This window comes from Streptomyces sp. NPDC096040 (genome assembly GCF_040303265.1).
GTDB lineage: Bacteria > Actinomycetota > Actinomycetes > Streptomycetales > Streptomycetaceae > Streptomyces.
In genome coordinates this window covers 113,503-154,047 of record NZ_JBEOTA010000023.1, presented here as the reverse complement: position 1 = coordinate 154,047, position 40,545 = coordinate 113,503, and the positions used below count along the sequence as shown (strand labels likewise).

The following is a 40,545-nucleotide window of genomic DNA, read 5'->3' as shown; positions in this document are numbered from 1 at the left end:
CTGGGCTTCCTGCGCAACTCGGTGCGCGAACTGGGCCAGACGGTGGTCATGGTGACCCACGACCCGGTCGCCGCACGGGACTCCCGCCGGGTGCCGTCGGGCGTGCTGTCGTGGATGTCGTCGCGGTGGTTTCCTCGGCTCCCATGCGCCCATCATAGAATCATGGGATGATTGGTTGTCCAGTCTCGGGCGGAGGACCACGGCGACCCCGCTGCCGCCGCCCGGCCCTCGCGTGCGAAGGTGTGTCATGCCTCTGAGCCACCCGCGCCGCTCGGCGCTGTCCGAGCAGGTCATCGCCGAGCTGCGGAACCAGATCGCCTCCGGCGAGTGGCCGGTCGGCTCACGCATCCCCACCGAGCCGGAGCTGGTCGAGCAGCTCGGGGTGGCTCGCAACACCGTCCGGGAGGCCGTCCGCGCGCTGGCGCACAACGGCCTGCTGGACATCCGCCAGGGCTCCGGCACGTACGTCGTGGCGACCAGTGAGCTGGCCGGCGTGATGCACCGCCGGTTCGCAGGGGCCGATCCCCGGCACATCGCCGAGCTGCGCTCCACGCTGGAGTCGTCGGCGGCCCGGCTGGCCGCGGCCCGGCGCACGGAGAAGGACCTCAGGCAGCTCGACGCCATTCTGGTGCGCCGCGAGCAGGCCTGGGAGTCCGGCGAGGCGGAGGCCTTCGTGACGGCGGACGCGACCTTCCACCTGGCCGTGGTGGCCGCCTCGCACAACGACGTGATGACGGCGATGTACGCCGACCTGGGCGAGGTGCTGCGGGACTGGCTGCGCGCGGACGTCGGCGCCGAGCTGACGCCGGAGACGTACATGGACCATGCCCGCCTGGTCGACGCGATCCGCGCGGGCGACGCGGACTCGGCCGCCAAGGAAGCGGCCAGCTACCCGTACCTGTGCCGTCCGGACAGGTTCAGCTCGCCTTCTGGTGGCTGACCCACACCGAGCGGACGTCCTGCCAGCAGCGGCCGGTGAGCCGTACGGTCATCGCCGGCCCGGTGTCGACCGGGGAGCCGTCGGTGTCGATGTCCCACCACTTGGCGCACTCGATGTGCAGCCGTACCCGATCGGTGTCCACATAGGGGTTGTGGCAGTAGGCCACCACATGGGAGCCGCGGACGGTCGTCCGGCACGACGCGCCGAACAGCTCCGGGGCCGGCCTGTGACCGCCCGGCACGCGCGCGTGGCACACGGCGTCGTAGGGCAGGGCCAGCACAAGGGCGAGGGCCACGGTCACTGGGGCCAGGCTGCGGGACAGGCGCACAAGGGGACCTCCTCGGCCGGGCTGGGGAGGGAATCGCGCGGTGAACGCGTAATCCGACGCGTGCTCCCAGGGTGCGCCGCCGGTACGGCGACGGCCCGGCCGGTGGGCCGAACGGGTGAGGCCCGCACCCCTCACAGGATGCGGGCCTCGGTAAGTCCGTAGGTCCGTGCTGACGGTGTCCTTGCGGGTCAGGCGCCGATGGCGTGCAGACCGCCGTCCACGTGGACGATCTCGCCGGTGGTCTTCGGGAACCAGTCGCTCAGCAGGGCGACGATGCCCTTGCCGGCCGGCTCGGGGTCCTTGAGGTCCCACTCCAGGGGGGAGCGGTGGTCCCAGACCGAGGCCAGCTCGGTGAAGCCCGGGATGGACTTGGCGGCCATGGAGCCGATTGGGCCGGCGGAGATGAGGTTGCAGCGGATGTTCTGCTTGCCGAGGTCGCGGGCGAGATAGCGGCTGGTGGCCTCCAGGGCGGCCTTGGCCGGGCCCATCCAGTCGTACTGCGGCCAGGCGTACTGGGCGTCGAAGGTGAGGCCGACGACCGAGCCGCCGTTCTGCATCAGCGGCAGGCAGGCCGTGGTCAGCGACTTCAGGGAGTACGCCGAGACGTGCATCGCGGTCGCGACGGACTCGAAGGGCGTGTTGAGGAAGTTGCCGCCGAGCGCGTCCTGAGGGGCGAAGCCGATGGAGTGCACGACACCGTCGAGTCCGCCGAGCTCCTCACCGACGAGGTCGGCCAGCCGCCCGAGGTGCTCGTCGTTGGTGACGTCGAGCTCGATGACCTTGGTGGGCTTGGGGAGCTTCTTGGCGATGCGCTCGGTCAGCGTGGGCCGCGGGAACGCGGTGAGGATGATCTCGGCGCCCTGCTCCTGGGCCAGCTTGGCCGCGTGGAAGGCGATGGAGGACTCCATCAGCACGCCCGTGATCAGGACACGCTTGCCCTCGAGGATTCCGCTCATGGTGATCAGTGACCCATTCCCAGTCCGCCGTCAACAGGGATGACGGCTCCAGTGATGTACGAGGCGTCGTCCGAGGCGAGGAACCGCACCGTCGCGGCGACCTCCTCGGGCTGCGCGTACCGGCCGAGCGGCACCTGCGACACGATGGTGGCGCGCTGCTCGTCGGTGAGCACCTTGGTCATGTCGGTGTCGACGAAGCCGGGCGCGACGACGTTGAAGGTGATGTTGCGCGAGCCCAGCTCACGGGCGAGGGACCGCGCGAAGCCGACCAGGGCGGCCTTGGAGGCGGCGTAGTTGGCCTGGCCGGGACCACCATAGAGGCCGACGACCGAGGAGATGAGGACGACGCGGCCCTTCTTGGCGCGCAGCATGGCGCGGTTCGCGCGCTTGACCACGCGGAAGGTGCCGGTGAGGTTGGTGTCGACGACCGAGGTGAAGTCCTCCTCGGACATGCGCATGAGAAGCGTGTCCTTGGTGATGCCGGCGTTGGCGATCAGGACCTCGACCGGGCCGTGCGCGTCCTCGATCTCCTTGTAGGCCTGCTCCACCTGCTCGGAGTCGGTGATGTCGCACTTGACGGCGAGGCAGCCCCATTCCTTGAGGACGGCCGGCGGCTCACCCGAGCGGTATGTGATGGCAACCTTGTCGCCGTTGTCGGCGAAAGCGCGGGCGATGGCGAGGCCGATGCCCCGGTTGCCTCCAGTGACGAGAACCGAGCGGCTCAACGGATCACCCTTTCGTTCGGTCTGACCACCCGCCGGAACAGCCGGCACGACAGGTGGCTTCATCGAAAACCTATCGGTCCCGCCATCACCGCGAGCAAGCGGGCACCGACAGTGGCGCGGGGGTGTCGCTGTCGGGTCCCTACAGAAAGGACCGGCGCCGGGCCGAAACCTGTGGTCCGTATGCCCGCGGGCGCGACATGATCGGGCGGACAGGCCACGACAGCAGGGAGACCTCCGTGCCTCATTCCATCGACGAAGCCTTCACGGCTCTTCCGCTACGGGCCCTGGCCGACGCCGCGCTGGCACGCGCGCGTGCGCTGGGGGCCGAGCACGCGGACTTCCGGTTCGAGCGGGTGCGCAGCGCGTCCTGGAGCCTCAGGGACGCCAAGCCCGCCGGATCGTCCGACACCACCGACCTCGGATACGCGGTCCGGGTCGTGCACGGCGGTACCTGGGGTTTCGCGTCGGGGGTGGACCTGACCCTGGACGCGGCCGCCAGGGTCGCCTCCCAGGCGGTGGCCATGGCGAAGCTCTCGGCGCAGGTCATCAAGGCCGCCGGGTCCGATGAGCGCGTCGAGCTGGCCGGCGAGCCGGTGCACGCGGAGCGGACCTGGGTCTCGTCGTACGAGATCGATCCGTTCACCGTGCCCGACGAGGAGAAGGCCGCGCTGCTCGCGGAGTGGAGCGCGCGGCTGCTGGCGGCGAACGGCGTCAACCATGTCGACGCCTCGCTCCTCACCGTGCGTGAGAACAAGTTCTACGCCGATACGGCCGGAACCGTGACCACCCAGCAGCGCGTGCGGCTGCACCCGCAGCTGACCGCGGTGTCGGTGGACGAGTCGAGCGGCGAGTTCGACTCGATGCGGACCGTCGCACCGCCGGTCGGCCGTGGCTGGGAGTACCTCACCGGCACCGGCTGGGACTGGGACGCCGAACTGGAGCGGATCCCGGAGCTGCTCGCCGAGAAAATGCGGGCGCCGAGCGTCGAGGCGGGGCTGTACGACCTGGTGGTCGACCCGTCCAACCTGTGGCTGACCATCCACGAGTCCATCGGCCACGCCACCGAGCTGGACCGCGCGCTCGGCTACGAGGCCGCCTACGCCGGCACCTCCTTCGCCACCTTCGACCAGCTCGGCAAGCTCAGGTACGGCTCCGAGCTGATGAACGTCACCGGCGACCGCACCGCCGAGCACGGCCTGGCGACCATCGGGTACGACGACGAGGGCGTCGAGGCCCAGTCCTGGGACCTGGTGAAGGACGGCACGCTCGTCGGCTACCAGCTGGACCGCAGGATCGCGAAGCTGACCGGCTTCGAGCGCTCCAACGGGTGCGCGTACGCCGACTCACCCGGGCATGTGCCCGTGCAGCGCATGGCCAACGTCTCGCTCCAGCCCGATCCGGGCGGGCTGTCGACCGAGGACCTGATCGGCGGGGTCGACCGCGGGATCTATGTCGTCGGCGACCGTTCCTGGTCGATCGACATGCAGCGCTACAACTTCCAGTTCACCGGCCAGCGGTTCTTCAGGATCGAGAACGGGCGGATCACCGGACAGCTGCGGGATGTCGCCTACCAGGCGACGACCACCGACTTCTGGGGCTCCATGGCGGCCGTCGGTGGCCCGCAGACCTACGTCCTGGGCGGCGCCTTCAACTGCGGCAAGGCTCAGCCGGGACAGGTCGCCGCCGTGTCCCACGGCTGCCCCTCGGCCCTCTTCAAGGGCGTCAACATCCTCAACACCACGCAGGAGGCCGGTCGATGAGCGCCCGCAACAACAAGCCGCACGAGATCGTCGAGCGCGCTCTGGAGCTCTCCCGAGCCGACGGCTGCGTGGTCATCGCCGACGAGCACTCCACCGCCAACCTGCGCTGGGCCGGCAACGCGCTCACCACGAACGGCGTCACGCGCGGCCGTTCGCTCACCGTCGTCGCGACCGTCGACGGCAAGGAGGGGACGGCCTCGGGTGTCGTGTCCCGGTCGGCCGTGACCGCCGACGACCTGGAGCCGCTGGTGCGGGCCGCCGAGGCCGCCGCGCGGGGCGCCGGTCCAGCCGAGGACGCGCAGCCGCTGGTCACCGGCGTACCGGAGGCGCCGGACTTCACGGACGCGCCCGCCGAGACCTCCTCCGCCGTGTTCACCGACTTCGCCCCGGCGCTCGGCGAGGCCTTCGCACGCGCGCGTGCCGGTGGCCGTGAGCTGTACGGCTTCGCCAACCACGAGCTGGTCTCGACGTACGTCGGCACCTCGACCGGGCTGCGGCTGCGCCACGACCAGCCCAACGGCACCCTTGAGCTGAACGCCAAGTCGCCGGACCGTACCCGGTCGGCCTGGGCCGGGAGGTCGACGCGGGACTTCAAGGACGTCGACCCGGGCGCGCTCGACGCCGAGCTGGCCGTACGGCTCGGCTGGGCGGAGCGCAGAGTGGAGCTGCCGGCGGGCCGGTACGAGACGCTGCTGCCGCCGACCGCCGTGGCCGACCTGCTGATCTACCAGCTGTGGTCGGCGTCCGGGCGGGACGCGGCCGAGGGGCGGACGGTGTTCTCCAAGCCGGGCGGTGGCACCCGCGTCGGCGAGAAGCTGACCGACCTGCCGCTGACCCTGCGCAGCGACCCGAACGAGCCGGGGCTGGAGTCCGCGCCGTTCGTCGTGGCGCACTCCTCCGGCGGTGACCAGTCGGTCTTCGACAACGGGCTGCCGGTCGGCGCCACCGATTGGGTCGCTGACGGTGAGCTGAAGCACCTGACGACCACCCGGCACACGGCCGGTCTGACCGGGCTGCCGGTCGCCCCGGCGGGCGGGAACCTGATCCTGGACGGCGGCCAGGACCGCTCCCTGGAGGAGATGGTCGCGGCGACCGAGCGCGGGTTGCTGCTGACCTGCCTCTGGTACATCCGCGAGGTGGACCCGGCGACGCTGCTGCTCACCGGCCTGACCCGGGACGGCGTGTACCTGGTGGAGAACGGCCAGGTCACAGGAGAGGTGAACAACTTCCGGTTCAACGAGTCGCCGGTGGACCTGCTGGGACGGGCCACGGAGGCGGGGCGCACGGAAAAGACGCTGCCGAGGGAGTGGAGCGACTGGTTCACTAGGGCTGCGATGCCCGCGCTGCGCGTGCCCGACTTCAACATGAGCTCTGTCAGTCAGGGCGTATAACCTCGTAGCCGGTGGTCGCTCGACTGCCCGAAGATCATCCGAAGATCGCCCAAGGAGATACGAGAACCGTGACGGACATCGTCGACGAGCTGAAGTGGCGGGGGCTCATCGCCCTCTCCACGGACGAGGACGCATTGCGCAAGGCGTTCGCGGACGGTCCTGTCACGTTCTATTGCGGCTTCGACCCGACCGCGCCCAGTCTGCACCTCGGCAACCTCGTGCAGATCCTGACGATGCGCCGGATCCAGCAGACGGGCAACCGCCCGCTGGGCCTGGTCGGGGGTGCCACGGGCCTGATCGGCGACCCGAAGCCGACTGCCGAGCGCACGCTGAACGCGCCCGAGGTCGTCGCCCAGTGGGTCGAGCGGCTGCGCGCGCAGATCGCCCCGCTGCTCGACTTCGAGGGGCCGCACGCGGCGGTCATGGTCAACAACCTGGACTGGACCCAGGGCATGTCCGCCATCGAGTTCCTGCGGGACGTCGGCAAGCACTTCCGCGTCAACAAGATGATCGCGAAGGAGGCCGTCGCCCGGCGTCTGGAGTCCCAGGAGGGCATCAGCTACACCGAGTTCAGCTACCAGATCCTCCAGGGCATGGACTTCCTGGAGCTGTACCGGCGGTACGGCTGCACGCTGCAGACCGGCGGCAGCGACCAGTGGGGCAACCTCACCTCGGGCACCGATCTGATCCACAAGGTCGAGCCCGGCGCCGTGGTCCACGCGCTGGGCACGCCGTTGATCACCAAGGCCGACGGCACCAAGTTCGGCAAGACGGAGTCCGGCACGGTCTGGCTCGACCCGGAGATGACCACGCCGTACGCCTTCTACCAGTTCTGGCTGAACGCGGACGACCGGGACGTCTCCAAGTTCCTGCGGATCTTCAGCTTCAAGTCGCACGACGAGATCGAGGACCTGGAGAAGCAGACCGAGGAGCGTCCGCAGGCGCGGGCGGCCCAGCGGGCGCTGGCCGAGGAGCTGACGACGCTGGTGCACGGCGCCGACCAGACGGCCGCGGTGATCGCCGCGAGCCGTGCGCTCTTCGGCCAGGGGGAGCTGGCGGAGCTGGACGAGAAGACTCTGGCCGCGTCGCTCTCCGAGCTGCCGCACATCCAGGTCGCCGAGCTCGCTCCGGTGGTCGATCTGTTCGCCGAGGTCGGGCTGGTGGCCAGCAAGTCCGCCGCCCGGCGGACCGTGAAGGAGGGCGGGGCCTACGTGAACAACGTGAAGGTGACCGCCGAGGACGAGGTGCCCTCCGTGGAGGAGCTGCTGCATGGGCGGTGGCTTGTGCTGCGGCGGGGGAAGAAGAATCTGGCGGCTGTGGAGGTCGTTGGTTCCTGAGCGTCACAGGGGTGCGGGGTGTTCTGTTGACACAGCCCGCACCCCTCAGGGGCGCTTTCGGCCTCCGGCGCCTCAGACTCGGTGCCTGCGCTTGCCCAGCGTCGCCATGTACAGCATGTCTCCCAGGAACACGATGATGATCGCGGCGACCAGCTGGAAGAGATGACGGGTCCAGTCGATACCCGGGGTTGACGCCACGCCCGCCGCGCGGGCGATCGCGTTGCCGGCGATCGCGCCCAGCATGCCGAAGATGGTCGTCAGCCAGAGGGGGCTGTGCTGCTTGCCCGGGATGACCGCCTTCGCGATCAGGCCCAGCACAAAACCCACGATGATCGCCCACAACCAGCCCATGGCTGCCTCCTCGTACGGCTCGACGTGAGCATTACGCCAAGTCTCGGCCCGTCCGCCGTACGGCGCATGTCGGTACGCCCGTACGCGGTAAGGCGCATGACGTTCACGCAGGCGGGCGGGCGACCCGGTCTCGAAGGCGGCGCAGGCGCGGCGTAACGTAAGAGGCGTCCTGGCCCGGTTCCCCGTACGGGTGTGGACAGAGTACGGGCCTGGGCGAGTCCGATGCGGGCGGATGGTGGAATGTGATGCGGAAGCAGCGTGGCGGCGGCAGCGTCCAGGTGTTCCGGATCACCGGGGCCCGCACCGGCCTTGCGGAGGACGTGCGCGGCCGGCAGCGGCGGTACGTCATCTCCATGACCGTCCGGACCTTGTCGGTGATTTTGGCGGTCACGTTGTGGAACGTGGAGCGGTACGTCGCCGTCGTCGCATTGGTGCTCGGGGCACTGCTCCCCTACGTGGCGGTCGTCATCGCCAATGCGGGCCGGGAGCGGCCGTCATCGCTTCCGTCGACGTTCGGTGTCGCACCGACAAGGCTGATGATCGCGCCGCCGCGCGCGGAGGACCCGCACCCGGAATCCGTCCCGGAGGACGTGGTGGCCGACCCGGCGGCGGGGATGCGCGGTGAGCGGCCGGAGTCGGTCTGAGCACCGGGGACGCGGGTTGAGCGGCCGGTGGCTCCACACAAAGCTCAATAAAAGCTCAGATCAATCGCGCTGTTCCGGTGCCGGGCGACGGGTGACCCATGACATACTGCGTACGCGCTCCGCATCCCCCGTCGGAGCGACGGACCGACGCCGGGCAGCTCCCCCCGTGGCTGCTCGGCGTCGCCTTGTTTGCGGGGCCCGCCTTTGCAAGACAACACAGCGCAAGACAACACAGCGCAAGACGAAGCAGTGCGAGACGAAGCAGTGAGTGACGTTATCTGTTCAGCGAAGGGTTGCCGGGCCGACGCGGTGTGGGTGCTGGCGTGGAACAACCCGAAGATCCACACGCCGGAGCGGCGGAAGACCTGGCTCGCCTGTGACGAGCACCGGGAGCATCTCTCGCAGTTCCTGGGGGTGCGGGGGTTTTTGAAGGATGTCGTGTTGTTGAAGGAGTGGGAGTCACCCCAGTAGGGCTCCAGTAGGCGGCTCTAGCCTCCGATCGCGGACATCGGCCTCTCCGGCTGTACGAACGACGGGTCGTCCAGGCCCGCCCCCGCCTTCTTCCCCCACATCGCCAGTCGCCAGATGCGGGCGATCTCCTCGTCGGATCCGCCCGAGCGGAGCGCGCCGCGCAGGTCTGTCTCGTCCTTGGCGAACAGGCAGTTGCGTATCTGGCCGTCGGCCGTGAGGCGGGTGCGGTCGCAGGCCGCGCAGAACGGGCGGGTGACCGAGGCGATGACGCCGACGCGGCACGGCCCGCCGTTCACCAGCCAGCGCTCCGCCGGGGCCGCCCCGCGCTCGTCCGCGTCCTCGGGCGTGAGGTCGAAGCGGGTGCGGAGCGAGGCGAGGATGTCTCCCGCCGTCACCATGCTGTCGCGCTTCCAGCCGTGCTGGGCGTCCAGCGGCATCTGCTCGATGAAGCGCAGCTCGTAGTCGTGCTCCACCGCCCAGGCCAGCAGGTCGGGGGCCTCGTCCTCGTTCAGGCCTGGCATCAGGACCGTGTTGACCTTGACGGGGGTGAGGTCGGCGTCGCGGGCGGCCTGGAGGCCGTCGAGGACGTCCTTGTGGCGGTCGCGGCGGGTGAGGGTCTTGAAGACGTCCGGGCGGAGGGTGTCGAGGGAGACGTTGACCCGGTCCAGGCCGGCCGTCTTCAGGGCCGTCGCGGTGCGGCGCAGGCCGATGCCGTTGGTCGTCAGGGACATCTGGGGGCGGGGGGCCAGCGCCGCCACCCGCTCCACGATGCCGACCAGGCCGGGGCGCAGCAGCGGCTCGCCGCCGGTGAAGCGGACCTCCTCGATGCCCAGCAGGCGGACGGCGATGTCGATCAGGCGGACGATCTCGTCGTCGGTGAGCAGGTCGGGCTTGGCCAGCCACTGCAGGCCCTCCTCGGGCATGCAGTACGTACAGCGCAGATTGCACCGGTCGGTCACTGAGACCCTCAGGTCGGTGGCCACCCGGCCGTAGGTATCGATGAGCACGTGGGCCCCCTCCCTCGTCACGGATCAGTTCTCTACCGTCACTAGCGAGCCTACGTGACAACGCTGACATCGCGAGGGCCCCGATGCCACGAGGTACGACGCGGCCGCGTCGTAGGACCCTACGATCCCGTCGACGCGGCCAGTCGTACGCAGGTCAGTGAGCTCCGGTGCCGGTCAGGGACCGCACCTCCAGTTCCCCGTACTTCGCGGTGTCCGGGACCTCCTTGGACAGCAGGGTGCCCACGACGCCGAGGAGGAAGCCGACCGGGATCGAGATGATGCCCGGGTTCTCCAGTGGGAACCAGTGGAAGTCGACGCCCGGGAACATCGAGGTCTCCTTGCCGGACACCACCGGCGAGAAGAGCACCAGGCCGACCGCGGTGACCAGGCCGCCGTAGATCGACCAGAGGGCGCCCGCGGTGGTGAACCGCTTCCAGAAGAGGCTGTAGAGGATGGTCGGCAGGTTTGCGGAGGCGGCGACCGCGAAGGCGAGCGCGACCAGGCCGGCGACGTTCAGGTCGCGGGCCAGGGCGCCGAGGACGATGGAGACCGCGCCGATGCCGACAGTGGCCCAGCGGGCCGCGTTGATCTCCTGCTTCTCGGTGGCCTGGCCCTTCCTGATGACATTGGCGTAGATGTCGTGCGCGAAGGACGAGGACGAGGCCAGGGTGAGGCCCGCGACCACGGCGAGGATCGTCGCGAAGGCGACCGCCGAGATGGTGGCCAGGAGGATCGCGCCCCAGTTGGAGTCGACGCCGCCCAGATGGAGGGCGAGCAGTGGGGCCGCGGTGTTGCCCGACTTGTTGGAGGCGATGATCTCGTCCGGTTTGATCAGCGCGGCCGCGCCGAAGCCGAGGGCGAGGGTCATCAGGTAGAAGGCGCCGATCAGGCCGATCGCCCAGAGCACGGACTTACGGGCGGCCTTCGCGGTGGGCACGGTGTAGAAGCGGATCAGGATGTGCGGCAGGCCGGCGGTGCCCAGGACCAGGGCGATGCCGAGCGAGAGGAAGTCCAGCTTGCTGGTGCTGCTGGCGCCGTACTTCAGGCCGGGCTCCAGGAAGGCGCTGCCCTTGCCGCTGTTGTCGGCGGCCTTGCCGAGCAGGTCGGAGACGTTGAAGTTGAACTTCCACAGGACCATGAAGGTCAGCAGCAGGGCGCCCAGGATGAGCAGCACGGCCTTGACCATCTGGACCCAGGTGGTGCCCTTCATACCGCCGATGGTGACGTAGACGATCATCAGTACGCCGACCAGGGCGACGATGCCGATCTTGCCGCCGTCGCTGGTGATGCCGAGGAGGAGGGAGACGAGGACGCCCGCTCCCGCCATCTGGGCCAGCAGGTAGAAGATCGACACGACGATCGTCGAGGTGCCGGCCGCGGTGCGGACCGGGCGCTGGCGCATGCGGTACGCCAGCACGTCGCCCATGGTGTAGCGGCCGGAGTTGCGCAGTGGCTCGGCGACCAGGAGGAGGGCGACGAGCCAGGCGACCAGGAAGCCGATGGAGTAGAGGAAGCCGTCGTAGCCGAAGAGGGCGATGGCGCCGGCGATGCCGAGGAAGGACGCGGCGGACATGTAGTCGCCGGAGACGGCGAGGCCGTTCTGGAAGCCGGTGAACTGGCGGCCGCCCGCGTAGAAGTCGGCGGCGTCCTTGGTCTGGCGGCCGGCCCAGATGGTGATGACGAGGGTCGCGGCGACGATCACCGCGAACAGAGTGATGATCAGCGTCCGGTGCTCGCTTGCCTCGCCGGCCGCCATGGTGATCGCGGGGCTCATGCGCCGCCCTCCATCCGGGACTTGATGGCCTCGGCCTTGGGGTCGAGCTTGGCGGCGGCGTGGTGCGCGTACCACCAGGCGATGAGGAACGTGGTGAGGAACTGGGCGAGGCCGAGGACCAGGGCCACGTTGATGTTGCCGACGACCTTGGTGCCCATGAAGTCGCCCGCGTAGTTGGAGAGCAGGACGTACAGCAGGTACCAGGCGATGAAGCCGACGGTCAGCGGAAAGGCGAAGGAGCGGTAGGAGTGCCGCAGTTCGGTGAACTCCGGACTCTGCTGCACCTCGGCGAACTCCTCGCTGGAGGGGAGCCGGGTCTGCGTGTTCGAGGGCGGTGGTGTCTCGGTAGCCACGGAGTCTCCTCGCGATACGGACATGCGGATTCTGACCTCACAGACACTTGGATCACCTACCCGGAGTGATGGAGCGGCTCCCGTAAGTGATACCGACAGGGGGCCTCGATCCTGCTGCGGCTCCCTGCTCAAGGTCACGGCGCCACGCGTGGACAGGTTCAACTCGCCCGAGTTCTTTCGAAGTCGTGCGCGCGGGTCGTCTCCGGTCATTGCTGGCCGGTGAGTGCGGGAGATAGCTTCACCCTGCACCACCCGTCATGTACCTGCTCAAGCGGTCACGCGCGGCTTGGGCGGGCCGTTTTCGGTTGATGTTCCGGATGATGTGGAGACCCCATGGCTCATCTGCGTTCCAGACGCGGGCCGGCGCTCGCCGTACCGGTCGTACTGTCGCTGACCGCCTCGCTCGGCCTGCTGCCGGCGGCGGCTTCTGCGGCACCGCTGTCGGCCTCGGCGACGCCGGCGGCGGACGGGCCGAACCTGGCCTATGTCGTCAACACCAGGACGGACCACCGCACGATCGAGTCGGTGCAGCGGGCGATCACCCGCAACGGCGGCACGATCGTCGCGTCGTACGACAGGATCGGCGTGATCGTCGTGCACTCGGCGAACCGTGAGTTCGGCCCCACGATGCGCGCGGTGCGCGGGGTGCGGTCGGCGGGGGCGACCCGGACGGCGCCGCTGAGCGCGGCGGGGACCACGGACGAGGGGGCCGTGCAGGTCCTGTCGAAGGCGGAGGCCGCGCAGGTCGAGAAGAGGGCGGCGGCCGGCCAGGAGCCACTCGAGGCCGACCAGTGGGACCTGCGGACGATCGGCGCAGACAAGGCCGCCACGGTCAACCCCGGGAGCCGGTCGGTGACCGTCGGCATCATCGACACCGGCGTCGACGACACGCACCCGGACATCGCTCCCAACTTCTCCGCCGCGCAGTCCGCCAACTGCGTGAGCGGCAAGGCGGACACGACGTACGGCGCATGGCGGCCGGTGGACGCCGACCACTACCACGGCACGCATGTCGCCGGCGAGATAGCCGCCGCCCGCAACGGCATGGGCGTGGCGGGCGTGGCACCGGGCGTGAAGGTCGCGAGCATCACCGTGGCCCAGCCCGACTCGACACAGCTGTTCTACCCGGAGAGCGTCGTCTGCGCCTTCGTGTTCGCCGCCGACCACGGCGTGGAAATCACCAACAACAGCTACTACGTTGATCCATGGCTGTACAACTGCATGGACGACCCGGATCAACGTGCCATCGTTGACGCGGTCAACAGGGCGCAGCTGTACGCCCAGAGCAAGGGCACGCTCAATGTGGCCTCGGCGGGCAACTCGAACGACGATCTCGACGCGAACGCCCTCACGGACACCTCCAGCCCCGACGACTCGACGGCCACGACCCGCACGGTCGACCCGCACGAGTGCTTCGACGTGCCGACCCAGCTGCCCGGTGTGGTCACCGTGAGCGCGGTCGGCGTCGACAACGCCAAGGCCTACTACTCCAGCTACGGCCAAGGCGTCATCGACGTGGCGGGCCCGGGCGGCGACAAGTACCAGATCCCGCACACGCCGTCGCAGAACGGCCGCATCCTGTCCACGCTGCCGAACGACCAGTACGGCTTCCTCCAGGGCACCTCGATGGCGTCCCCGCACGTGGCCGCGGTGGCCGCGCTGCTGAAGTCGACCCACCCGCACGCCTCCCCGGCCCGGCTCCAGGCCCTGCTGAAGGCCGAGGCGGACAACCCGGGCTGCCCGGCGGGCCCCTACGACGGGGACGGCGACGGCGTCGTGGACGCCACCTGCGTGGGCGGAGAACACGTCAACGGCTTCTACGGCTCGGGGGTCGTGAACGCGCTCCGCGCGGTCAAGTGACCACTCCCGGCAGGACTTCCCGCACGGCATGCTCGTTTCGCGAACGAACCGGAGGCTCACCCACATGACAGCGCCCCAGTCGCGCCACCGCCGCGTGCTCGCCATCCCGCTCGGCATGGCCATGGCCACGGCCCTCGCGTTCCTGCCCAACGTCTCGGCGTCCGCCGCCGACACCACGGCCACGACCACGGTCGCTTCGGACGCGAGTGACGCGACGTCCCTCAGCTATGTCGTCAACGTCCGCCCCGGGCAGGGCACCTCGCAACGCGTCCAGCGGGCGATCGACCGGGCCGGCGGTTCGGTGGTGATCGCGTACGACGAGATCGGCGTGATCGTCGTCCACTCGTCGAACCCCGACTTCGCCAAGGTCATCCGCAAGGTGCCCGGCGTGGACTCGGCCGGTGCCACCCGCAACGCGCCGCTGCCCGCCCAGTCGACCACCGACGTCGGGACGCCCAAGGTGCTCAGCTCCGAGCAGGTCACGGAGGCGGACGCGCAGGCGGCCGACGGGCAGGACCCGCTGGAGCCGCTGCAGTGGGATCTGCCTGCCATCAAGGCCGACAAGGCGCACGAGAGGACCCTCGGCAGCTCGAAGGTCACCGTCGCCGTCATCGACACCGGGGTCGACGACACCCACCCGGACATCGCCCCGAACTTCTCCGCCGCGCAGTCCACCAACTGCGTGTCGGGCAAGCCGGACACGACGTACGGCGCCTGGCGGCCCAGCGCCGCCGAGAGCCCGCACGGCACGCATGTGGCGGGTGAGATCGCGGGCGCCAAGAACGGGATCGGCATCACCGGCGTGGCGCCCGGCGTCAAGGTGGCGGGCATCAAGGTCGCCACCACCAGCGGATACTTCTACACGGAGGCCGTGGTCTGCGGTTTCGTGTGGGCGGCCGAGCACCACATCGACGTCACCAACAACAGCTATTACACCGACCCCTGGTACTTCAACTGCACCGACGACCCGGACCAGAAGGCGCTCGTCGACGCCATCACCCGGGCCTCCCGGTTCGCGGAGAAGAAGGGCACCGTCAATGTGGCGGCGGCCGGCAACGAAAGCTACGACCTGGCCTCCGACTCGATCACCGACCCGGTCTCGCCGAACGACGGCACCCCCAGCGACCGGGTGATCGACCCGCACACGTGCTACGACATACCGACCCAGCTGCCGGGCGTCGTCACCGTCGCGGCCACCGGAGCCAAGGGCCTCAAGTCGTCCTTCTCCAACTACGGCCTCGGGGTCATCGACATCGCCGCGCCCGGCGGCGACTCGACCGCCTACCAGGCCCCGGCGTCCCCGGCGACCAGCGGCCTGATCCTGGGCCCGCTGCCGGGCGGCAAGTGGGGCTACATGGCGGGTACGTCGATGGCGACCCCGCATGTCGTCGGCGTCGCAGCATTGATCAAGTCAACCCATCCGCATGCCTCCCCCGCCCTGGTGAAGGCCCTGCTGTACGCCGAGGCGACCGCCACGCCGTGCACCGACCCGTACGACATCAACGGGGACGGCAAGGTCGACGCGGTGTGCGAGGGCTCGAAGAACCACAACGGTTTCTACGGCTGGGGCACGGCGGACGCATTGGCGGCAGTCACCCACTAGGCACACATATTGATTCAGTCAATACTGCATAGTGCAGTCATGACTGCAATCAAGTATGCGTGGTCCGCGCTGGGCGGCGATCCCTCGCTGTCCGCGCGGATCACGACCGTGGCACGCGCGGGCACGCTCCAGGCGCACCTTCCGGTACGACCGCTCGCCCGCGCGTGTGTCGGCGCGTGCGCGCTGGCCGCAGCCGAGCTGGGGGCGCGCCGCATCGGTACGGCGGAGGTGCCCACGGTCCTGGTGGACGACGGGGCCGTGGCGACCGCGTTCACCAGCGAGCGGCAGTTGCTGGTCGACGGGCGGGCGCCGGTGCCGTTCGCCCCGCTGTCCCGGTTCTGGCGCGCGGCCGACGGGTGGGTGCGCACCCACGCCAACTACCCGCACCACCGGGCCCGGCTGCTGGCCGCGCTGGGACTGCCGGATGGCGCCTCGGCGGAGGAAGCCGGGGCCCGGATCGCCGGGCGCCCCGCGCTGGAGGTGGAGGACGCGGTCTACGGCGCCGGCGGGCTCGCCGTGGCACTGCGCTCACCCGAGGAGTGGGCCGCGCACGAGCAGGGGCTCGAGGTGGCCGCGCGCCCCCTCGTCGAGCGAGGCCGCCTGGACGCGGCCCACGCGCGCGTGCTCCCGCCGCTCGACGCCGACGTCTCTCCCCTGCTGCCCGCCGCCGGTCTGCGCGTCCTGGACCTGACCCGGGTCCTGGCCGGCCCGGTCGCCACCCGCACCCTGGCGCTGCTGGGCGCGGACGTCCTGCGCCTGGACGCGCCCTGGCTGCCGGAACTCCCCGACCAGCACGCCGACACGGGCTTCGGGAAGCGCTCGGCGACGCTCGACCTCACGACCGACCGGGCGGCCTTCGAGGAGTTGCTGGCCTCGGCGGACGTCGTGGTCACCGGGTACCGGCCGGGCGCCCTGGACCGGTTCGGGCTCTCCCCCGAGGCGCTGGCCGAACGGCGGCCGGGGCTGGTCGTGGCCCAGGTGTCCGCCTGGGGCGGGTACGGGCCGTGGGGCGGGCGGCGCGGCTTCGACAGCCTGGTGCAGGTCGCCACCGGCATCGCGAAGGCCGAGGGCTCGGCGGAACGGCCGGGTGCGCTGCCCGCGCAGGCGCTCGACCACGGCACGGGGTATCTGCTGGCGGCCGGCGTGCTGCGAGCGCTGACCGAGCAGTCCTACGACGGCGGGAGCAGGTTCGTACGGCTGGCGCTGGCGCGCACCGCGCGGTGGCTGACGGCGGAGACGGAGGCGGGGCCCGAGGGCGGTGAGCCGTACGAGGGGCCGGACGCCTGGCTCGCCGAGACGGACAGCGCGCTGGGGCGGCTGCGGTACGCACGGTCGCCGGTGTCCTTCGCGGGCGGCCCGGCCGACTGGGCGCGGCCCCCGGTGCCGTGGGGGTCGGATCCGGCCAAGTGGGCATGACGGCACCGGCCGCCCGGCCGGAAACGTACGAATAGACGGAATGACACTCCGTCAGTTGCTTTCCGCTACTTGCCCGGTTCTGTCGTGACTGGTGAAGATCGTGGGGTGACGGCGACACGACCGACCACCGAAGCGGCCGACGCGAGCGGCCCCGCGAGACGCCCCGGTACCGGCCGGGCCGTCGCCGTCCTGGGCCTGGTGGCGCTGGCCGCGCTGGTGCCGCTGCTCGGGCCGTCCGCCGCGTTGCACGACACCGGGGAGGCCGCGGCGCCGGGGGTGGGCGGCATCGCCTTGCTGCGGGGGGTGCTGTTCGCCGCCCTGTGCGTGCCGTTGGGCGAGCTGTTCGTGGACCGGCTGACCCGTCGGCTGCCGGACGCGCCGCCCGAACGGCCGTCCAGCTGGGCGGTGTTCGCGGCCGCCGCCGGTTTCGTCGCCGCGCTGGGGCTCGCGTCGGTCGTGTCGACGGGCAACCTGGTGCCGCGCGGTCTCGCCGACATCGACGTGGGCGGCCTGTACCAGTCGCGTGACGGCGAGTTGGCGCTGATCGAGGTCAACGCCTTTCTGCTGGCCGGCCTTTGCGCCCGCTCGCGGCGCCCGGCGATCCAGGTGTGGCCGCTGGCCGCGGTGGCCGCCGCCGAGGCGCTGCGCGCCCACCCTGCGCCCGAGCACAGCCCGTTGCTCGGCTCGGCGCTGACCCTGGTGCATCTGACGTGCGCGACGCTGTGGGTGGGCGGTCTGCTGCACGCGCTGCGCCTGCTGCGGCGGTGGCAGGGCCGGGCGGCCGGGGCGGCGCTGCTCGGCCTCTACGCGCGCGTGGCCGCCGTACTGCTGGCCGCCATCACCGCGACGGGCGTGTGGAGTTCGCTGCGGCGGATGCCCGCGGGCACGATCCTGGATCAGCTGACGACGACGGCGTACGGGCGCACCCTGCTGGCCAAGGTGGTCCTCGTCGCCGCCGTCGCCGCGCTCGCGCTGTGGGCGCGGTTCCGGCTGCGCCGGGCGGCCGACCCGCTCACCGCGTACGTCCCCGCGCGGGCCGAGGTGGCCGTGCTGGGGGTGGTGGTCGCGGTGTCGGGAGTGCTGACGGCGCTGCCGGTACCGATCAGATGGACTTGATCAGGTCGGCTGGCCGTTGGTGACGAGCACCTTGAGGGCGGTGCGCTCGTCCATCGCCTTGTAGCCGTCGGGCACGCCCTCGATGCCGACGGTCAGGTCGAAGACCGGCGAGGGGTCGATCGTGCCGGCGAGGACGTCGGGCAGCAGGTCGGGGATGTACGCGCGGACCGGGGCGACACCGCCGCGCAGGGCGATGTTCCGGTCGAACATGACACTGAGGTCCAGGCCGGTGCCACTGCCGTGCGGGACACCCACGAAGCCGATCGCGCCGCCGTCCCGGGTGATCTCGACGGCCGTCCGCATGGACTGCTCGGTGCCCACGGCCTCCACGACGGAGTGCGCACCCTGCCCCCGGGTGAGTTCGCGTACGGCCGCCACGGCCGCGTCCCCGCGCTCGGCGACGACGTCGGTGGCGCCGAAGCGGCGCGCGATGTCGGTACGGACCTCGTGCCGGCCCAGTGCGATGATCCGCTCGGCGCCCAGCCGCTTGGCGGCCAGCACGGCGCACAGGCCGACCGCGCCGTCCCCGACGACGGCGACCGTGGCACCGGGACGGGCGCCCGCGCCGAGGGCCGCGTGATGACCGGTGCCGAGCACGTCGGACAGAGTCAGCAGGGCGGACAGCAGATGGCCGTCGGAGGCCGCGTCCTTGGGCAGCTGGACCAGGGTCCCGTCGGCGAAGGGGACGCGCACGGCCTCGCCCTGGCCGCCGTCGTACCCCACCGAGCCCCAGAAACCGCCGTGCTCGCAGGACGTCGTCAGTCCCTCACGGCAGTAGTCGCAGACGCCGTCGGACCACATGAAGGGGGCCACCACCAGGTCGCCGCGGCGTACGGTGCCCACGTCGGAGCCGGTCTCCTCGACGACACCCAGGAACTCGTGACCGATGCGCTGCCCCGGCTGCCGGGCCGCCTCGCCCCGGTAGGCCCACAGGTCGCTGCCACAGATACAGGCGCGCAGCACGCGTACGACGGCGTCGGTGGGCAGCTGCACCACCGGCTCGGGCACGTCCTCCACGCGCATGTCGTACGGGGCGTGGATGGTGGTGGCGCGCATGGCGAGGATCCTTCTCGTGCGGTGTCGTGGGTGCGCTCAGGGGGTGGCCGGGCGCACTTCACGGTACGCCGCCGCCGGCGCGGGTCGTGCGTCGAGGGTGCCCCGGACCAGCAGGAACTGTGCGCCCGCATAGGTGAGCATGATCCAGAAGTCGGGTCTCGGCAGCTGCGGCCAGTCGGCGACACCGGTCGCGATGAGCGTGTCGGAGAGCATGAAGAGCGCACCGCCGAGCCCGGCGACCGGGCCGAGCCGGGTGGCCGCCGTGTACGCCATGGCGGTGAGGAGGGTGCTGTAGCCGGCGACGGGGACGCGGAGTCCTGCGGGCAGGTCCGGCCACAGCAGGACGACCAGGGCGACGAGGGCGGCGGCGTACCCGAGGGCGAACAGACCCGCACGCGCGCGTGGCGGTCCGTGGCGGCGGAAGAGGACGAGGTAGCAGACGTGCCCGGCGGCGAAGCAGGCCATACCCGCCATGAAGGCGGGGTCGGCGTCGGAGAGCAGCAGTACATCGCCGCCCCAGCCGCACAGCAGGGCGGCGACCAGCAGCCGCGGGCCGCCCGCGCGGGCGGCCCAGGCGGCGAGCAGGGGCATCAGGAGCACCTTGGCCACCACGTGCCCGGAGTGGGGGCCGACGGCGAGGCAGCCGAGGTCGAGGACGACGGCGAGGGCGAAGGCGGCGAGCAGCGCCCGGGACGCTCTCACGCGGCCACGGACTCCTCGGCCTGCTCCACGGCGGCCGCCGGCGCCCAGCCCGGCCCCCGGAACAGCCGCCCGGCCCGCTCCCGCCAGCTGCGCGCGGCCTTCAGGTCCCTGCCGATGGCCAGGTACTCGTGAGTGGCCACCTTGATCGGGTTGAACGTGTCGATGTTCTTGGTCAACCCGTACACAGGCCGCTCGACCTCCGGCACCCACGACCCGAACAACCGGTCCCAGATGATCAGGATCCCGCCGAAGTTGCGGTCCAGGTAGCCGCCCTGGGAGGCGTGGTGCACGCGGTGGTGGGACGGGGTGTTGAACACGAACTCGAACCACCGGGGCATCTTGTCGATGCGCTCGGTGTGGATCCAGAACTGGTAGACGAGGTTCGCGGAGGAGCAGAAGGCGAGCGCGGCCGGGTGCACACCGACGGCGACGAGCGGGACGTAGAACGGCCAGACCGTCAGCGAGGTCCAGGGCTGGCGCAGCGCGGTGGTGAGGTTGAACTTCTTGCTGGAGTGGTGGACGACGTGGCAGGCCCACAGGATGCGGATGACATGGTGGCCGCGGTGGGACCAGTAGTAGAGGAAGTCCTGCGCGAACAGCATCAGCGGGACCGTCCACCACAGGACGGGGACACGCAGCGGGGTGAGTTCGTATATCGCCGTGTAGATCGCGACGATCGGGATCTTCCAGACGAAGTCGAAGACGAGGGACCCGAGCCCCATGCCGACGCTGGTGGCCGCGTCCTTGGCCTCGTACCCGCCGGCGTCGTCGTCGGGATGGATGCGGTAGCTGATCACCTCGATCACGGTGAGCAGCACGAAGGCGGGTATCGACCACAGCACGACATCGGGCAGGTTCGGCATGGGGGCACCGTAGAGCCGCTGGTCGGCTGCGGCTAGACGTTGTTACCCACAAGTATTACCGGCGGTATGCGCTTGCTTGTTGGCGATCTCCGCCAACGGCCGGACGCCGCTAGACCCCCACCGCCCCCAGCAGGCTGCCCGCCGCATAGGTCACGCCCATGGCCAGCGCGCCGCCCACCATGTTCCGTACCATCGCCGGACCCACCGCCGCCGTCCCCAGCCGTGCGCTGCTCCATCCCGTCAGGACGAGCGCGGCCAGCACCGACCCCACGGTCACCGGAAGCCGCCAGTCAGCAGGTGGCAGCACGATCGCCAGCAGGGGCAGCAGCGCCCCGACCGTGAACGACAGGCAGCTCGCCAGTGCCGCGTTCCACGGGTTCGTCAGTTCGTCGGGGTCGATGCCCAGCTCCACGCTCGCGTGGGCCCTCAGCGCGTCCCGCTCGGTGAGCTGGACCGCCGCCTCCCGCGCCACCTCCCGGGACAGCCCGCGCCGCTCCAGCAGTTCGGTCAACTCCTCCAGTTCCTCCTCGGGCTGCTCCTTCAGCTCCCGTTTCTCCATCGCAAGGGCGGCCAGTTCCGAGTCGCGTTGGGTGGACACCGACACGTACTCCCCCGCCGCCATCGACATCGATCCGGCGAGCAGCCCCGCCAGGCCCGCTGTCAGCAGGGCGCCCCGGTCGTCGGTGGCGCCCGCGACGCCGACGACGATGCCCGCCGTCGACACGATGCCGTCGTTCGCGCCCAGTACGGCTGCCCGCAGCCAGTTCAGCCGGGAGCCGAGCGCTCCCCTGTGGGCCTCGTTGTCGTGCGTTGGTTCCATCACAGCAGGGAGGATCGCACCCCGGCCCCTGTGAGCCGAGTACCGACGTCACCAGACCCGTACCGAGGCCCCCCGTGCGAACACCGGACTCGTGGCGTCCGCCGGCGGCTCCCGCAGCGGCTCCGCGATCTCCGCCACCGTCGGCCCCACCTTGGCCGCGATCGGGTCCAGGAGGTCCAGGTCGAAGCCGTACACGCGGGCCGCGTTGCCGCCGAGCATCGCCGCGATCTCCTCGCGCGGGACGCCCGCGTAGGCGAAGCGCAGGCCCTCACGGGTGTAGGGGTACGTCCCCTCGTCGTGCGGGTAGTCGCTGCCCCACATGATCTTGTCCAGGCCGATGCGGTCGCGCAGCGGCACCTCGTGCGGGCGCATGAAGCTGGCGCCGACGAAGCAGTTGGAACGCCACACCTCGGACGGCGACTTGCCCATGCCCTCCGCCAGCCCCGCCCCGAACTTCGCCTCCGCGGTCGTCGCCGTCGTGGCCGCGGCCAGCAGACGGCCGTGGTAGTAGTCCAGCATGGCCAGGACCCCGGGGATCCAGCCGGAGCCCTGTTCGGTCAGGACCAGTTTCAGGTCAGGGTGGCGGCGGAAGGCGCCGCCGAAGACGAGGTGCCACAGCGCCCGGTGCGAGAACCAGGTCGTCTCGACCATGAAGACCGCGCGGGCGGCCGGTTCGTCGCCGAGCGGCGGGGATGCCGAGCCCGCGTGGTGGTTGACGGGGACGCCGAGTTCCGCGCAGAGGGCCCAGATCGGGTCGTACACGCGCGCGTGCAGTTCGGGCAGGCCCGAGCTCGGTGGCGTGCCGGGCAGCATGAGGCCGCCCTTCAGGCCCGCGTCCGCCGCCCGGCGGATCTCCTTGACGGCCTCGTCGACGTCGTTCAGGAGGATCTGGAAGACGCCCGCCCGGCGGCCCGGCGCGGCGGCGCAGAAGTCGGCCAGCCAGCGGTTGTGGGCGCGCAGGCCCGCCCAGCGCAGCTCGATCTCCGCACCCGTGGGCGCCGGGGCCATCAGGGAGCCGGACGGGAAGAACGGCGGAATGGTGTTCGGGAAGATCACCTCAGCGACGATCCCGTCCTGCTCCAGTTCCGCGAGCCGCCGCGCGGAGTTCCAGTTCCGGTCGGCCGAGTCGGAGAGCAGGTCCTCGTACGGGTTGACGTACGTCGCCGCCCAGACGTCGAAGTCGTCGTGGTAGCGCTTCTCCAGGTATGGCTTGTAGTCGAGGAGGTCCGCGCCCGCGTGGCAGTCGGCCGAGATCACCGTGTAGCGGTCGTTCACCGTGTCACCCCCAGAACCGGGAAGTCGTTGTCCGTCAGCCAGTGCCGGCCCACCTCGCGCGAACGCGCCCAGGAGGCCTCCACGGCCGTCTGGTCGGCCGGCTGGCCCAGGTCGGCGGGGGTGGGGCCGATACGGCGGGCCAGTGGCGTCAGGCGCGCCACGTCGAAGCCGAAGACCTCGGCCGCCGCCAGGCCGAGCATCCGGCGGGTCTCGGCCACCGGGATGTCGTGGAAGGTGCGGCGCAGCCACGCGCGCGTGTCGGGCCAGGTGCCTTCCGGGTGCGGGAAGTCGCTGCCCCAGAGGATGTTGTCGACACCGATCTCGTAGCGCTGGGCGAGTTCACGGCGTTTGGTGTTGGTGGCGCAGACGAAGACCTGCCGGTCCAGGTACTCGTGCGGCGGGCGCTTCAGCTCCTCGAAGGGGGACAGCTTCTTGCCGCCGTGCGCGCCGAGGTAGAGGCGGTCCATGAACCAGAGCAGGTTCGGCAGCCACCAGCAGCCCGACTCCGCCACGCCGAACCTGAGCCCGGGGTGGCGTTCGAAGACCCCCGACCAGAGCAGGAACCACAGCGGCCGGGCCGGCCACCAGGTCACCTCGCTGACGTAGATGCCGAGATGGTCACCGTACTCGTGGCGCGGCGCGGCTCCGGAGTGGGTGAGGACCGGCATCCCGCAGTCGGCGGCCGCCGCCCACACGGGGTCGTAACGGCGGTCGTGGTACGGCTCCCTGTCGACCCACATTGCGGGGATCATCAGCGCCCCGAGGCCGGTCTCCTTCGCGCGGTGCACCTCGGCGACGACGCGGTCCACCGGGGCCGTGACCGGCAACAGGGCTACCCCGCAGTGCCGTTCGGGGTGTTCGGAGACGAAGTCGGCCAGCCAGCGGTTGTGGGCCCGGGCGCCGGCCATGCCCAGCTCCGGGTCGTGGTCTCCGGACAGGCCGAGGCCCACCCCGAAGGGCGCGGCCGTCCGGCTGTCGACCGCGTCCGCGTCCGGGAAGACCACCTCCGCGGCCACCCCGTCGCCGTCCAGCTCCTTCAGGCGCTGCGCGCTGTCCCAGCCCCCGCGCAGACCCTCCTCGTTGTCCTGGAACCACTTGCTCGCGAACGCCTCGTTGCGGATGCCGAGCCGGGTCATCTCCTCCCGGCGGCGGTCCCGCCCGGCGAGGAACTCGTCGAAGTCCCGGTGGAACCGGGCGTCCAGATAGGGCCGGTACTCCTCGGTGGGCAGCCCGGCGTGGCAGTCGGAGGAGATGATCAGATACGGGTCGTCAAACGACGTCACGACAGCCCCCTGTCAGTCCAGGATGAAGCTTTCGAGGTACGACGGGTTCGCCCGGTCCAGCATCGAGCGCGCCCTCGCCCGGATCTGGGCGTCGCTGCGCTCGCTCTCCGGCAGCAGCCAGAAGCGGTCCGCGCGGATGCCGGCCACGACGAACTCCGCGACCTCCTCGACGGGCGTGAAGGCGGCCTCCTTGCCCGCCGCGCGCATCGCCGCCTCCCACTGGTCGAGGCTGCGGTACGGGGTCCTGCGCGGCCGCTGCTTGGCGTAGCGCTCGGGCCGGTTGCGGTGCGACTCCCACAGGCCCGTACGCAGCATGTGCGGCCCCGGGAAGAGCACCGAGGCGCCCACACGCGCGTGCTCCGCCCTGAGATGGGCGTACAGCGACTCGGTGAGCGTGACCACGGCCGCCTTGGTGACGGCGTACACGGAGGCCGTCGGCAGCGGCGCGATACCGCCGTCACCGGAGGATGTATTGACCACATGACCGGGTTGACCCGACTTGATCATCCTCGGCAGGAATGCCTGTACACCGTGGAAGACACCCCACACATTGACCTCGAACGCCCACTTCCAGTCGTTCGGTTCGTGCTCCCACATACGGCCCTCGGCGCCCGAGCCGACCCCGGCGTTGTTGCACAGGACGTGCACCGCGCCGTACGTGTCGTAGGCCGACTCGGCGAGTTCCAGGACCTGTTCGCGCACGCCGACGTCGACCACGCGCGTGTGCACGTCGGCGCCCTCCGCGCGGAGGTCAGCCGCGGCCTTGTCCAGGGCGGCCGGCTCCACGTCGGCGAGGACCACCTTCAGGCCCTCGGCGGCGAACCGCCGGGTCATCGCGAGTCCGATCCCGCTCGCCGCGCCGGTGACCACGGCGACCTGTCCGGCACGCAGTTCCATCAGGCCTCGCTCCCTTCCGGGGGCGCGTCGACCATCTGGCGCGGGTCGTCGTAGCGCTGGTGGACGTACGGCAACAAGGCCTGGGGATCGACGCGTTCGGCGATCCGGCCGCGCTGGTCGCTGGTCTTCTCGCCGAGGGTGATGTCCAGCAGGCGCAGCACCGGCAGGTCGGCGACCGGGTCGTACGCCGACTCACGGAGGATGACCTCCCCCGTCACCCGTTCCAGTCGGCGGACCTTCTCCTCGCGGACGCAGTGCACCAGCAGCGGGTCGCCGTCGAAGCCCGAACCATCCACCGCCGGAAGGAACTTGAAGTAGAAGTCGGTCTTCGGCGCGGGCTCGGGCAGCGGCAGCGGGCTGTCGACCGTGCCGCGCACCTCCACGAAGACGACACCGTGCCGGGCCAGCGCCGCGCGCACGAGGCCGCCCTCGCGCTCGACGGTCACCTCGCCGAGCTTCTTGGGCTCACCGAAGACCTCACGGCCGCCGGTGAGGGCGCGCTCATGAGTCATCGGCATCACCAGCGGATACCAGCCCTCGACCGTGCCGTGCGCGGCGGCGACCGCGAACGAGCCCGCGCCCAGCGGGTATCCGGGCAGCTGGACCTGGCTGATGTTGACGCGGACCACGGGGCGGCCGGTGGGCTTGAGCGGCGGCGGCAGCACCGCGGCGACCGAGTCCGGGTCGGTCTCCCAGACGGCCACCACGCCGGTGGACCACACGTCCGGAATCTTCGTGGTATGCGCGGCCGCGATCTCCGCCTCGGTCCGAGCGCCGTACCGTACGCGTGCCATCCGCCGTACCGCCTTCCCTCGCCCTTCCGTCGGCCGTCCGCCCGCCGCGCTGCCGCTGAGTCGGCGCCGCGTCAGCGGCGGGCGGGTGCACGGTCGCACCGGGCGGCGAAAAGGTCCATAGCCGCGCGAAGGGCAATCAGGACATGCGAACGGGTGGTGGCGGCGGGTGACCTGACGGACCGGACTGTCGGTCGGGGCCCGTATCCTCAATGACCATGCTCGAAGACCTGACGACCGCAGTGTCCCCCGGCACCCCGTGGCCGGCCGCGTATCCCCAGGGGTATGCGGTCGTCGACGTGGAGACCACCGGACTGGCCCGGGACGACCGGATAATCTCCGCGGCCGTCTACCGGCTGGACGGGCGCGGCGAGGTCGAGGACCACTGGTACACGCTGGTCAATCCCGAGCGCGACCCGGGTCCGGTGTGGATCCACGGTCTGACGAGCGAGACCCTCGAAGGGGCGCCGCTCTTCACCGACATCGCCGAGGAGTTCGCGGCCCGGCTCGACGGCCGGGTGCTGGTCGCGCACAACGCGGTCTTCGACTGGCAGATGATCGCGCGCGAGTACGCGCGCGCGAAGAGCGCGGCCCCGGTGAGGCAGCGGCTGTGCACGATCGCGCTCTCCAAGGAGCTGGGACTGCCGCTGCCCAACCACAAGCTGGAGACCCTGGCCGCGCACTTCGGTGTCGTACAGCGGCGGGCGCACCACGCGCTGGACGACGCGCGCGTACTGGCGGAGGCGTTCCGGCCCAGTCTGCGGGCCGCGGCGGCGGGCAACGTACGGCTGCCGCTCCTCGAGTGCCGGCCGCTGACGGAGTGGTCGGAGACGCCCCGGATCGGGCACCAGGCGAGCGGCGGCCACGGCGGTTACCGGCCGAACGGCTGGCGTCCGTCACGCAAGCGGCCGGCCTGCCCGTATCCGAACCCGGGGCGGTACGAGGACGGCAAGCCGCTCAAGCAGGGCATGCGGGTGGCGTTCTCCGGGGACACATCGATCGAGCGGGAGCTTCTGGAGGACCGGGCCGCCGAGGCCGGTCTGCATGTGTCGACGAGCATCTCGCGGCTCACCAGCCTGCTCGTCACCAACGACCCGGACTCGGGCACCTCGAAGGTGCTCAAGGCGCGCCAGTTCGGCACGCCGGTCGTCGACGAGGCGGCCTTCGGGCAGCTGCTGCGGGACGTGGCGCCGGCGTCGCAGAAGTGACCCCGCCGCGAAGCCGTACGGACGGGTGATTGCCGTGCGACTCGCCCGGCGCCCGCTCGCCCGCGCGGAGACGGCCGCCCACCGTGAGGCGCGTGGCGAAATGGCTGTCGGGGCCTGCTGGACGCGAACTCGGAGTTGCGATCCTTGGTCGCCCCGGGGAGGCGACCGCCACCGCGCCGTCAACGGCGGAAGCACCCGCCCCCTGACCGAACCCATGCCACTGCGGTCACCCCTACGACCGCCGGAACCGTCCCGCTCCCACCAGCGGAGCACCACGGAGACATCGACACCGTCGAGGTCCCCGGACTTCACCCCGCCGAGCCCTGGTGATTCACCCGTCACGCTGCGTAGTGCGGGCGGCCTGGTGCCTTGTCTCCCGGAGCGGCAGCACCGGAAGCGCCGATTACCGACGAGGCCGTTGCATTCGGCAGGATGAGCGCCATGACCGAGATCCGTACACCCCGCCTCCTCCTCCGTCGCTGGCATGACGACGACCTCCCGCCGATGGCGGACATCAACGCGGACCCACAGGTCATGCGCTGGATCGACGACGGCTCGGTGCGCGATCTGGACGACACGGCAGAGGCCATCGAGCGGTGGGAGGAGGAGTGGGACGAGGAAGGCTTCGGGCTCTTTGCTGTCGAGCTGCTCGCTTCGGGTGAGCTGGCCGGTTTCACGGGTCTTTCGGTGCCCGAGTTCCTGCCGGAGGTACTGCCCGCCGTGGCGATCAGCTGGCGGCTCGGCTCACAGTTCTGGGGTCAGGGATACGCATCCGAAGCCGCCCACGCCACGCTGGAGTTCGCGCTCCAGGACCGCGGCCTCGACCGCGTCATCAGCATCAGCCGAATGGGTGACGACGCCTCCGAGAACGTCATCCGCAAGCTCGGCATGGTGCCGGAGCGAGAGACGGTGCACCCGGTGTACGGCTATCCGCTGCACGTTCACACCATCGATCTCACCGAGTTCCAGGCGTGAACCAGTTCTGCCGGTGGGTCGTGTGCAGGACCGAGTTGATGCCGGCGTGGGGGCTGCGCGGTGCGATAGGGAGTGTCATATCGGGATAGTGGCCGTCCATCGAGAGCCGAACGAGATTGAAGATTGCAGTCGTCGGCTGGAATGTCGAAATCGCCGCGCACGGGGATGGTCGTCCCCGCGGGGTAGGCCTTCCCGTAGCCCGGTTGTCGCGGTGTGCGCCGGGTTCCAGCTGGGCGGCGGCGGAGAGTTCTGCGGCGGTGTTCAGGAGGGGGAGGTTGCGCAGGCCCGTGGCGAGGGCCCGTGCCAAGGACCGCATCCGCGCCGCACGCGGTGGCGCAGTTCGAGGGTGGCGCTCGCCTCGCCCGCGGTGTTGGTGGCGCAGCAGGTCAAGCGCATGCCGTCGGCGTCGGTGAAGCGCAACCGGGCACTGGGGGCGGTCGTTCCTTGCGTACGATCAGTCGCGTGACCAGGGCCGGCCGGTCGGGCAGTCTCCGGCCAGTTCGGCGGCCCAGGCGCCGTCGCGGAGTTCGCCGTCGAGTTCCACCGTCGGCGTTGTTCCGGTAAGCGGATCGCTCCGGTGCCTGCGCCGGCGGCAGACCGCGAAGCGTCCTAGCGAGGCGGGATTCCCTACAGCACTTCGCGGAACGCGGTCCAGGGCAACGGTCCCGGCTATGCGGCGGAGCCAACCTTGCCCACAATGCCGACCTTGCCCTCCGCGCGCGAGCAGTGAGCGCCGCAGTACCAGTGACCCTCGACCTCGACACCCTGGCCGATGATCTGCACCCGGCAGTGCTCACAGATCGGGGCCATACGGTGAATCGCACAAGCGAACGAATCGAAGACATGGCGTGCCCCGTCCCGGGTCTCGACGGTGAACGCCAGCTCGTAATCGTTCCCACACACTTCGCAACGAGTCATAAGCCACATCGTCAGTGCCCGGGCTGACCCTCGCAAGCCGACAGTGCTCCGCCGACCACGCCGTGATGGCGCCTGAAGCAGGCACGGGGGAGGGACAAGGGACGGGAGTACGCCACCTCCACGCACTCGGCACTGGCGCCCGCGCCCGCGCGTCGCCCGCGTCTGACCGGGCACCGACCCGTACCGATCCGGTACCCGCCCGATCGCGCCCCACGACCGGGTTGTACGGTCGTGGGGTGTACCGCTTCCTGTTGTCCCGGCAGTGGGTGATCCTCACCCTGATCTCGCTGCTCCTCATCCCCACGATGATCCGGCTTGGGTTCTGGCAGAAGCACCGGTACGAGGAGCGCAGCGCCCGTAACGCACTGGTGGCCGAGGCGCTCAACGCCAAGCCGGTGCCGGTGGAGCAGGTGACCGAGCCGGGGCACGGGGTGACCCGCAAGGAGCGGTACCACACCGTCACCGCGACCGGGACCTTCGACACCGCCGACGAGGTCGTCGTCCGCCGCCGCACCAACTCCGACGACGAGGTCGGCTACCACGTCCTCACCCCCTTCGTGCTGGCCGACGGCAAGGTGCTGCTGGTCAACCGGGGCTGGATCTCCTCGGACGGCCCGAGCCAGACCGCGTTCCCCAAGGTCCCGGCCCCGCCGGGCGGCCAGGTCACCATCCAGGGCCGGCTGATGCCCGACGAGACCACCGCGGCGAGCGGCATCAAGGACATCAAGGGGCTGCCCGCCCGGCAGATCATGCTGATCAACAGCGAGGAGCAGGCGCGCCGGCTCGGCAAGCAGGTGCTGGGCGGCTACATCCAGCAGACCGCGCCCGAGCCCAAGGGCGCCACGCCGGAACAGATCTCCGACCCGGGCAAGGAAGACGCCCCGCTGAACTACGCGTACATGATCCAGTGGTGGCTGTTCGCCGCGGGTGTCCCCTACGGCTGGTACGTGCTGGTCCGCCGTGAGGCCCGCGCCCGTGAGGAGGCCGCGAAGGAGCAGCCCGCGGCGGAGGCGGAACCGGCGGCCGCCGTCTGAGCGCCGGGTCACTCCCCCGGCGCATCCCCTGATTGGCCCACCGGCGCGCCGGGAAACCGGAGTCCGTGGACCGACGTATCGAGGACTACGCCCTCATCGGCGACGAACAGACCGCGGCGCTGGTCGGTCGGGACGGCTCCGTCGACTGGCTGTGCCTGCCCCGGTTCGACTCGGCGGCCTGCTTCGCCAGGCTCCTGGGCGACGAGGACAACGGCCACTGGCGGATCGCCCCCAAGGACGCCACCACGTGCACCCGGCGCGTCTACCGGCCCGACACACTGGTCCTCGACACCGAGTGGGAGACCGCCGAGGGCGCGGTCCGCGTCACCGACCTGATGCCCCAACGCGAGCACGCGCCCGACCTGGTACGCATCGTCGAGGGCGTCAGCGGCCGAGTCACCGTGCACAGCACGCTCCGCCTCCGCTTCGACTACGGCTCGGTCATCCCGTGGATGCGCCGCTCGGGCGGCAACCGGGTCGCCGTAGCCGGTCCTGACTCGGTGTGGCTGCGCAGCGAACCGTCCGTACGGACGTGGGGCGAGGACTTCGGCACGCACTCGGAGTTCACCGTCTCGGAAGGCGAACGGGTCGCGTTCGTGCTCACCTGGCACCCCTCGCACGAGCGGCGGCCGCCGCTCGTGGACCCGTACGAGGCGCTGCGCTCCAGCGTCACCGGCTGGCGGCGCTGGGCCGCCCGCTGCACCTACGAAGGCCCTCACCGGGAGGCGGTGATGCGCTCCCTGATCACTCTCAAGGCGCTCACCTACGCGCCGACCGGCGGTATCGTCGCCGCCGCTACCAGCTCGCTGCCCGAGGAGCTGGGCGGGGTGCGCAACTGGGACTACCGCTTCTGCTGGCTGCGCGACTCCACCCTCACCCTCGGCGCCCTGCTGTCGGCCGGCTACCACAGGGAGGCCGAGGCCTGGCGCGACTGGCTGGTGCGCGCGGTCGCCGGTGACCCGGCGGACCTGCGGATCATGTACGGTCTCGCGGGCGAGCGCCGGCTGCCCGAGTTCGAACTGCCCTGGCTGCCCGGCTTCGCCGGCTCGGCGCCGGTACGCATCGGCAACGGCGCAGTCGACCAGCTCCAGCTGGACGTGTACGGCGAGGTCATGGACTCGCTGTCGCTGGCCCGCAACGCCGGTCTACCCACCAAGCCGCACATGTGGGCCATCCAGTACTCGCTGATGAGGTTCCTGGAGAAGATCTGGCGTCAGCCGGACGAGGGTCTGTGGGAGGTGCGCGGCGGCCGTCGGCAGTTCGTGCACTCCAAGGTGCTGGTGTGGGTGGCCGCGGACCGCGCGGTGCGGACCCTGGAGGAGCACGCGGAGCTGGAGGGCGAACTGGAGGGCTGGCGCAAGCTCCGCGACGAGGTGCACCGGGAGGTGTGCGAGAAGGGGTACGACCCGAAGCGCAACACCTTCACCCAGTACTACGGCTCGCGCGAACTCGACGCCGCCCTGCTGCTGATCCCCCGTTTCGGCTTCCTGCCGGCGGACGACCCGCGGGTGATCGGCACGGTGGACGCGATCCGCGACGACCTGGGCCACGGCGGCTTCGTGCGCCGCTACGACACCGACGCGATCGGCGTCGACGGGATGCCCGGCGGCGAGGGCGCCTTCCTGGCCTGCTCGTTCTGGCTGGCCGACGCGCTCCACATGACGGGCCGTACCGACGAGGCGAAGGAACTGTTCGAACGGCTGGTGGGACTCGTCAACGACGTGGGACTGCTCTCCGAGGAGTACGAACCGGAGCTCGGACGCCAGCTGGGCAACTTCCCGCAGGCGTTCAGCCATATCGGGCTGGTGAACACCGCCCTCACACTGTTCGGTGGCGACGGGGCAGGATAGGGACCATGGATCTTGGGCTGAAGGACCGGGTGTACGTCGTCACCGGAGCGACCCGCGGGCTGGGCAACGCGACCGCGCGCGAGCTGGTCGCCGACGGGGCGAAGGTGGTGGTGACCGGACGGGACGAGGAGCGGGTCGCCGCGGCGGTGGCCGAGCTGGGGCCGAACGCGGCGGGTGTCGCCGTCGACAACGCGGACGCGGATGCGCCGGAGCGGGTGATCTCGGCGGCGCGTGAGCACTTCGGGCGTTTCGACGGCATCCTGCTGAGTGTGGGTGGACCCCCGGCCGGGTTTCTCGCCGACAACACGGACGAACAGTGGCAGAGCGCGTTCGAGTCGGTGTTCCTGGGCGCGGTACGGCTCGCGCGTGCGGCAGCGGCCGAGCTGGGGGGCAGCGGTGTCATCGGGTTCGTGCTGTCCGGGTCGGTGTACGAGCCGATTCCCGGGCTGACGATCTCGAACGCGCTGCGGCCGGGGCTCGCCGGGTTCGCCAAGTCGCTGGCGGACGAGTTGGGGCCGCGCGGGATCCGGGTGCTGGGGCTGCTGCCGGCGCGGATCGACACGGACCGGGTACGGGAGCTGGACGCGCTGTCGGCCGACCCCGAGGCCACGCGGATGGAGAACGAGTCCCGGATTCCGCTGCGACGGTACGGGAGGCCGGAGGAGTTCGGGCGGGTGGGCGCGTTTCTGCTGTCGCCGGCGGCGTCCTATCTGACCGGAATCATGGTGCCTGTCGACGGGGGTATGCGGCACGGGTTCTGACGGATGGCATAGGGATTCCCTATAGGGCCTGCTGATAATTCGTCTTTGCCTCCGGTTCTTTTCCGTACGTACCGTGAAACCGCTCGACGAGGTGCTCACCTCGATTTCTCTGTCGAGCGGACCGATACGTATGGAAAGGACCGGTGGCATGGCCACAATCGAGAACGGATCGGGAACGCGAGAACTCACGGGAAAGCGGGCCCTGGTCACGGGTGGTTCCCGCGGAATCGGCGCGGCTGTGGTGCGCCGGCTCCTGGACGCGGGCGCCGAAGTGCTCACGACCGCCAGGTCGGCGACGAGCACGGTGCCGGAGGGCGCCGCCTTCGTGGCGGCCGACGTGCGGACCCGGGCCGGCGCCGAGGCGCTCGCCGAGGCCGCTCGGGAGGTGCTCGGCGGGGTGGACGTCCTGGTCCACAACGCGGGTGGGGCGCGACCGTACGAGGGCAGCTCGGCCATCCCCGACGAGGAGTGGCAGGACGCGCTGGACCTGAACTTCCTGGCGTCGGTGCGGCTGGACTCGCTGCTGGTACCGGGCATGCGGGAACGGCGTTCGGGGGTGATCGTGCATGTCTCCTCGGCCGCGGTACTCACCCCGCCGGCACCGTTCCTGCACTACACGGCGGCGAAGGCGGCGCTGGAGAACTACAGCCGGGGACTGGCCCTGGAACAGGCCCCGTTCGGAATCCGGGTCAACACCGTGACTCCGGGCCGGGTCGCCACCCCCGGCGGTGAGGAAACGCGGGAGCAGTGGGCGCGTCTGGGTCTGGCGCCGAGCCGGACCAACGCCGACGACACCCCGCCGCTCGGGCGCGACGGTCGGCCCGACGACATCGCCCAGGCGGTGCTGTTCCTCGCGTCCGGCCGGGCGAGCTGGCTGACCGGGAGCAGTCTCGTCGTGGACGGCGGTGAGTTCCCCAGGCGGTGACCCCCACGGAATTCGAATTCTGGAACACCGCTTTCGGCAAAAGGAATTCAGCGTAGCCCGTTTGTTTCCCGGCCGTCAGGACACCGGTGCTGAGGAAGCGGACTCGGACCAGTTCTCCTTGCGCAGGAGTTCGAGCAGGGCCGTCTCCGCCGGGCCCGGGCCCGGCTGGAGCACGGCGATGACGGGTTGGGACACGGCAGGGAACACCGGGCGCGCGAGGTGCTCGTGACCGTGGGGCACCGCGGAGGCCGGGACGAGCGTCACCCCCAGGCCGTGGGCGGCCCAGCGCACGGCCGTCGCCGTCTGGGACACGCGGGCGGCCGTGGTCGGGGTCAGATCGTTGTCCCGGACCACGTTGAGCAGCACGCCGTCGAGCGCGCTGTCGCGGTCGAACCGCACCCAGGGTTCCCCCTTCAGTTCGCGCAGCTCGACCCGGTCCGCGGCGAGCTGCCGGTGACCGGCGCCCAGCACCACGACGAACTCCTCGTCGCCGAGGTGGTGGGCGTCGGTGGGGGTCCGCTCGCACGCCGCCATCAAGGCGAGGTTCACCACGCCCCGGCGGCACAGCCGCTCCAGCTCGGCGGAGCTCGGCTCCTCGAAGACGGTGATCTCCAGCCGGGGGAAACGGCGGCGCAGCGCGCCCAGCGCGGCCGGCAGCTGCCGCGTGCCGAAGCCCATCTGCACCGAGACCACCAACTCCCCCACCAGTTCATCGGCACCGGCCCGCGCCGTCGCCCGCGCCCGCCGCGACGCGCTCACCGCGACCTCCGCCTCCCGCAGGAACGCGCGGCCGACCACCGTGGGCACCAGTCCGGTCGGCGTGCGGGCGAAGAGTTCCACGCCGAGTTCCCGCTCCAGGCCGCGGATCTGCTGGGACACCGACGGTTGCGCGACGCGCAGCCGCTCCGCAGCCGCCGTCACCGAACCCTCCTCGGCGACGGCCAGGGCGTACTCGAACTGACGGAGGCTCATCGGCTGCCGTCCCCTTCCCGTTGTCATCGTGGCAACGGCAAGCAACCCGGTTCCGCCGGTGAAGATTCCCTGGGCACGGCGACGGTCTCGGCACGGCCGGTCCGCCTCCGAAAACCGGTCTCCCTCCGCCTGAGAACCTTCAGGCTGAACATGCCGTGCGAGCCGAAGAGCTTCGGTGGTGACTTCGGCGTCGACCTGTGCCGGTGTTCTGTCGCCGTACTCGAGGAGGTCGTACTCGTCGTCCAGTTCGGCGAGCCGCGCGGCCAGGGGCAGCGCATGCCCGAAGCGCTGGTGGATCCGGAAGTCCAGCTCGCGTGGCGTCAGCTCGCCGGCCGGCATCCGGACGGCGAGTGCCCGTGCGGCGGCTTCCTGTCCGGCGACAGTGCCCACCGGGTGGAGGGTGAGGCCCAGTTCCTCAAGTGCTGGGGGGGAGCAGGTCCGGAACGTCGTAATCGGTCTCGGCACGGGTGCAGGCGGCGAGGATGCGCAGGGCGGGGCTGTCGAGTCCGGCGACGAGCGCGTCGCAGGCGGCGCTGACGACGTCGTCGGCACCGATCTCCCCCATGCGCCAGAGGGCGGCACTGTCCTGCAGAGCGTTCGCTGCCGGCCTGTGTCTCAAGTGACCCTCTCCGCACGGTGTTTCACCGAGGTCAGTCGGACCTCTGCCGGGAGTTTCTTCAGGGCTGCCGAGTCCCGGGCGTGGGCCAGGGCGTGCGTGGTGAGGTCGTCCAGGGCCTCGCGTGGTGGCACGTCCGGATCCAGCTGGAGCCGCACCCGTACCTCCGGAGCCGTCCGCCTGCCCCGCAGTACCGCCTGGGCGTGGGCGACGCCCTGCTGCTGGGCCGCGTCGGTCGCCAGGACCGTCTCCAGGGCCCTGCCGCGCAGCAGCGCGCTCTCGCCGTCACCGGTGTCCACCAGGACCTCGGTCAGCCGACGGCGGCGCAGTTGTGCGGTCAGCCACCAGAGGGACAGCAGGAGCAGGACCACCAGGGCGGCCAGGACCGTCGGCCACCACCAGCCCGCGTGACGCCAGTGGGTGCGTTCGGCGGTGGTGAGGAGGACGTCGTGACGGCCGTCGTGGATCCACCAGGAGGGGGCCGGGGCGCCGAGCCCGACGGCCAGGACCGCGCCGCCCAGGGCGAGGAGCACCAGGCCCGCCAGACCGATCAGTACGCGGTTGATCGCCGTGAGCATCGCTCATCCCTTCCGGCCGGGACGGATGACGTGCAGCGTCAGCCTGGGCGGGCGGGCCAGGCCCAGGCCGTGGATGGCGTCGGTGAGTGCCGCGTCCAGGTCGGCCTGCACCTCGTCGAGTTCACGGAAGTGGGAGACGGCGAGGACATGGGCGCGGGAGCGGTGCAGTCGTACGCGTACCCGGCGTATGCCCGAGATCGCCATGGCCCGGTCGCGCAACACCATCGCGGCCGCGTCGCGACGCAGCCCGGCGCGGACGTCGGGGTGGGTGCGGCGCATCGGCAGGACGTCCCGCAGGCCGGGTGTGACGGCGAGGGCCAGCAGCCACACGCCCAGGGCGGCGGCGATGCCCGCGCCCACCAGGACCCACGTGCCGTCGAGGGGCTGCTGCGCGAGTTGCCGGGCCAGTTCGCGGCGCCAGTGCATCGCGGGGTGGTGGGCCCGTACGGCCGCGATGTCGTACAGGAAGGCGGCCGCCGTCACCAGGAGCAGGACGGCGACCAGGGCCGCGGGCCCGCGGCGCGGCGACCAGAAGCGAGCCTCGTGGCCGGCCGGGGGCGGCGCGGCCTCGGGTGGCCTTTCGATGACCTGTGTCTGCTCGGCGCTCATCATGCCCTCCCCTGGGTCCGGCCCGGGTGCAGCCGTTCGACGTGGACGACGACCTCCCGCACCTCCGTGTCCACCAACGCGCCTACCCGCTCGACCACATGCCGACGCACGGCCGCGCACCGGGCTCCGATGTCGGACGGATGGTCCAGTTCGAGGTGGACGCGGACCCGGGCGATGTCGTGGTGGACCGCCACCGTGGCGTGCGAGGGTACGGCGTCCTTCGGAAGGGGGCCGAGGACCTCGCGGGCCGCCTGCGCCGCGGTCTTCGCCACCACCCGGGCGGCGACCGGGACGGCCCCGCGCTCGCCGGGCGCCACGGCGGTCGCGGGCCTGCGTGTCTCACTGCCGGCGGTGGGCATGGCCGACGGTCACGCCGGTCGTCTCGGCGGCGGACCGGGCGGAGCCGGAGGTCGTACGTCCGCCTCGGCCGCCGTCGGTCCGGGACGGCCCCGATCCTTACGGCGCACGGGTGACGGCGGCGCCGGCGGTGCCGGAGGTGGCGCGGGTGAGGGGGGCGCTGCGCCGGGAGGTGCGCTTCGAGGCCGCGTCGCCGCGCCGGCATGTGCGGGTCGAGGTGGCGCTGACCTACGGCCCACCGGCCGTGGAGGTGGCCCTGCGGGTCCGTACGGCGGTCGGCGTGGAGCTGGACGGTCAGCCGACGGTGGCCGTCCTTGTCACAGGCATCGGCTGAAGCGCCCCTTCAGGGGCGGGGCCGAGGGGCCGTGTCGATCTACTCGCCCACTCCCGCGAGGTCCCGCAGCCGCCGGGCCTGTGCCTGCCGCTCGGCGGCGCGCTGCTCGTCGTACGACCGATCTCCCGCACCCCGAAGCAGCGCCTTGGTCTCCACCACCGCGTCCCGTGGCGCGGCCAGCAGCGCCGCGGCCAGGTCGCCCGCCGCGGCGTCGAGTTCGGCGCCCGGCACCGCGAGGTTCGCGAGCCCCGACGCCACCGCCTCCTCGGCCTGAACGAACCGCCCGGTCGCGCAGATCTCCAGCGCGCGGGCATAGCCGACGAGGGAGACCAGCGGATGTGTACCCGTGAGGTCGGGCACCAGGCCCAGGTTGGTCTCGCGCATGGCGAACTGCACGTCGTCCGCGACGACGCGCAGGTCACAGGCGAGGGCCAGTTGGAAGCCGGCCCCGATGGCGTGGCCCTGCACGGCGGCGATCGACACGATGTCGGTGCGCCGCCACCAGGTGAACGCCTCCTGGAATTCGGCGATGGTCGCGTCGAGCCCGGCGTCGTCACGGCGCGCGAGTTCGATGAAGGTCGGCTCCCCCGGGATCCCTTCCGGCGAGAACATCTGCCGGTCGAGGCCCGCGGAGAAGGACTGGCCCTCACCGCGCAGCACGACAACCCGGACCGACCCCGGCAGCGACCGTCCGGCCTCCGCCAACGCCCGCCACAGTGCGGGGCTCTGGGCGTTGCGCTTGGCCGGGTTGGTCAGCGTCACCGTGGCGAGCGCGTCGTCGACGGTGAGCCTTACGCCGTCCTTGTCGAGAACAGGAGCGAGGTCCTGGTCGGGCGAAGCCATGGGGCGCCTCCGATGTGTGCGGTCATCACGCATTGCCGAACGACATGCTAAGTGACTGCACAGTAACCACCCGGTCGATCAGTCGACCGACCGGGTGGCCACCATCGAAGCCGATGGCCCGCCCGGGGTCAGGACGCGGCTTTCTTGCCCCGCGTCGCCCCGCCACGCCCACGCAGCGTGACACCCGACTCGCTGAGCATCCGGTGGACGAAGCCATACGAGCGGCCGGTTTCCTCGGCCAGTGCCCGAATGCTCGCACCGGAGTCGTACTTCTTCTTCAGGTCTGCCGCGAGCTTGTCGCGCGCGGCGCCGGTTACCCGGCTGCCCTTCTTCAGAGTCTCGGCCACCCGTGCCTCCTCATGGGAAGTGCGCTCTGGTCCCCTCATGATCACCCCTCCGGGGCGCGATGGCCACCCATTCGGCAAGGTCCGTGAGACATCGTTGTGACGACAGGAGCGCATCCCCACAAGTGGAATCTGTGATTCTGGCAGGGGTTGCCCATGGGGCCGAACGGGTTCTTCCGTGAAGTGCCAGGTCAGGCACGGGAAGCGGCCGACCCCTTGTCGACAAAGGGATCGGCCGCGAAATCGGTGCAGGACACACCTCGATACGAGGAGATCTCACACAGATGATGGATCACCGATAAGCCGAATGATCCATAGCCAGTGGATCAGGCATTCGATCAAGCGAGGACGACAGAGGACGACAACAGCGACAAGAGCCGACGAGGCCGGTTCTCAGGCGAGGGCGACCAGGTCCGCGTAGTCGGTGCCCCACAGGTCCTCGACACCGTCGGGGAGCAGGATGATCCGCTCGGGCTGGAGCGCCTCCACGGCGCCCTCGTCGTGGGTGACGAGGACGACCGCGCCCTTGTAGGTCCGCAGGGCGCCGAGGATCTCCTCGCGGCTGGCGGGGTCGAGGTTGTTGGTGGGCTCGTCCAGGAGCAGGACGTTCGCCGAGGAGACGACCAGGGTGGCGAGGGCGAGCCGGGTCTTCTCACCGCCGGAGAGGACACCGGCCGGCTTGTCGACGTCGTCGCCGGAGAACAGGAACGAGCCCAGCACCTTGCGGACCTCGACGAGGTCCATGTCGGGGGCGGACGAGCGCATGTTCTCCAGGACCGTGCGGTCCGGGTCCAGGGTCTCGTGCTCCTGGGCGTAGTAACCGAGCTTGAGGCCGTGGCCCTCGATCACCTCGCCGGTGTCGGGCGTCTCGACCCCGCCGAGCAGCCGCAGCAGCGTGGTCTTGCCGGCGCCGTTGAGCCCGAGGATGACCACCCGTGAGCCCTTGTCGATGGCCAGGTCGACGTCGGTGAAGATCTCCAGCGAGCCGTACGACTTCGACAGGCCCTCGGCGGTCAGCGGGGTCTTGCCGCAGGGCGCGGGGTCCGGGAAGCGGAGCTTGGCGACCTTGTCGGAGACGCGGACGGCGTCCAGACCGGCCAGCAGCTTGTCCGCGCGACGGGCCATGTTCTGCGCGGCGACCGTCTTGGTGGCCTTGGCGCGCATCTTGTCGGCCTGCGAGTGCAGCGCGGCCGCCTTCTTCTCGGCGTTGGCGCGCTCGCGCTTGCGGCGCTTCTCGTCGGCCTCGCGCTGCTGCTGGTAGAGCTTCCAGCCCATGTTGTAGACGTCGATCTGGGAGCGGTTGGCGTCCAGGTAGAAGACCTTGTTGACGACCGTCTCGACCAGGTCCACGTCGTGGGAGATCACGATGAAGCCGCCGCGGTAGGTCTTCAGGTAGTCGCGCAGCCAGACGATCGAGTCGGCGTCGAGGTGGTTGGTCGGCTCGTCCAGCAGGAGCGTGTCCGCGTCCGAGAACAGGATCCGGGCCAGCTCGATACGCCGGCGCTGACCACCGGAGAGCGTGTGCAGGGGCTGGCCCAGCACCCGGTCGGGCAGGTTGAGCGCGGCGGCGATGGTGGCGGCCTCGGCCTCGGCGGAGTACCCGCCCTTGGTGAGGAACTCGGTCTCCTGGCGCTCGTACTGCCGAAGCGCCTTCTCCCGGGTGGCGCCCTGGCCGTTGGCGATGCGCTGCTCGTTGTCACGCATCTTGCGGATCAGTACGTCGAGGCCGCGCGCGGAGAGGATGCGGTCGCGGGCGAGGACGTCGAGGTCGCCGGTACGGGGGTCCTGCGGGAGGTAGCCGACCTCGCCGGAGCGGGTGACGGTGCCTCCGGCGGGGATGCCGTCACCGGCCAGGACCTTGGTGAGGGTGGTCTTGCCTGCGCCGTTGCGGCCGACCAGGCCGATGCGGTCGCCCTTGGCGACGCGGAAGGTGGCGTTCTCGATGAGGACGCGCGCACCGGCGCGCAGCTCGATACCGGAGGCGGAGATCACGGACAGACTCCAGGGCGTACGGGATTTGACGGGTGGGCGGCTGAGGACGTTCCCGCCGTCTAATGCGCGAGGAGAATGGCCATGGGCCAAGTCTAACGGGGCGGCGCAAGCGCTTTTTCTGCGTGCGGGTGTTCGGGGCGGGTGCCGGGGAGGTCGTTGCCGAGGGGTGTGCGGTGCGGGACGATTCGGCCCAGGTCGTCCACGGCGATGAGCTGCGCGGTCCAGGCGCCGTGGGCGCAAGGCTGGGCGACCAGCAGGGCGGGGCCGTGACGTACGGCACGTTCGGGGCGGAACGCGCAGCCCGCGCGGGCGGGCAGCACCCAACGAAGGTCGCCGTCGGCGGTGCGGTACGCGGCGATGCGGGCCGGGGTGACGACCGCGAGCATGCCGCGGCCGAGGGAGCGCAGGACACCGGTGCCGCCCTGGCGCCGGAGCCAGCCGGTGGCGGCGGGCAGGGCGCGGTGCCAGCGCACGGAACGGCCGTCGGTGTCGGTGACGAGCCCGTCGTCC

Annotated in this window: 42 protein-coding genes and 2 pseudogenes (1 of these 44 only partly in view); 18 read left to right on the top strand and 26 right to left on the bottom strand. The window is 70.9% G+C overall.

Annotated features, from left to right (window positions below; all coding sequences use genetic code 11):
* Positions 1-93, top strand: a pseudogene (locus ABTY98_RS29385) (ABC transporter ATP-binding protein); the annotation flags it as partial.
* Positions 94-247: 154 nt separating this feature from the next.
* Entirely contained in the window at positions 248-940 is a 693-nt protein-coding gene (locus ABTY98_RS29380; protein WP_352224049.1) for a FadR/GntR family transcriptional regulator, read from the top strand.
* Here ABTY98_RS29380 and ABTY98_RS29375 read toward each other — a convergent pair.
* The 3 genes from ABTY98_RS29375 to fabG form a co-directional block, all read right to left on the bottom strand.
* Positions 918-1,268, bottom strand: a complete 351-nt coding sequence (locus tag ABTY98_RS29375) for a hypothetical protein (protein ID WP_352224048.1) — start codon at positions 1,266-1,268, stop codon at positions 918-920. The two genes, ABTY98_RS29380 and ABTY98_RS29375, sit on opposite strands and share 23 nt — an antisense overlap.
* Positions 1,269-1,456: 188 nt before the next feature.
* Positions 1,457-2,224, bottom strand: coding sequence for an enoyl-ACP reductase FabI (gene fabI / locus ABTY98_RS29370; RefSeq protein WP_352224047.1), 768 nt, complete (start codon positions 2,222-2,224; stop codon positions 1,457-1,459).
* Positions 2,225-2,229: 5 nt separating this feature from the next.
* Positions 2,230-2,949 carry a 3-oxoacyl-[acyl-carrier-protein] reductase gene (fabG, locus tag ABTY98_RS29365; RefSeq protein ID WP_352224046.1) on the bottom strand — a complete coding sequence of 240 codons (720 nt, stop codon included), beginning with the start codon at positions 2,947-2,949 and terminating at the stop codon, positions 2,230-2,232.
* 236 nt (positions 2,950-3,185) lie between these two features.
* Between fabG and ABTY98_RS29360 the strand changes: the two genes are divergently transcribed.
* The 3 genes from ABTY98_RS29360 (at position 3,186) to tyrS (ending at position 7,437) form a co-directional block, all read left to right on the top strand.
* A complete protein-coding gene (locus ABTY98_RS29360; protein WP_352224045.1) occupies positions 3,186-4,709 on the top strand; it encodes a TldD/PmbA family protein in 1,524 nt (507 codons plus the stop codon).
* Positions 4,706-6,100 (top strand): metallopeptidase TldD-related protein, encoded by a 1,395-nt coding sequence (locus ABTY98_RS29355; protein ID WP_352224044.1) that lies wholly within the window; start codon positions 4,706-4,708, stop codon positions 6,098-6,100. Before ABTY98_RS29360 ends, ABTY98_RS29355 begins: the two co-directional genes overlap by 4 nt.
* Before the next feature lie 68 nt (positions 6,101-6,168).
* Positions 6,169-7,437 carry a tyrosine--tRNA ligase gene (tyrS, locus tag ABTY98_RS29350; RefSeq protein WP_352224043.1) on the top strand — a complete coding sequence of 423 codons (1,269 nt, stop codon included), beginning with the start codon at positions 6,169-6,171 and terminating at the stop codon, positions 7,435-7,437.
* A gap of 72 nt (positions 7,438-7,509) precedes the next feature.
* Here the strand turns inward: tyrS and ABTY98_RS29345 are convergent, their stop codons facing one another.
* The gene (locus ABTY98_RS29345; RefSeq protein ID WP_352224042.1) at positions 7,510-7,788 is read right to left on the bottom strand and encodes a GlsB/YeaQ/YmgE family stress response membrane protein; all 279 of its coding nucleotides are present in this window, start codon (positions 7,786-7,788) and stop codon (positions 7,510-7,512) included.
* 245 nt (positions 7,789-8,033) lie between these two features.
* Between ABTY98_RS29345 and ABTY98_RS29340 the strand changes: the two genes are divergently transcribed.
* A complete protein-coding gene (locus ABTY98_RS29340) occupies positions 8,034-8,432 on the top strand; it encodes a DUF3099 domain-containing protein (RefSeq protein ID WP_352224040.1) in 399 nt (132 codons plus the stop codon).
* Between the two features lie 264 nt (positions 8,433-8,696).
* A complete protein-coding gene (locus ABTY98_RS29335; RefSeq protein ID WP_352224039.1) occupies positions 8,697-8,903 on the top strand; it encodes a hypothetical protein in 207 nt (68 codons plus the stop codon).
* Between the two features lie 17 nt (positions 8,904-8,920).
* Here the strand turns inward: ABTY98_RS29335 and moaA are convergent, their stop codons facing one another.
* From moaA to ABTY98_RS29320, 3 genes are all read right to left on the bottom strand, one after another.
* The gene (gene moaA, locus ABTY98_RS29330; protein ID WP_352224038.1) at positions 8,921-9,910 is read right to left on the bottom strand and encodes a GTP 3',8-cyclase MoaA; all 990 of its coding nucleotides are present in this window, start codon (positions 9,908-9,910) and stop codon (positions 8,921-8,923) included.
* 154 nt (positions 9,911-10,064) lie between these two features.
* Positions 10,065-11,684 carry a monocarboxylic acid transporter gene (locus ABTY98_RS29325; protein WP_352224037.1) on the bottom strand — a complete coding sequence of 540 codons (1,620 nt, stop codon included), beginning with the start codon at positions 11,682-11,684 and terminating at the stop codon, positions 10,065-10,067.
* Positions 11,681-12,037 carry a DUF485 domain-containing protein gene (locus ABTY98_RS29320; protein WP_352224036.1) on the bottom strand — a complete coding sequence of 119 codons (357 nt, stop codon included), beginning with the start codon at positions 12,035-12,037 and terminating at the stop codon, positions 11,681-11,683. Before ABTY98_RS29320 ends, ABTY98_RS29325 begins: the two co-directional genes overlap by 4 nt.
* Positions 12,038-12,370: 333 nt before the next feature.
* Between ABTY98_RS29320 and ABTY98_RS29315 the strand changes: the two genes are divergently transcribed.
* From ABTY98_RS29315 to ABTY98_RS29300, 4 genes are all read left to right on the top strand, one after another.
* Positions 12,371-13,897 (top strand): S8 family peptidase, encoded by a 1,527-nt coding sequence (locus tag ABTY98_RS29315; RefSeq protein ID WP_352224035.1) that lies wholly within the window; start codon positions 12,371-12,373, stop codon positions 13,895-13,897.
* A gap of 64 nt (positions 13,898-13,961) precedes the next feature.
* Complete coding sequence (locus ABTY98_RS29310; RefSeq protein WP_352224034.1) at positions 13,962-15,500, top strand: S8 family peptidase; 1,539 nt, start codon at positions 13,962-13,964, stop codon at positions 15,498-15,500.
* Between the two features lie 39 nt (positions 15,501-15,539).
* The gene (locus ABTY98_RS29305; RefSeq protein WP_352224033.1) at positions 15,540-16,916 is read left to right on the top strand and encodes a CoA transferase; all 1,377 of its coding nucleotides are present in this window, start codon (positions 15,540-15,542) and stop codon (positions 16,914-16,916) included.
* Between the two features lie 105 nt (positions 16,917-17,021).
* Complete coding sequence (locus ABTY98_RS29300) at positions 17,022-18,032, top strand: CopD family protein (protein ID WP_352224031.1); 1,011 nt, start codon at positions 17,022-17,024, stop codon at positions 18,030-18,032.
* Here ABTY98_RS29300 and ABTY98_RS29295 read toward each other — a convergent pair whose 3' ends face one another.
* The 8 genes from ABTY98_RS29295 to ABTY98_RS29260 all read right to left on the bottom strand — a co-directional run bounded on the left by ABTY98_RS29295 (position 18,033) and on the right by ABTY98_RS29260 (position 25,722).
* Positions 18,033-19,088: a zinc-dependent alcohol dehydrogenase family protein gene (locus ABTY98_RS29295; protein WP_352224029.1), complete on the bottom strand. Its 1,056-nt coding sequence runs from the start codon at positions 19,086-19,088 to the stop codon at positions 18,033-18,035. It abuts the gene before it with no gap.
* 36 nt (positions 19,089-19,124) lie between these two features.
* Positions 19,125-19,790 carry a lysoplasmalogenase gene (locus tag ABTY98_RS29290; RefSeq protein WP_352224028.1) on the bottom strand — a complete coding sequence of 222 codons (666 nt, stop codon included), beginning with the start codon at positions 19,788-19,790 and terminating at the stop codon, positions 19,125-19,127.
* Complete coding sequence (locus tag ABTY98_RS29285) at positions 19,787-20,653, bottom strand: sterol desaturase family protein (protein ID WP_352224027.1); 867 nt, start codon at positions 20,651-20,653, stop codon at positions 19,787-19,789. Before ABTY98_RS29285 ends, ABTY98_RS29290 begins: the two co-directional genes overlap by 4 nt.
* Before the next feature lie 109 nt (positions 20,654-20,762).
* Positions 20,763-21,476 carry a VIT1/CCC1 transporter family protein gene (locus ABTY98_RS29280; protein ID WP_352224026.1) on the bottom strand — a complete coding sequence of 238 codons (714 nt, stop codon included), beginning with the start codon at positions 21,474-21,476 and terminating at the stop codon, positions 20,763-20,765.
* 45 nt (positions 21,477-21,521) lie between these two features.
* Positions 21,522-22,748 carry an amidohydrolase family protein gene (locus tag ABTY98_RS29275; RefSeq protein ID WP_352224025.1) on the bottom strand — a complete coding sequence of 409 codons (1,227 nt, stop codon included), beginning with the start codon at positions 22,746-22,748 and terminating at the stop codon, positions 21,522-21,524.
* Complete coding sequence (locus tag ABTY98_RS29270; RefSeq protein ID WP_352224024.1) at positions 22,745-24,031, bottom strand: amidohydrolase family protein; 1,287 nt, start codon at positions 24,029-24,031, stop codon at positions 22,745-22,747. The genes ABTY98_RS29275 and ABTY98_RS29270 overlap by 4 nt, the downstream gene beginning before the upstream one ends.
* A 12-nt stretch (positions 24,032-24,043) precedes the next feature.
* Complete coding sequence (locus ABTY98_RS29265) at positions 24,044-24,928, bottom strand: SDR family NAD(P)-dependent oxidoreductase (RefSeq protein WP_352224023.1); 885 nt, start codon at positions 24,926-24,928, stop codon at positions 24,044-24,046.
* The gene (locus ABTY98_RS29260; RefSeq protein WP_352224021.1) at positions 24,928-25,722 is read right to left on the bottom strand and encodes an acetoacetate decarboxylase family protein; all 795 of its coding nucleotides are present in this window, start codon (positions 25,720-25,722) and stop codon (positions 24,928-24,930) included. Before ABTY98_RS29260 ends, ABTY98_RS29265 begins: the two co-directional genes overlap by 1 nt.
* Positions 25,723-25,937: 215 nt before the next feature.
* Here ABTY98_RS29260 and ABTY98_RS29255 point away from each other — a divergent pair, with 215 nt between their 5' ends.
* A complete protein-coding gene (locus tag ABTY98_RS29255) occupies positions 25,938-26,927 on the top strand; it encodes a DEDDh family exonuclease (RefSeq protein WP_352224020.1) in 990 nt (329 codons plus the stop codon).
* A 441-nt stretch (positions 26,928-27,368) separates the two neighbouring features.
* Positions 27,369-27,902, top strand: coding sequence for a GNAT family N-acetyltransferase (locus ABTY98_RS29250; RefSeq protein ID WP_352224019.1), 534 nt, complete (start codon positions 27,369-27,371; stop codon positions 27,900-27,902).
* Between the two features lie 253 nt (positions 27,903-28,155).
* Here ABTY98_RS29250 and ABTY98_RS29245 read toward each other — a convergent pair.
* Positions 28,156-28,470, bottom strand: a pseudogene (locus ABTY98_RS29245) (IS1380 family transposase); the annotation flags it as partial.
* Positions 28,471-28,571: 101 nt separating this feature from the next.
* On the bottom strand, positions 28,572-28,820 hold the full coding sequence (locus ABTY98_RS29240; protein ID WP_352224018.1) for a metallothionein: 249 nt from the start codon (positions 28,818-28,820) through the stop codon (positions 28,572-28,574).
* 236 nt (positions 28,821-29,056) lie between these two features.
* Here ABTY98_RS29240 and ABTY98_RS29235 point away from each other — a divergent pair, with 236 nt between their 5' ends.
* The 4 genes from ABTY98_RS29235 (at position 29,057) to ABTY98_RS29220 (ending at position 33,390) form a co-directional block, all read left to right on the top strand.
* Positions 29,057-29,854 (top strand): SURF1 family cytochrome oxidase biogenesis protein, encoded by a 798-nt coding sequence (locus ABTY98_RS29235; RefSeq protein ID WP_352224017.1) that lies wholly within the window; start codon positions 29,057-29,059, stop codon positions 29,852-29,854.
* A gap of 65 nt (positions 29,855-29,919) precedes the next feature.
* The gene (locus ABTY98_RS29230; protein WP_352224016.1) at positions 29,920-31,704 is read left to right on the top strand and encodes a glycoside hydrolase family 15 protein; all 1,785 of its coding nucleotides are present in this window, start codon (positions 29,920-29,922) and stop codon (positions 31,702-31,704) included.
* 5 nt (positions 31,705-31,709) lie between these two features.
* The gene (locus tag ABTY98_RS29225; protein WP_352224015.1) at positions 31,710-32,465 is read left to right on the top strand and encodes an SDR family oxidoreductase; all 756 of its coding nucleotides are present in this window, start codon (positions 31,710-31,712) and stop codon (positions 32,463-32,465) included.
* 148 nt (positions 32,466-32,613) lie between these two features.
* Positions 32,614-33,390 carry an SDR family oxidoreductase gene (locus tag ABTY98_RS29220; protein ID WP_352224014.1) on the top strand — a complete coding sequence of 259 codons (777 nt, stop codon included), beginning with the start codon at positions 32,614-32,616 and terminating at the stop codon, positions 33,388-33,390.
* A 75-nt stretch (positions 33,391-33,465) separates the two neighbouring features.
* On the opposite strand, the gene ABTY98_RS29215 is transcribed toward ABTY98_RS29220, so the two are convergent.
* The 5 genes from ABTY98_RS29215 to ABTY98_RS29195 all read right to left on the bottom strand — a co-directional run bounded on the left by ABTY98_RS29215 (position 33,466) and on the right by ABTY98_RS29195 (position 36,524).
* On the bottom strand, positions 33,466-34,362 hold the full coding sequence (locus ABTY98_RS29215) for a LysR family transcriptional regulator (protein ID WP_352224055.1): 897 nt from the start codon (positions 34,360-34,362) through the stop codon (positions 33,466-33,468).
* A gap of 415 nt (positions 34,363-34,777) precedes the next feature.
* Positions 34,778-34,927, bottom strand: coding sequence for a hypothetical protein (locus tag ABTY98_RS29210; RefSeq protein WP_352224013.1), 150 nt, complete (start codon positions 34,925-34,927; stop codon positions 34,778-34,780).
* Positions 34,928-34,977: 50 nt separating this feature from the next.
* A complete protein-coding gene (gene amaP / locus ABTY98_RS29205; protein ID WP_352224012.1) occupies positions 34,978-35,556 on the bottom strand; it encodes an alkaline shock response membrane anchor protein AmaP in 579 nt (192 codons plus the stop codon).
* 3 nt (positions 35,557-35,559) lie between these two features.
* Positions 35,560-36,168 (bottom strand): DUF6286 domain-containing protein, encoded by a 609-nt coding sequence (locus tag ABTY98_RS29200; protein ID WP_502994381.1) that lies wholly within the window; start codon positions 36,166-36,168, stop codon positions 35,560-35,562.
* Positions 36,165-36,524 (bottom strand): hypothetical protein, encoded by a 360-nt coding sequence (locus ABTY98_RS29195; protein ID WP_352224011.1) that lies wholly within the window; start codon positions 36,522-36,524, stop codon positions 36,165-36,167. Before ABTY98_RS29195 ends, ABTY98_RS29200 begins: the two co-directional genes overlap by 4 nt.
* A 110-nt stretch (positions 36,525-36,634) precedes the next feature.
* Here ABTY98_RS29195 and ABTY98_RS29190 point away from each other — a divergent pair, with 110 nt between their 5' ends.
* Positions 36,635-36,856 (top strand): hypothetical protein, encoded by a 222-nt coding sequence (locus ABTY98_RS29190; RefSeq protein WP_352224010.1) that lies wholly within the window; start codon positions 36,635-36,637, stop codon positions 36,854-36,856.
* 39 nt (positions 36,857-36,895) lie between these two features.
* Here the strand turns inward: ABTY98_RS29190 and ABTY98_RS29185 are convergent, their stop codons facing one another.
* The 4 genes from ABTY98_RS29185 to ABTY98_RS29170 all read right to left on the bottom strand — a co-directional run.
* The gene (locus ABTY98_RS29185; RefSeq protein WP_352224009.1) at positions 36,896-37,699 is read right to left on the bottom strand and encodes an enoyl-CoA hydratase/isomerase family protein; all 804 of its coding nucleotides are present in this window, start codon (positions 37,697-37,699) and stop codon (positions 36,896-36,898) included.
* A 128-nt stretch (positions 37,700-37,827) separates the two neighbouring features.
* Positions 37,828-38,046, bottom strand: a complete 219-nt coding sequence (locus tag ABTY98_RS29180; RefSeq protein WP_046727957.1) for a helix-turn-helix domain-containing protein — start codon at positions 38,044-38,046, stop codon at positions 37,828-37,830.
* A 390-nt stretch (positions 38,047-38,436) separates the two neighbouring features.
* Positions 38,437-40,035 carry an ABC-F family ATP-binding cassette domain-containing protein gene (locus ABTY98_RS29175; protein ID WP_352224007.1) on the bottom strand — a complete coding sequence of 533 codons (1,599 nt, stop codon included), beginning with the start codon at positions 40,033-40,035 and terminating at the stop codon, positions 38,437-38,439.
* Between the two features lie 92 nt (positions 40,036-40,127).
* On the bottom strand, positions 40,128-40,545 hold the 3' portion of the coding sequence (locus tag ABTY98_RS29170) for a hypothetical protein (protein ID WP_352224006.1). Its footprint extends 188 nt past the window's final position; 418 of the gene's 606 nt are visible here — the last part of the coding sequence; the start codon falls outside the window, past its right edge; it ends in the stop codon at positions 40,128-40,130.

What these genes read in the sequence shown, in the direction of transcription:
- ABTY98_RS29310 (WP_352224034.1), top strand. Translation starts at nt 13,962, where the DNA reads ATGACAGCGCCCCAGTCGCGCCACCGCCGCGTGCTCGCCATCCCGCTC.
- ABTY98_RS29325 (WP_352224037.1), bottom strand. Translation starts at nt 11,684, where the DNA reads ATGAGCCCCGCGATCACCATGGCGGCCGGCGAGGCAAGCGAGCACCGG.
- ABTY98_RS29220 (WP_352224014.1), top strand. Translation starts at nt 32,614, where the DNA reads ATGGCCACAATCGAGAACGGATCGGGAACGCGAGAACTCACGGGAAAG.
- ABTY98_RS29345 (WP_352224042.1), bottom strand. Translation starts at nt 7,788, where the DNA reads ATGGGCTGGTTGTGGGCGATCATCGTGGGTTTTGTGCTGGGCCTGATC.
- ABTY98_RS29295 (WP_352224029.1), bottom strand. Translation starts at nt 19,088, where the DNA reads ATGCGCGCCACCACCATCCACGCCCCGTACGACATGCGCGTGGAGGAC.
- ABTY98_RS29380 (WP_352224049.1), top strand. Translation starts at nt 248, where the DNA reads ATGCCTCTGAGCCACCCGCGCCGCTCGGCGCTGTCCGAGCAGGTCATC.
- ABTY98_RS29340 (WP_352224040.1), top strand. Translation starts at nt 8,034, where the DNA reads ATGCGGAAGCAGCGTGGCGGCGGCAGCGTCCAGGTGTTCCGGATCACC.
- fabI (WP_352224047.1), bottom strand. Translation starts at nt 2,224, where the DNA reads ATGAGCGGAATCCTCGAGGGCAAGCGTGTCCTGATCACGGGCGTGCTG.
- amaP (WP_352224012.1), bottom strand. Translation starts at nt 35,556, where the DNA reads ATGCTCACGGCGATCAACCGCGTACTGATCGGTCTGGCGGGCCTGGTG.
- ABTY98_RS29240 (WP_352224018.1), bottom strand. Translation starts at nt 28,820, where the DNA reads ATGACTCGTTGCGAAGTGTGTGGGAACGATTACGAGCTGGCGTTCACC.
- ABTY98_RS29210 (WP_352224013.1), bottom strand. Translation starts at nt 34,927, where the DNA reads ATGGGGGAGATCGGTGCCGACGACGTCGTCAGCGCCGCCTGCGACGCG.
- ABTY98_RS29315 (WP_352224035.1), top strand. Translation starts at nt 12,371, where the DNA reads ATGGCTCATCTGCGTTCCAGACGCGGGCCGGCGCTCGCCGTACCGGTC.
- ABTY98_RS29200 (WP_502994381.1), bottom strand. Translation starts at nt 36,168, where the DNA reads ATGATGAGCGCCGAGCAGACACAGGTCATCGAAAGGCCACCCGAGGCC.
- ABTY98_RS29250 (WP_352224019.1), top strand. Translation starts at nt 27,369, where the DNA reads ATGACCGAGATCCGTACACCCCGCCTCCTCCTCCGTCGCTGGCATGAC.
- ABTY98_RS29195 (WP_352224011.1), bottom strand. Translation starts at nt 36,524, where the DNA reads ATGCCCACCGCCGGCAGTGAGACACGCAGGCCCGCGACCGCCGTGGCG.
- ABTY98_RS29225 (WP_352224015.1), top strand. Translation starts at nt 31,710, where the DNA reads ATGGATCTTGGGCTGAAGGACCGGGTGTACGTCGTCACCGGAGCGACC.
- ABTY98_RS29355 (WP_352224044.1), top strand. Translation starts at nt 4,706, where the DNA reads ATGAGCGCCCGCAACAACAAGCCGCACGAGATCGTCGAGCGCGCTCTG.
- ABTY98_RS29285 (WP_352224027.1), bottom strand. Translation starts at nt 20,653, where the DNA reads ATGCCGAACCTGCCCGATGTCGTGCTGTGGTCGATACCCGCCTTCGTG.
- ABTY98_RS29265 (WP_352224023.1), bottom strand. Translation starts at nt 24,928, where the DNA reads ATGGAACTGCGTGCCGGACAGGTCGCCGTGGTCACCGGCGCGGCGAGC.
- ABTY98_RS29305 (WP_352224033.1), top strand. Translation starts at nt 15,540, where the DNA reads ATGACTGCAATCAAGTATGCGTGGTCCGCGCTGGGCGGCGATCCCTCG.
- ABTY98_RS29185 (WP_352224009.1), bottom strand. Translation starts at nt 37,699, where the DNA reads ATGGCTTCGCCCGACCAGGACCTCGCTCCTGTTCTCGACAAGGACGGC.
- ABTY98_RS29260 (WP_352224021.1), bottom strand. Translation starts at nt 25,722, where the DNA reads ATGGCACGCGTACGGTACGGCGCTCGGACCGAGGCGGAGATCGCGGCC.
- ABTY98_RS29215 (WP_352224055.1), bottom strand. Translation starts at nt 34,362, where the DNA reads ATGAGCCTCCGTCAGTTCGAGTACGCCCTGGCCGTCGCCGAGGAGGGT.
- ABTY98_RS29255 (WP_352224020.1), top strand. Translation starts at nt 25,938, where the DNA reads ATGCTCGAAGACCTGACGACCGCAGTGTCCCCCGGCACCCCGTGGCCG.